We start from the raw sequence: 57,671 nt of genomic DNA, 5'->3' as shown, positions 1-57,671 counted from the left end.
GCGTAACGTAGACGCAATTGAGGCATGCGTTGGGAGGAAATGGAAGAGTTGACCCCAACAGTTCAGTGGGCCTGGTGCGATGGGGAAACGGCCGAATTCACGTGAGGAGGCCCGCGCACCTACGTGACATGGCCGTGGGCGGCGCTGCCGGCGTGTAAAAATCTGGGCTTTGAATTTGATAGCGATGGTCATGCGGGATGATGCAGAACTGGATGAAGCAGTGCTTACAGCCGCGAAGACGGACTTTGTGATACGCTGAATGGGTGACGCACTCCGCCGCTGGTGCTTTAGCGGCATTTTCCGCGATACCATTGCGCAAGATCGGTACCTAGAAGGGCAATAGATCGCGGTAGTAATATTGAACGTCGCTCTTCTTATTCGCGCCAAAGGCGTTCGAAAGTCTGCAGCCAATGTATGCCGCATTGATATCGTTCAGCGAGATACTCGCGCTCCTCGGCACATTTACGCCCCAACTCGAGGAGAAGGCGAGCCCGCCCGGAATGATCAGCGCGACGTGCCCCGTCGGGCCGTTCGACTGCCAGGCGGCGACGACCGGATTACTGTCGGCCGCGCGCATTGCAGCAGTGTCGTTTGCTTCCTGTTGATCGCCTGACCCAATTGCCTTCCAGTGGGAGAAGACACCTTGGGAAAGCCGATCGGCCAGTTCGTTTGCGGTAAAGTACCCGTCGCCATTTTTGAAATCGGAAAAGTTCCAGACAGTTTCCAGGGATTTTCCGACAAACCAATTACAGGCAGTGGCGTCTCTCAACTTGTACTCTGTCGGGTCCGAGGTGTCGATGCATTGAAAAAGCGTCGCGAGCTTGCTTTCAAGCGCTTGGTTGATAAGGCTTGCATTCCAAAGCGACTGTTCGCTGGTTTCGCAGGTCGTCGGCGCTCCGTACACCTGGGTGACCCCGCAACAAGCCAAAATGATCCAAAGAAATTTCCGAAGCATGCAATTTGCTCCAAATAGAAACACCGGCCGCTGCCGGCAAAGCGGAAGTGACAAATCGGAAGAGATCTGGTCCGTCTCGCAGCCCCTGTCGTTCTGCTTCACGGTCTCGACGCTCGCTTCCCCAAGACCTGACGGCCTCTTGAATTTAATCGGTCATTTTCAACCCAGAATAGTGAGCTTCGGTTCTCTGTCAACATTCAACAGGAAGTTGTGGACAATTGTTTGCAGTGATGCGGGCGCCGAGACTCGACGACGATCTTCAACCTAAACTTTTGGCTGGCTCGCGTTTGAGTCATTGCAGTGAATATCTCGAGTTTGCTTCCTTAGGTCATTTTCAGCGCGCAGTTAGAAGTCGCGGGGCAACATGGCGCATCACCATGTTTCGATTGCGGAAGAGGAAATTCAGCCGCGTCCCGTCGGGTCGCAATCTCCGCTCAAGATACCATTGTCTCGCCGTGGATTTCTCGCGGGCGCGGCAAGCTCTGCGCTGACGATCGAAGCTGCGCTGGCTGCCGCCGGCAACGTGGTAGCGAAAGTGCTGCGCATCGACCTTTTGGACGGCGGCAGGGCCGTCGCCGTCCGCGAGGTCCCGGAAAATCCCAACTCTCCTGACCCCGGATCGCAATGGTGCGTGCAGGCTTCGGCGTTCGGACCGAAAGCCTGGTTCGAGCTGGTCGTGGTGGGCGCGGATGCGAGCAAGCGCCTCAGGGTCCGGCAAGCAAGCTTTGGCGGCAGCCAGTTCGTAAGGCTCGAATTCTATTTCGAGCCGAAGATCGTCAAGGACAAGGACAAGCAGGTCGTTGATCACTGGAACGTCAGCCTGATCACCGGCCTCTGGAACGATGCGAAGAAAGCGAACACGCCCTGGAAGAGCAGTGAGATCGCGTTCGCGGACTTCGTGTCGAAAAAGAACTTCCTTGAGGCGCCGCCGGGCCTGGCGCAAGCCAGGACGCGGTTCTCCGAGATGTTCGAGGGACGGGTGGTGGCTTCGGACAAGCCCGCCATCCTGCCCAACCTCCAGTTTCTTCCGGATTGCGTCTGGCGAATAACCGGTAGCGCCGGCGCCGTCGTATCAGCCTTCAACGGTCGCGCCCGTGCCCACAGCTTCACGTTCGGCTGGTACGGGTTTGGGCAAGGGGCTCCATTCTTCCGCGGTGTCGCAGGCACCGACAAGCCGGTGACGCTGGATCAGTCGTTCTTCCGCCTCGGTGAGGCCGGTGGAACCAATATCGAAATTGCCGATACGTCGGCCCTCGGCTGGGAGGCGCGCCGCACCGACTCCCCGTTGATGCCGGGCAAGGGCCAGACATTTGCCAAGCTGGGCTTTGGCGCGTGTCAAATCAGCTTGTCGTCGGACGGCGGCAAAACGGCCAGGGATATTCCGGCGGCGAGCCTGTTTGTAACGGAGACCTCCTTGCCAAAGGCAAAGGCGGCCCCCGCCGGCAAGCCGACGGTGCTTCGATATGCACTTTGGGGTGACGTAAAACCGAGTGCCGGCAGCCCGGGCTTCGAAATGCGTACCCTCGTTGGCCGGCTGGTTGTCGATGCGCCGCCCAAGCGGGAAAAGACGCCCGATACGGCGGATAAGAGTAAGCAGTCAATCGTGCCCGGCCAGCCTGCGGCTCTGGCTTGTGCGCCCGGACCGTGTCCCGCGCCTCAGTCGGACCAGACAAAGGATTGCGCCAACCCGCAGGATTCGACCCAGAATTCCGACGCATTGGCCGCCGTTGGCGATCGCGCCGGCGCAAGTACCGCGTCGATCTGGGCGGTGTTCGATCGGGCCGGAGAAGCCGGCCCGTTCGAAGCGCGGCGCATTGCCGTTGATCTCAGCCTTTTCGCTAGCAATCTGTCGCTCAGCGATGTTAGCCACAGTTCGATTGCCTTCGAGGCCGCCGACCTGCGGCTGCTCTATGAGGACGGCAAGCGGCTTGATGAACTCAAGTCAGGTGAGCTTCCGCGAGCGAGCGCGTCGAGCTACGTCTGGGTCGGGCCCACCCTCGAAAAGACGGCAAACGTTGCGCAGTTCGATCTGTCGCGTGCGACGCTGACCGTCGCGCGCGACCGCGATCTCGTGAAGTTGCGATTCCGCTTCCTCGATCTAAACTTGGTGCTTTGTCCGAAGCCGGTCATTCGTCCTGCACATCCCGATTGCAGGGTGATTGAGGTCGAGAAGGGCGTGTTCCGCGACGACCGCCCGGTCCTGGTCGCCGAATTCGACCCTCAGCATGTTTTTGAGGAGGCGATCTTCCGGCAGAATTTGCCGCCTCCGGATATCCAGCTCGACGATCCCGACTTCAGCCGCGACAAGATTATCAGCAAGCTTGCCAGCTTCGATACGTCGACCGAGGCCGGTCGAAAAGATCTCCTTCAGTACCGCCAGGATGTGCGGGACCGGAAGATAAACGCCTACAAAGTGTTCGACACCAGCAGTCCGCCAAAGGAGGATCCGACTAAGGAAGATCCCACCAAGAAGGCCGCCTGCGAGGCATTCAAGGTTTTCAGCGACGAGTTTTCCCAGCAAGCACGGCGCGCCGGCCTGCCGGAGCCGCAACAGATCTACATCGGCCCCTTTGCGCTCGATCCGGATGGCATGGCGCTCACGCGCCCGGTGGCGCAGAAGATCAGCACGGCGACGATCACCGACGCCATCAAGGCCATGTTCGATCGCATCGATGCTTTCATCAAGGAAGATGCGAAGAGATCGCCACGGCTGCTGGCTCCCGTTCTGCCACCGGCTCCCGTTACAGGGGCCCCCGCGCCGAAGGTCGAGCCTGATGAGGTGTATCTGGCCAACGCGCTTCGCAACGAGACGATTCTGGAGCAGCAGGAACCGCTCTACGGTGTCTTCCGGGATTTCTACCGCGACGCCAGGATCGGGCAGTTGCAGCCGGCAGATGGCAGTCCGGCGCAGTCGTTCGATCAAAGGCTGGTGGAGTACCTGGCTGCGTCCAACCGGCCTGCGAAGGACGATCCGAACCGCGGCAAGCATGAGGATGAACAACGAAAGGGTTTCATCGACAATATCGTAGCGGCGCCGTCGTTCGACAGGCTCAGCGAGGCGCGGCTGTCGGGAAGGAGCCGACTGGCCTTCCATGTCAACTGCCAGCCTGCCCCCGGCGCGACACCGGAAGAGACAGGACTGAACCCCACTTCCGGCGCCGCACCGTCGACGCCGGCGAGCGGCGGATTCACCTATCCCGAATTGCCGTTCACGTTCGACGCCCTGACCGACTGGTCGCGGCACGAGCCGGCAGTTACGCTTCGCGCAAGAAAACTCTTCACCGCAAATCCGAGCGGCATCCTGCCGCCGATCGGTGAACGCGCCTCCAACCTGACGGACGCCGATATTCTCGCGTTCCAGGGGCTGACGCTCGGATCCGTCACGGCCGAGCAACGGCTCGGCGAGATTCGCGCTTCGCTTGCCCGCAAGCCCGAGAAGTTCGAGACCGCGATCGAACTCCCGGCACGCCTCACCCTGTCGACGGCCCAGGACGCCGTGTGGCTGGCGGACAGGCTGTTGCCCGAAGACGTGCGAAACGAACTGTCCTGCGCCACGCCGAAGCCATTGGTGCAGCCGCTCGCGGACAAGGACGACAACCTTGTGCTGAAGGATGGCGAAACCAGCCATTCGCGCAAGCCGTTGTGGACGACGCGGCTGTCACTGGACGGCGCGGAACCCGATTTGCGCATCGTGGACTCGCCTGACTTCCGGCCGCTGGCGTTGTCGCGCCTGACAACCCAGCAGCTCAAACCCGGTGAGGAACCGTCCCCGATCCGCAAGCCCGGTCAGGGAGCCCCCCCGCGCGGGCCTCTGGCGCCGTGGTTCATCGGCCCGGAGCAGATGGACGCCGGGACTCTCACGGCAGGCTCGCTGAATGAATCGCTCAAGCCTGCCGGCACGGCGCGACCCGAAACGCCGGACCTGTTCTGCAAACCGCCGCTCAAGGACCGCATCTGGCGTATCCTCAGGGCGCTGTGCGAACGTGACGAGGCGCGCGCGCAATTGAGCGACTGGCGGCTGTTCCGCGCGACACTCGATGCCTACGATCGTCACGAGTTGGTCCTGCTGTCATCGGCCTATGGTTTGCCGGTGATCGGCAAGCGCAAGCCGCGGGAAGGCGACCCTCCCGATTCAGAGGTCGCCGGCGGCCTGGTTGCAAACTCCGGACAGATGGAGCCGGGCGACCTGTTTCCGATCATGGAGGCGGACGATGGCCAGGCCGTGCAAAGGCCGCAGCCGTTGCGCGTCACTGAACTCTGGCTCAGTGCGCTTGGCGGCTCGCTGACTCACGATACGCTCTTCTACCCGTCGGCGGGCCTCGACGATCTCTGGGGCAAGAAGATCTTTGACGGCTTCTCGATCGAGCGATGGCGGGCCGAGATTGTCATTGGCCGAGACATCGTCGGGGAGGTGGTTTACAAGGGCTATCTGTTCCCGCTCGGTCATCGCGCATCTCTGGTCAAGCTGACCGAGCGGCTGTTTCTGCTGACGAAGAACAACGGCGTCAAAGCCATTCTGGTGCAGCGGATATTCCTCCGCGTCGGACGCAAATCGCAGGCCTATCCTGCGATCGGCCAGGCGTTCCAGGGCCGGCTATGGTGCGCGCAGGACGTCACGATCAGGACCTTGCAGACGCCGGACCTGCGCGACCCCTACGAACTGCCGAAGGGTGACAAGCCGGAATCCCCGCAAGGACGGATCGGGCTTGACGGCGCGCCCGGACTTGCCTTCTGGCCGCGCATCAACGAAACCGACGCGGGTCTCGTCAAGTTCGATTTGACGCTCGACGGCGCGGTCACCTCGATGCCGCTGATCTTCGTCGACAACATCGCCGCGACCAACGCGGCCTCTCTCAAGCGACTGATCGAGCGCTATCGTGAAACCGGAATCTGGACCGCACGACGAACTTTGGCGCTCGGGCTTCAGAAAATCCGCTTTGCGCCGGAGTGGAAGCCCGGCGATTGCTCGCTGAAGACCGAGTCGATTTTTGTCGACGTCCACGCGCGGCTCGCGGAGCTCAACAGCGATTGGGCCGGCAACCTTGGCGAGTACAAGACGACGCCGATCCTGGAGGGCGCAGAGCAGCCACCGTTTTATCCGGCCATGCGCAGTGCATCGGTCCGGCTCGAGCACGTCGAGCGCTTCAGCGGCGGCAAGCCGAACTCCGTCGAAGTGCAGTATGACGGGCATTATGTGCGGCTCGGCTTTTCCGACCGCTCGGCCGAGAACCCGGCCAATCCGATGGAGATATTCCTCGACCTGCGCAAATGCGTAAGCATGTCGATGGGCAACAATGGCGACCGCAGCGGCGCCATTGGCCGTCCGGACTCGGACATCGTGGCAATCGGCCGCCGCAAGGGGCCGATGGGCGCGAGCGGAACGATCAACTACGCAGCGTCTGCGCCGCCGGCCAACACGCCCATGCCGGTATCCGTCTCGCCTGACGCGACGCTGATAAAGGATGAACATCCGGACAAATTCGAGACGCTGGTTTCGCTGGCGGCCTTCTTTGATGCGACAACGACGGCCGCGGCGGTGCCGGCTCCGGCCAACCCGTCCCGGCAACTCGTCGTTGGAACGCGCTCGCCGTCGCCCAAGGACGACGTCGCCAATACCCTCAAGCTTCTGCAGGGGTTCTTCAGCGGATCAGCCAAGATTCTCGGCGTTGTCACCTTCAGGGACCTCTTGAGCTTCCTTGGTCTGGGCAAGCTGTTCGAGTCGACGCCGCTGTTGCGGCAAACCCTGGAATTCGGCTCCGGCGCGCTCGACAGTCTCAACGACGGGGCGCAGTCGGTCGTCGAGGACATCCATGCGCGGATTCTCGTCCCGCTCAAGACGGTCGTCGACAAGCTCAATGAGCAATGGACCGCGTTGGATGCGAAGCTGCGACCGCCAAAAATCGGTGACAAGCCCAGTCTCGGCCTGACCGATGTGTTTCCCGAGATCGCTGCCGGACTGAGGGATCTCAGCAGCAAGCTTGCGCTGGCGGCGGCCGAGAACGATGCGATCCAACTCGCGCTCGATCTCGGCGACATCTACGAGAGCGGTCACGCGTTCGCCGACGCGCTCGATCGCATCGCCGCCAACCCGCTTGCCCGCTTGAAGCAGGCTGCGATAGGCCAAGTGCAGCAGGTCCTTGCGAACTTCGCCCAGGCGATCACGGTGTTCAAGGACCCGCTAGCCGTGCTGAAAGCTCGGCTTGACGAGGCGCTGGACAAGGCCGCAATCGCGAATTTCATCGACGACCAGTTGAGTGGCCACGACGACGTCAAGGCGGAACTCGACCAGACGCTGGGCCTGACGCTTGCGCCGCCCGATCTCGTGACGCTGCTGCAGCAGACCGGCCAGGCCATGGATGCCGACCTGACCGCGATCGTCGACAAGTTCAAGAAGGATTTGGCGCTCGACGTCGCCACCTTCGCCAAGAAGGGGGTGGCAGACATCCTCGACGGCAAGCCTGTCAATCAGGTGGTCGCAAACTTCGTCGGCAATTTGAAAATCCAGGCGGAAACGGCTGTCAGCGCCGCCAAGAAGTCCATCAAGGACAAGCTCGAAGCTGCGAACCAGCAGGCCGTCTATATCGTTACCAATGAGCTTGACGCCTTCCTCGACTCCGTGACCTCAGATATCACGCAAACGCCGGCATTCGAGCAAATGCTGAAGGCGGCGCAAAGGGCATGGGAAATCATCGATAAGATACAGGGCGCCGCCAAGGATATTGGCGACGGCAAGATTAGCGACGCGCTCGCCAAACTGGACATGCTTGCCGGCCTTCTCTTCGGGGTTGGTTCGGGCCCGTTCGCAAAAATCAACGGCAGTCTTACCAAGGAATTCTCAGCGCTCCAGTCGGAAGCAAACAACGCGCTCATCGCGATCGTGAATGGTCCGACTGGCGACGCCGTGTTTGCCAAGGAAGTGCTCGCATGCAAGACCTACGCAGATCTCGTCGCAAAGAATGATGCAAACGCGAAGCTTGTTCCGGTAGATCCGGCGAGCGGCGAGCCGATGAAGACGCTGTTGCCCGCCGTCAAGGCGCTCGACGCGGCGGCCGTCAGTGTTGCCAATGTAAAGACAGAGCTTGCCGATGCAGGCAATGTCGCCAAGATCAAGCAGGCGATGACCAACGCAGGCATGGATCCCAACAGCCTCACGCCCATCGTCAACTTCGCCGATCTGACCGAGAAGTTCCTGATCGGTGCTGGTCCCCCTGACTACGGACTGCGCGGGGACGTCAGCACGCTGTATTGCCAGAGCGTCAAGACATTGGTGCGCTTGCGCGCGGTACTCACCCTCGTCGCCAGCAACGGCAGCTGGGACAATATCGACAAGGATTTTTCCGATCGCTTCGCGCAATACATCCGCGCGGTGTTCGACTCGGCGAAGACGCTGGGCGAAACCCTTTCCGCCACCATCAGGCGCATCGACAACTTTGTCATCGAGCATGACAAGGTCATCGCTGCCGGAGCGCTGCTGGGTGGAGCAGCCGAGTACATTTCGACGTCAGTTCCCAATCTCGATGCCACGGTCAAGAACAAGTTCACCACGCTCAAAGCCGGTTTCGACGCGACTGAGCCCGATCTGGTCGCCAAGCTCACCGAAGGGATCAAGTTTGCGATCAAATTGCTGACTAGCAGCGCCTCGTTTGCCTCCAAGCTGGTGGCGACTCTCGAAACCCAACTGCAGGCCGTAGGGACCGGAATTGCTGGGTTCGGCATCGATCTCAATCCGGAATTCGCCGGGATGAAGGATGCGGTCAAGCGGATCAAGACAACCGCGGACTCGGTGGCCCAGTATCAGGTCCCCGTTGTTCCCAAGCGTTTCGCCGACCTGTCCGCGATGAGTGTAACCGCGGACAATTCGGTCAAGCTAAGCGGGTTTCTGAAGGATCTGAATGGAAAGTACTTCACGCTCACCCGCGAACTGTTCGATGCGGAAGCTGCCGCTATAGCCCAGTGGCGCGCCTTGCAGGCGCGGGCCAAGGGCCTGCCATGGTTGATCCAGGGCGCGTTGTTCAAGAAGGTGCAGCCCCGCATCGGCGATCTGGCGAAGACATACGGCGACCTTGCCGAGGCGCGCGACGCCGCCGCCACCAACATCGACAGCCCGCTGTTCAGTCTGCAGGCGCGCCGGGCCTTATTCGCGCAGCCCGTCTTCAAGCCAACCACCCCGCCATTCAACGTCGACGATCCGAATGCCTCGCTTGACGCCCTCAAAAAGAGCGATCGGCTGCGAGAGGAGGTCGGTGTGCTGGCCGATGCTGCCGCATTTGCAGTGCCGGCGGTGAAGCCGGCCGCGACCCCTGAAATCGATAATTTGCTGCGTTTCTTCTCGAGCTGGACTGATAGCACGGCCGCGCCGTTGCAGATCGCGGATCGGGTCAAGGCGCTGGCCCAGGAAGTGCTGAGGGGCGAGATATTGTCGCTGATCGACGTCGCCGCCTTCCGCGACGCGATTCTGGATGCGGTCTCACAGCTGGTGCCCGCCCGCGCCGTCTTCTCTTACGACTTCTCCAGCACCGTCACCGAAGAGCCGAACGAAGGCTCGATCTTCCAGGCACAGCAGGGCGCGCAGTTCGTGCTGTCGACCCGGCTGACAGTCGACCTGCTGGCGCCGAAGAAGGCGGATTTCCAGGCTAGCGGCACGCTCGGGGCGTTCGACGTCAAGCTGGTCGGCGATTTCATCGACGCCGTAAGACTCCGGTTCGGCGGCGCAAAATTCGAGGCGCGCGGCGACTCCAAGCCGCGCTTCGACGTCTCCTATCTCGACTACGAGATCGGCGAGGATTTGCAGTTTGCAGCGGAGCTGCAGTCCTTCCTCACTCCAAGCAACGGCAGCGGCGTCCATATCGGGCCGCTTGCCCGTACGCTTGGCCTCGAGGCGGGTTATGGCATCAATCTCGGTAGCATCGGCGTCGGTGAAGTGTCGTTTTTCAACGTCATTCTCGACGTCTCGGCCGAACTGCCGTTCACGCAAAGCGAGGCCTTGTTCAAGACGTCGCTTGGCACGCGACTCTGCCCCTTCACCATAAGTATCCTTCCATTTGCGGGGTCGGGTTATTTTTCGATTTTCGCGGCGGCGGACGGCATACGCGGCTTTGAAGCCTCATTCCTTTTTGGCGGCGGGGGCTCACTACAATTCGGACCGTTGGCGGCGCAGGTGCAGATCCAGGTCGGGGCCTTCATCAGGGTGCTGCGGGTCGACGGCGTCAGCAGCACTGAACTGTACGGAACGTTCCTTGCTGCCGGCAGCGCCAGCATCTGGATCTTCCACTTTGCTGCAACGCTCTATGTCAGCCTGGGTCAGGATGCTGCCGGCAACGTCCATGGTGAGGCAACCTTCACTTTCTCGTTCTCCGTCGGCTTCATCGACTATGATTATTCGGTCACCGCCTCGCACAACGAGCCCGCGCTCGGAAGCAAGGGGGGAGGCGACAAAAAGGGTGGTTACCTTCTGCCGGATTCCGAAGGCCGGGTGCAGTTTGCCGAATTGACGGACCCTTCCGTCATGTCCGAGGTCTCGCGGAACGCGTTCGGACAGGCGGCTTCCCCGCCAAGCCCGGCCGCAAAAGGCAAGGGCAAGTCAAAATCGAAAGCGCCGGCGCAACCGGTTGCTTATGCGAGCCCGGCGGCCGAACAGATTGCCGACGTCATCTCGAAGGCGAAATGCCAGTCGGACGACTGGGCGGTGTTCTCGTCCTATTTCGACGTCACTCTATTGCCAACGGAGCTGTGATATGGCGTCCGACCAGAACGATGTTCCCGTTCTGCCGTTCATGAGAGTTGTCGCCAACGGCGTGACCAAGGACGGCAAGCTGAAGGCGACCCTCATCGTCACGCCATTGCCCGACAAGTCGGGCACCATTCAGCTCGCAGACTGGCCGAGCGCGATTGTCAAGTATTTGAGGAAGCTGGATCAGGCTGTCCCTGACCATCACGGCAAGCTGACCAACACTTTTCAACTGTCGATCAGCGACGCGGATCCCTGCAAAGGCGCCGCCCCGATGCTGGTCGACGCAAAGTTCAGCGCCACGCCCGACGACAGCACGGACGTGGACCGTCTTTGGCGCGAGGCGATTGAAGGCAAGACAGGTCTTCTGCAACGGCCATGGACGGAACTGGCCGCCGACATCGGCCGTTCGATGCAAGGCCTAAAGCATAAAGGCGATCCTCAAGCGAGTTATGCCGGGTCCAAGGACCTGCCGGACATCAACAGCTTTACCGGGCCCGGCGCCATCGTGGCGAAGCCGCATAACCCGCTGCAACAATCGGTCGTCAAGGGCATCGTGTCCAATGCCCAGGCGCAATATGCAGCCGAGACTGAAGGCGCGCGGGCGCAGCGGATGGCGGCAAAGCTGGTGTCTGGCCCGTATCTCCCCGGCGACACGGACGACAGGGATGATCCTTCCGCCAAGGAGGATTCCGCCGCGTTGCCCCCCGGCGCGAAGCCCGGCGGCGCTCCCCTTGATGACAAGCAACTCACGGCGAAGCTCAAGGAGCGGCGGCGCGAAGAACTCTTCAATCGGCTCAAGACGTCGATCGATGCGACGGAAACCGCCCGGGCGAACTCGGCTGCGGCCTTCTCAGCCGTAAAGACCTTCCTTGCCACCGGCGCTGCACCGCAGCCGGCGCCGCGGACCGCCGCCCCGAAGTTCGTCGCGCCAAAGCAGCAAGTCCTCGGAGGCTCGGACATGCGCGACCGCGCGAGCCATGTCTACGGCGCCTGGACGCAGCGTTCGACCCCGGTCGCAACCGTACCCCAGACCGACGCCGTCGAAGCGTGCGCGAGCCTGGATGAACTGGCCCGATTGCACGGCGTCTATTACAGCCTTCAGGGCGATCCTATCTTGTCGCGCTTTTTCGGGTTCGCCTTCGACGTCGAATTCGACCAACCCGCCAAAGTCGTGTCCGATAAGGCCGTCTGGCTCGCCCCCGGCGGCGTCAAGAACAGCGTCTGGACCAAGGCGCTCTACTCGCGCAAGGGACAGGACAAGGCAGCCGGACATTTCTGGCCGGCGTCCCGCTTTGACGGCAGCGTGGATGGCGCTGCCTTTGCGGCCGAGCAAATACATGGCGTGTTCGATCTCGGCCTTGGCCATTCCTCGGGGAGCCAGAACAGCGGCGCGCCGCGCTTTGACCTGACCTCGCTCGACGTTCGCGGCGCCGTTTCGGGCGCCCGCGACGCGCTCGACTTGGGGTCGCGCCACCGCACGATCGGCTGGACCTTGCTGGACCGCGGCCGTGCGGATCAGGTTGCCCGGGACCTTGCGGTCGCCGAGCACCAGATCAATGCGAACGCGTGTGGCGATGCGGTCGTGCTCCATGCCGAGGAATTGACGATAGGCCGCCGGCTCGACGTTGCCGCGGCGCGTGACGGCACCGACATCGCCAAACTCGAGTGGCGCAGCTTGATGAATCGCTTTGTCGAATTCACAAATCTGAAAAATGGCGCTAGGCAGCACCTCAATCGCATCGTCGCCGACAGGCTGCTCGAGGGCAAGATTCTTGATGAAACGTCGTTCCAACTGCTGGCGCGCTCGATGCCGCTTCTTGGACCCAACAGCGACGGCACTGCCGACCGGCGCGAGGTCGAAGCCGTGGTCGAGGAGGCGATCCAGACGTGGGACGGCACTCCGTTGGGCGCGCTTGCGCAAAAAGCGTCCGCCAAGGAGAAGTGCGTAACAGCATTGCTTCCCGTCAAGCGGGCTTATGATCTGCCGCAAGGCAGGTCCCATTTGCGGCCGCCGCCATTGCGGTTCGGCGTCGGCTATCTCTTTGCCATGCGCTCGGTGTTCCTCGGCGGCGGATCGCCGACGGTCGAGGAGGCAAAGCGGGTTCGGCAGGACGTGGACAAGGCGTGGACCCTGCCGCCGGGCGCAAACCAGCTCGCGCAACCGCGCCGTTATCTTCGCCATGAAGGCATCGACGCGCCGATATTGATGTTGCCATCCGGTCTGACCGAGAAGGTGCATGGCGCGATGGGTTTTGAAGCGCCCGGGCAAGCAACGATCCGATCGCTGACGGCTGCGGATCAGCCCCATCAGGAAAGTTGTGTGGTTTCGCCGGCGCAGAACACTCCGCCAGGGCAGGCCTACGTCCCGGCGAAGGACCGCGCCAATCCCAACAAGACCGCGCGCGTGTTCGTGGCGCCGATGGTTGGATTCGACTTCGCGTCGCGGCACCGCGTGTTCGACAATGGCGACACCGCAGTCCTGGGCGGTGGATTGCTGGATGTCGAGTTTGACGACCAGAAGCCGCGGTTTCCTGTGGCCATCGTCAAGCGCAATACCGGGTATGACGGTGAAAGGCTGGTCTACCGCCGCACCAAAGGCTGGCCGCAGCCGGACGCAGATAAGGATAGCGATGGTCTTGGTGCGACGCTCTTTGTGGCCAAGGCACCGGCCGGTCGCAAACCGGGGCAGGGCTATCTGCCCGACCCTGCGGCACAAACCATGTCGGTGCGGCTGCGCATCTGCGGCGCCGACACCTACCTCGACGGCGACATTCTCGTCGACCTGTATGCGCCGGAGAAGCGCATCGTCTATCCCCATGCGCTGCCGCTCGTCGTCACCGTCGAAAAGAGCAATGGCCCGCGAAAGGATCTCGCCCGCAAGGTCACTGAAGTCGTGACAGGAGATCCGGCTGCGATCATGAGGATGGGCAATGGCGACATGCCGGTACCAGATGCGGCCGGCAAGGGCGTCCGGATCCGGCACCTGAAGATCGTTCTGGCGCCGGGCGAGCAGTTCGACCTTGAGGTCACCTGTTTGCCGACAGCCGGGAAACTCGGCGAGTGGTTCTCCCTGCCGGAGACGATGGGCGTGCAGCATCTCGCCGCTGTGGGCTCCCCGCAGATTCTCGCTGATTTGAATGCATGCTGCCAGAAAACGCCGCTGGCGGACGATCTGAAGGCGATTGGCGCTGCTGCGCGTGTCGGATTCGCCGGTAAGCCGCCGCCGGCGCTCACCGGTATCGACGCGATCTCCGCGAAGTTGCTCTATTGCGTTCGCAACAACTGGCCGATGGCCGAACTCGCCAGTCCCACTACCTTGCGCGTCGCGCACGCCGTCAATGCCCCGGTGGATGCGCCTTCGCTCGAGCAGCTAACGGTTTTGCGGCCCGCAAAGCCGACCGCGATCAGCCCGCAACCCGCGCTCGCGCCGGCGCCCGGAAAGGGTGACCCTGACAATCCCGACCTGGTTCCGGGTTCGTCGACCCTGCTCCTGTCCGGCGAAATCCTGGTCGATCTCGAGCAGACCGACATGATCGACATCGTCGCAACCGTCGTCAACGGCAGCGGAAAGCCGTTCGACGACAAGACACGCGGCCGTGGTTTGCTTGCCAAGCGCACCGGTCGATGGCCGCGGATCACCGATGGTGAAGGCGATCGCCGTCCGGTGCCCAAGCGCAGCGTGTTCGGCTTCGACGTGGATCCCGACGGACGGACGCATCTGGCGCGCGAAGTCATCACGCTGTTGCGGATACAAAATCTGCCTGACCCGCGCGCCGCCATCAACGGCGACGCGAAACCTTTCAAGGCCCCCGCGAAAGGCAGACTGACGCGGCTGGATATGCGTGTGCTCCATGCTGCGGCGGTGTCCGGCGGCGAGATAGAAATTCCGATTGCTTCCCCGCCGGGAACGACAGGGAAGTTCACGCGCAAGATCAGCGTCACGCGCCCGCACGAATTGTCGGACACCAAGGCGCGCGAATTGTCCTTGCACGCCGTGTCCTATTCCCGCTTTGCAGGCACGTTCGAAACGGCGCCGATGTTTTCCATCGAAGGCGAGGAGCATCTGCTGCAGCGCCGCCAACCGCTGCAGCCGCAGGATCAAACGCGCTCGGGTCCGCTGGCAAGTGCCTGGAGCCCGGCGACGGAGCGCCCGGCGCCTTGTGCAGCGAAGACGCCGACACTGTTTTTCTCCATGAATCGCTGTGCGCGAACGCAGGAAAAGGGCGTCAGGCAGTTTCTCGAACGCGAGTGCGGCGTCAGACTGCGTTTCGAGCGCGGGATGTTTTCCTCAGGCGAAGGCGAGCGAATTGCGGTCGTCCTCTGGCCACCCAACATTCGCGAACAGTCTGCCCTTGGTCTCGACCAGAACTGGGTGCAGACCGGCGGTCGCTGGATGCAATTGTCGGACTTCAATGATTCCGACCTGGGCGAGGGCGGTCAGTTCGTTTCACGCTGGGGAGGCGACCCGATCCGCTCGGACCCGGAGCCGCAAAAGAGCTTTTTCATGCCGTGGTCGGCGTTCAACTGCTGGGCTACGAAGGCACATTCGCCGGAATACATCCCGAGTGTGCAGATGCCGGTGAGCGCTGCCGCGAAGGATGGTGAGGCCGATCCGGCTATCGCGGGCTTTCTGGAAGTCGCGCTGCTCACCTTCGAGCCCTATTTTGATATCGATCGGGAGGAGTGGTTTGTCGATATTCCCCTAAAACTGGCGGCTGCCACCGATCCGTTTATTCGGTTCGGCCTAGTGAGATATCAGCCCCACGCCATTCGCGACGATCTCAAGGTTTCGATGCCGGTGCGCGTATGGACGCAATTGCCGCCGCGTCGCCACGTCGTCGTGGAGCACGATAAGGCGGACGACATCATCTCCGTATGTGCCCGGGTGGGCGGTCAGGCATCCGACGGCATCAAGCCTCTTCCCGGTGACCTCGAGAAGCCGTTGCTCGAGAGGGAAGGCGCGAGGGCCATTTGGGAGCGGTTGCAACGGCCGAAAATGATGTTGCGGCTCATCCATGAGGCGGCGCCGACAAAGTTCGGCCGACATCAGACCGACGTTCTTTCCGGTGCGCCGGTGTCGGCTGTCCCTAAGCAGGAAAACGGCGAGTTCGTCTGGACGTTAAATGCCTGCATTCCGCAGGCGCGTGTCAAGGACCTCGGGCCGGGATTACTGTTTGCTCTGATTGAAGAAGTGGAGGAGCGACTTGCCGCCAGCTATCCAAACGAACCAATCAAGCTCAGCGATGTTCTGACCGACAATTCGATCATAGAGTCCGGACCGCGATTCATGGCAAGGATCCCGTTCCTGGACGTCTAAGCGTGGAAGAAACAATGGCTCTCCAAATGCGGAATACCGTGGTTCTTCAGATTGAGCGGCATTTTGCCACCAACATGTTAGTGGCGTTTCTCAAAAGGCATTCCACGGTTGATCGATTTTCCTTCCTCCATGGCGTCAAAGAGTTCGCAGCATTACGCAGTGACAGCTTTGATACACGGCAAACTCAAGGAGGGAGAGCGCTACAAAGCTCAAAATGAAGCAACTTGCTTGAGGGACATCATTCTTTATCGAACTGGCCTTTCGCGCGACATGATGATCTTGAGTCGGGTCATCAGGTTTAGTCGCTCTTGTGTCTCTCGTTGTCTGGCTCGCAACCAAAGAGGATTGCGCACATGATAAATCGCCGTAGAGTCGTAGCCCTAGTTCCTGGCGCTGCAACAATGTTGCTTCCGAAGTTCGCTGCGGCGCAAGCGCCACAGTCGAAAGTAGTGGACAAGCGCAATGCATCCGAAGTCGGTGAATATGGCATTTCGTTTGCCTCGCGCGACACATCCGCAAATGACTACGAGCACGCATTCATTGTTTGGTATTACAGTGACGATGCACATCACCGGACCAATCGCAAAGGCGCCGGATTTTATCCGGCCGGTGGTGATAAATATGATCTGACAATAGGGGGCACTGATGGAGTAGTGTTCGACGACTCTAAGGAAAAGATTGCCAAGGAAATCGTCGTGCTCGTTAACAAGGACATATTCGCCGCAGCTCAGGCCATACAGACTCAGTATCAGAAGGGAGAAACATACCGGCTCATAGTCAACGACTGTGTCAGTTTCATCGAAGCTGTGGCGGGAACGATTCCTGGCCTATCCGTGCCTTCGCGCACCCTCAATCCGACTCCGCCGCTTTTTGTGTCGGCTCTGTTTAATGGGAACAATTGACAAACGTATCTCGAGAACGGCGAGATGAGGCGGAGGTCGCGGATTGTTGGCGACCACCTAATTTCGGCTCGATAGATCACCGCGCATCACCGGCGAACGACGCCGCCTGCGACCAAGCGAGACCGCAAGGCTCGGCGCACATGAAAGCTCCGACGGCGGCCAATCGAAGGCGGATAGGGCGCTAAGACAGCGCCCCGCCGTCAATCAGGTTTCATCTTTCGGCCCAGCAGAGATGACGCAACCTATCGAGCTTCTCGCCCCAAAGCCGGAGACATTTCCCAACGATCCGATTGAGCAACGGAGGGGGCCACGCCGCCCCATTTTTGCCTCTCGCTCGTCGCTGATGGCGTTGTTGTTGTGACGGGCCGCCGGCGGAACAGGCCTTTGCGGAGCCGAAAATCCCCTTTTCCGGCCGTGGCTCAATGGTGGTTTTTGGTTCAGGAGCGTCGAAAATGCCTTATCTTTCAAAAGGAGTTGACTGACACTCTCTCCGCCGAACGGCTTCTCCGTTGTATCCGGGCATTCGAAGCGACAGGAAGTCGATGAATAGAGTGACAACGGCTGTTGCGGATAATTCCGCGATGTTACCCATAGTCACCGCGCAAACCGTAGTTTCGGAACGTGGGCTCGGAGGACGAGTTCGCATTGAAGAACATGGCGCGCAAACCCATTTTGGCGCCTGGCGGGTTGGACGCCTCCAGCAGCTTGGTGGCAACCGCAGCGGCCCACGGGATGGGCCGTTCCGTGGGAGACGCTCAATTCGTGGGAAACCGCTCGCGAATGTGCTCGTAGCTTCCAGCGGCAACCGCTAGCACCTCCCGCACGAGCTGCCTTGCGAACCGCGCCTCACTGAGAGAAGCCGTCTCACCTTGGTGCACAACCAAGCTTCGCTTATCGTAAAGTCGCACGGCCGATTTGCCAACGGCGCCAGAGTCTGGATCTCCCAGAGTTCGCGCCGCGTCAATCGCCAACCGACGAACTGAACTCCTAATCGACTCCGACTTCCAGTGTACCGCCCCCGTGTGCATGTCGAGAAGCGCTTGGCGAAGCGCCGGATCCATCGCTGTTTCGGCCTCGCTTTTCATCCGGACCATCGCGTCTTCAATGATGTCGAGGCAAGGCTTTGGGCGAGGTGCCGGCCTCGCCATTATCTCTAGGATCGATATCAGCGCGAGGAACTGCGCATTGTTCGACGCTTCGAAATCGACCGAGGCGAATATCTCGCAGGCGAGCTTCAGCTCCGGCTGCGGGCTCGGTCCGGTCAGACACTCTAGCTCAGCGCCTTCGATCAGGGCTGAAAACAAGCGTGCATCCGCCTCCTCTGTCCGATGATTGCTCCCGATCCTCATGGGGGCGGGTGCGAGGTGCGCTGGATAAGCCGTTGCGAATTGACCGTCGAACTTGGGGCCATCCGCGACCCGTAGGTCACCCCCAGCAGCGAGGATGCCAAAGTCCAACCGCAACGCCGCCCATGGTACGATCGCTCGAATCCTGTCCAACAGTTCGGCAGCCAGCTGTGCGGGAATGCCCTGGAGTTCGAGATACGCGTAGGGTTCTTCAATACGCATCTGCACGACGTAACCGAGCAACTGCCGCTGAGCCGCCTCACGATGAATAAAGAAGCCGTTCTCGTTCGTGGTCCGAAGCGGGATAGAGACATTGACGTGGGTCACGACCATCGGTCTCCTTGAGTCCATCCGGATTGCTGGCCGGCCGTCGCTAGTCGGTTATGTTGGTTCGCGAAGGAAGGTGCCGGAGCATCATATGAAGATCGGTCCGGGCGTAAACCTGACACGGAGGGTGACACATATGAGCAAGCGGTCTGGGATATTCGCTCACCAAGGTAGCACGCATCAGTTCGCGAACCTTCGCGCCTAATCCTTGAAAGAAACTGGCGCACCCGACACGATTCGAACGTGTGGCCTTCGCCTTCGGAGGGCGACGCTCTATCCAGCTGAGCTACGGGTGCTTAGTGCTTACGCGGATTTCGCGTTGAAGTGAACCCCAACGTGCAGCCCTCGCAAGCCATTGCAGTACAATGCTCTTTCTTCCTCACTTTCCGCACCAGCCGGCTTGACACGTGCCTTCGGAGGTAATGCTACGTTACGCTGTTGATCGGTGGGTCGTACTCGCGATCAATTTGAACGACGGCGAGCGGCTAGCCCCTGATTCCTCAGCGCTACGCCGGTCCGAAGGCTCCACCGGTCTGGCTGGCGGGGGTGTCATCGCTCTCGGTTTCCGGCACGAGTCCGGCTTGGGTAGCCCATTTCAGCGCGCTTATTGATGTCGCCAGTTCCTTTTCGTCGTCGATTGACCAAAAGCGAAGTTGGACGGTGGACGGGAAGTCATGGTAGCCAGCCACCAAGTTCTCGAACAGCTTCACGGCAAGCTCATGAGGCTCAAGACGGCGAAGTCGCCCTTTCCTGCCAAGGTGAAGGATGAGGGGGTCACGACCTGGGTGCGCCCTTCGCTGGTCGCGGAAGTGAAGTTCGCGGAGTGGACCAGCAAGGGCGAGCTGCGCCAGCCGGTCTATCTCGGCCTGCGGTCCGACAAGAACGCGAAGGACGTTGTTCGCGAAAAGAACTGGTCGCGAAAATAATGCCGCCGAGCCGAAGCGTTCGATGTAGAGTTCAGCCGGCGTCGCGCTCGGATGCCGAAGGCCAGGGCGGCAGGGGCGGTAACCCGAGAGCTTTGCGTACAGGTCCGAACGACCTCCGGTGAGCGGCGCATGCGCCAAGCCTGGCGAGCGCGTCGTAATGAGCCGGCACCGGGTAGCCCTTGTGATCCGCGAAGCCGTAGCCGGGGTAACGCAGGTCGAGCGTCCGCATGACGGCGTCGCGCTCGACTTTCGCGAGGATGGAGGCGGCGGCGATGCTGGCGGACTTGGCGTCGCCTTTAACGATGGCCTGCTGAGGGATGTCGATTTCCTTCAACCGCTTCGCATCGATCAGCAAGTGCTGCGGCGTCAATCCCAGGCCCCGGACCGCACGCTGCATAGCCTGAATGCCCGCCCAATAGATATTGATCGCGTCGATCTCCTCGACTTCGACGAACGCCACACACCAACTCTCAGCCTTTTCCTTGATCTCCTTGGCAAGTTCATCGCGAGCCGCAGCGTCGAGTTTTTTCGAGTCGTCGATGCCGACTATCCGTGTGCCTGGTTTTAGAATCACGGCGCCAGCGGAGACCGGCCCTGCGAGAGGGCTCATTCCAGCCTCGTCCACGCCGGCCACGGCATGATGGCCGCTTTCCCAGAGAGAGGTCTCGAAGCGGAGCATCTTGCGGAGGCGCTGGCCTTCGGATCTATTTTCGAAGCGGCGTTTATCGATCAAAGCCAGGATGGCACGCGCTCCCGCCCGGGTGTCGGCCCGCAAGATCTGCTCGACGCTGGCCTCGAGCGGTCTTTTCTCGACGACATAGCGCTGACGCAACACTTCGAGTGAATACTGGGACATCGCGGCCTGCGTGGAGACTGACTGGGGAGCGTGTCGGTGAACTTTGTGGCGATTGTCTGCGTTTCCTGCAGGCCAGGAGCGAATATTGATCGCGTCCCGACGATCAAACCAGGATCGGCACGAGCACCAGGACCCGCCGGCCGGCGTCTCTCCGGATAAAGCGACCGCGGAAGTTAAAGATGTCCTGGATTCGATCGGCGATACGTGCCCGGAGTGTCCTCCAGAGAACAAGATCTAACATGGCGATGGGAGCACGGCGAACCTCGCAACCTGCGAATGGGCGATGTCGTCCGGAGCTACCGTGTCTGGCGCGAACCTGAGGGATTTTCCGAGCGCGCCCTGTATGTCATCGATGCTGTGGCATCATTCGCTACGCACACGTCTCGCCAAAAAATGTCCCGGACATCTATGAACTGTTCGAGGTCCGGGACGGACTTGCGAACGCGCAAGGCCGCTTGATGGAGCATTCCCATGTATGCGTCCACTTCCTCTGTGTTTCGACCTCCGCCACATGCCGGCGATATCGTTGTCTATGGCAGCCGCTGGCGTGGAACCACGATGATGGTGCGCCGTCATCTCGATCGGGCTGGCGTGCCTTTATCACTTCGTGGATTGGAGGCATATCCGGAGGCGCGAAGTCAGCTCGAATGGTTGGCCGGCGGACGGATTGCAAGTCCAACCGTCACGATCGGCGGGCAAGTGCTGGTCCAGGCTTCGTTGCGCGAACTCGACTGGGCTTTGACCCGCGCCGATTATCGCTAACCGCGACCAATGGTAGCTGACCCACTCGTCGGCGGTCGGCGCATCCGCGGCGAGTGAACGATATCATCCACGTTGCGCTGATGGTCGTACACGCAGCGGCATGCGATGTGCGCTTGTTACTTGAACTCGCCGCGGACACTTCTAATTCAGTCTATAGCCGAACGGTGGTTCGGCTAAGAGGACCATGATGAGATAAGTGCGCAAAGCGCGTAGAAAGTTGAGGGAAACGACATGAGAAAGCTTGCTCTTGCAATCGTCGCGGCGGCAACGCTCCTCATCGGATCGATTGCGCCGGCTTCGGCCCATTGGCGTCACCATGGTTGGGGCGGTCCGGGTATCGGTCCTGGGCTTGCTCTCGGATTGTTCGCGGGAACATTAGCGGCCGCTACCGCACCCCCGATCTATTATGGACCGGTTTATGGTCCGCCCTCCTACTACGGGCGCCCATATCGGGTAGTCCGCTACTATCCGCCGGTTGATCCCTACTGGTACGCCTGGTGATGAGGAGAGGCCCGACTCCGTCGGGCCTCTTCTTAGGCCCGGAGTGCGCGACACGCCGCGGGCGCTGAAACCAAGCTCGTTCTCCCCGGTTGTTCCGCAGACAACTCGGGTTTGCCGCATGACCAAAAAGAGCCGGTTTAACGTCGCTTACGCGATTTTCGCTGTCTGCGCGCTGTTCTTCATTCAGTACGTCATCACCACGGCGAATAGGATCGCCATCATTCCCTACAGTGAATACCAACAACTGCTCCGCGACGGTAAGGTCGGTAGCGTCGGCATTTCCGACCGAACGATACAAGGATTGTTGAAGGAGCCGCTGCCCGGCGGACAGAAGCAATTCGTAACCACCCGCGTCGACCAGGACGTCGCGCAGGAGCTTGAAAAATACCACGTCCACTTCACCGGCCAGATCGAAAGCACGTTCCTTCGGGACCTGCTCTCATGGCTCATGCCGGTGCTGCTGTTCTTTGGCGTCTGGTGGTACATCGGCCAGCGTATCGCCCAAGGCGGCGGCCTTGGCGGCGGTTTGATGCAGATCGGCAAGAGCAAGGCCAAGATCTACGTCGAATCCGACACCGGCATCACCTTTGCGGATGTTGCAGGCGTCGATGAAGCCAAGGACGAACTTCGCGAGGTCGTCGATTTCCTGAAGAACCCCACCGACTACGGCCGGCTCGGCGGCCGGATGCCGAAAGGCGTATTGCTGGTCGGGCCGCCCGGCACCGGCAAGACGCTGTTGGCAAAGGCCGTCGCCGGCGAAGCCAAGGTGCCGTTCTTCTCGATCTCGGGGTCGGAGTTCGTCGAGATGTTCGTCGGCGTCGGTGCGGCGCGCGTGCGGGATCTGTTCCAGCAGGCCCACGAGAAGGCGCCGGCGATCATCTTCATCGACGAGCTCGACGCGCTGGGCCGGGCCCGCGGCATCGGCCCCTTTGCCGGCGGGCACGACGAGAAGGAACAGACGCTGAACCAGCTGCTGGTCGAGCTCGATGGTTTCGACTCTCGCTCTGGCCTCGTGATCCTGGCTGCCACCAACCGGCCGGAAATCCTCGATCCCGCTCTGCTGCGGGCCGGACGCTTCGATCGACAGGTCCTGGTTGACCGACCGGACAAGAAAGGCCGGATCGAGATTCTCAAGGTTCACATGAAGAAGGTGCAGATCGCAACTGACGTGGCACCCGATGCTGTCGCGGCATTGACGCCGGGCTTTACCGGCGCCGATCTCGCCAATCTGGTCAATGAGGCGGCCCTTCTGGCGACCCGACGCGGCGGCGATTCCGTTAGCATGAGCGACTTCAACAATGCCGTCGAGCGTATGGTCGCCGGCCTGGAAAAGCGCAATCGACTGCTCAATCCCAAGGAGCGGGAGATCGTCGCCTTTCATGAGATGGGGCACGCGCTGGTCGCGCTTTCATTGCCCGGCGTTGATCCCGTGCACAAAGTCTCGATCATTCCACGGGGTGTCGGCGCGCTCGGCTACACCATTCAAAGGCCGATCGAGGATCGCTTCCTGATGACCAAGGAGGAGCTCGAGAACAAGATGGCGGTCCTGCTGGGCGGCCGAGCTGCGGAGTTGATCGTGTTCGGCCATCTCTCGACGGGGGCGGCCGACGATCTACGCCGCGTCACCGACATCGCCCGCAGCATGGTGACGCGTTACGGCATGTCGGACAAGCTCGGCAGCGTCGCCTATGAGCGCGATCCCGGAAATTTCCTGGCGAGCGCGGACCGGCCCTACCCGGTTCGCGAGCGCGATTATGCCGAGGAAACCGCTGCGGCCGTGGATCGCGAGGTCAAGGATATTGTCGATCGCGTGCTTGAGCGGACCGAAGGCATACTGACGACGCGCCGTTCGATCCTCGACCGCGCGGCCAAGAAGCTATTGGAGAAGGAGACGCTGGAGCAGGCCGATATTGAGGCGCTGGTCCGGGAAATGCCCAAGGAAGGCCTGCGCGCCGTTTGAGCAGGGTGGAGCAGGTCCGGAGGGCGGTATGTTCAGCCATTGCGGTTGTTCTTGACGCCCTGGTGCGGATCAGTCGCGTTCTCTTGTGGCAACGGCGCGCGCGAGATCAGGGCCGGCGGCGTCTGAGGTTGCTCGGGCTGCTCGACCGGATGGTTCAGCAGCGTAGGGTGTTGTTCGAGGTAGAGCTGCCCTGTGACCAGCATGACACCGGCACACACAAGTGTCAGGCTGACAGTTACCAAATCTCGATAATCGTCCATCCCGCGTAACCCCGATTGATCGAGGAGAGAACATCAGCATTCCTGCCGACACAGACAAGCTGTCTCCTCCGCGCGGCGCAAGCCGCGCGGAGGATGCAGTCAGCCGGCAGGCCTCAGGCCGTCTGCTTGTGCTCGATCGTCTTGTTGTCGTTGCTGGCCTGGATCGGAATCTGGCGCGGCTTCATGGCGTCCGGGACCTCACGCACCAGCTCGATCTTGAGCATGCCGTCGATGAATGAAGCGCCCCTCACCTGCACATATTCGGCCAGATTGAACTGCCGCCGGAACGGGCGGGACGAGATTCCCTGATAGAGGAACTGGTGCGCGCCCTTGTCGGCCTTGCGGCCTTCGATGGTCAGCACGTTCTGCTCCGCCGTAATGGTCACCTCGTCAGGCGAGAAGCCGGCCAGCGCGAGCGAGATCTGATAGTGGTCCTCGTCGCTCCGCTCAATGTTGTAGGGCGGATAATTGTCGCCCGTCCATTGGGCGGAATCTTCGAGCAGATCGAAGAGGCGGTCGAAACCGACGGTCGATCGCCAGAGCGGGCTGAAGTCAAAAGTGGTCATAGCCACATCCTCCTTTGAGCAACATGGTTAGGGGCGCACGGACACCGTATCCGGCGCCCGATCACCGGGTCCTCAGAAGGCACCCGGAGCAGCGCATCATGGGCGCTGCACTAATGGAATTAGAACGGGCTCAGTCAGTTTCAAGGCCTTATGCGTCGCGCCGGAGTCGACAGGACCCTTCGAACGCGATGCCGAGGGTCTGCAGGAGCGCATGCAGTCGCTTGCCACCCTCGCCGATTCCATATCGGCGACAAAATGGCGGCGATTACCTGATCACCGAGTATGTAGCTCCGCGCCAGGTTTGAGAGGCCTGGGGCAAGCGGATTTGCGCTCCATCTCACTCGAGCGGGTGACTGCGGGCACGATGGCAAGCCCCACCGATTGGGACCGTTCGCTCGGCCGGCGGATGGCGGCCGCTCGATCGTCGACGATGGTCCGAGACGGAGAATTTCCGACCAATGGGCTAGTCGAAACATGGAACAACCCACTGGCTTCGCAGTTCTTTCGGCGCCGCCGGCCTGAGTGTCACTGGGCGCCTACTGGGCCCAGCTAAGCCGGGCAACGGGGCGGTTCGTGCCATTTTGCTCCATGGAGGATTTGGATATGAAAGCCACCTGTCCCTTCACTTTGCGCTCCACCGGTCTCACTCACCTCGGTGGGCTCGCGTGGTCGCATCTTCCTCTTGGCAGCCCGTTCGAACTCAAGAACGGCTCTGGCGTCTGAAGGAGGGCAAGTCATGTCAATTGCCTCAGCCCTCCCTGCCATCCATTCGGAAGCGGGGTTGTCCCGGTATCTGCAACAGATACGTAGCTTCCCGCTGCTCGATGCGTCGGAAGAAGTGATGTATGCGAGACGTCTTCGGGATTCTGGCGACCGCGAAGCTGCCTATCGGTTGGTGACGAGCCATCTACGGCTTGCCGCCAAAATTGCGCTGAAATATCGGCGCTACGGTTTGCCGATTGCGGACCTGATCTCGGAAGCCAATGTCGGACTGATGCTGGCCGTCAAGCGGTTCGACCCTGAAAAGGGATTTCGCCTTGCCACCTATGCTACGTGGTGGATCAAGGCATCCGTTCAGGAATTTGTCCTGCGGTCGTGGTCACTGGTGAAGCTCGGCACAACGGCGGCGCAAAAAAAGCTGTTCTTCAACCTGCGCAAGCTGAAGCGACAGCTGGGTGCGCCTGATGATGGCGAGCTTTCGGCAGACCAAGTGAGGCAGATCTCAGAGCATCTTCAAGTCAAGGAAGCCGATGTCGTCGAGATGAACGGGCGGATCCGTGGCGACATGACGCTGAATGTTCAGCTCAGTGGCGACGAAGGCGAGCAATGGCAGGACCGGCTCGCCGATTCATCTCCTGACCCCGAGTCCCTTCTCGCGGAGGCCGGAGAGCGCGAACGGCAGAGGGCCGCACTCTCGGAGGCGCTGAATGCGCTTTCCCCACGAGAACGCACCATCGTCGAAGCGCGTTACCTGGCAGAACAGCAAAGCACGCTCGACGATCTTGCGCATACTTTCGGGATTTCTCGTGAGCGCATCCGCCAGATCGAGCAGCGTGCGTTGAAGCGCATCAAGACCATGCTATGCGCACGCCTTCCGGATCTTGAGCCTGCTTGAGCAAGCGCTTGAACACTGGCCGGCTGCTGATCACTCAGCAGCCGGTGCAGATGTCAGGCACAATAGCCTCCGCCGAAAAATCACGATCCTTGCGGCCGTCGGACCTCGTTCTTGCGGGCTTGGCCGGCGACTGGCCGCTTTGATTGCTGACAATCTGCTTGACGGCGACGTCGGAGCCTCGCACGGCGCGCGGCGAATCCGCTTCTTTCGCCTGCAGCGAAATCACCATCCCGAGTAGAGCAGCAAGTACCAATAACGTCCGCATCTCTGGTCACCCTCCTTTCGACAATGCTCCAATCTGCCGCGCACAGATGCTCCGCGGCCGAGCAACATCTCGGTTTGGTGATCCAACTTTTCAACGTGCGAGCGATTCGGACACTAGCGAAGCCTCGCCCCCGGGGCAGCGAGCCGCAAGGGCTGTCGGCGAGCTGACCTTGGGGCAGAAAATTTGCTCACTTCCTCTTGAAAGTAGAACCTCGGCTCCTAGGTGGATTTTCGCCCGGGGGCCGCTATGGACCCGGTTTTAGACATTGCTGAACCTGCCCAAGGAGGATGTGCATGCATTTCCGTCCCTTGCACGATCGCGTGCTCGTGCGACGTCTCGACGCCGAAGAGAAGACCGCCGGCGGCATCATCATTCCAGACACAGCAAAGGAGAAGCCGCAGCAGGGCGAGATTGTCGCCACTGGCCCCGGCGCACGCAACGAGCAGGGCCAGCTCGTTCAACTCGACGTCAAGCCAGGTGATCTTGTCCTGTTCGGAAAGTGGTCTGGCACCGAGGTCAAGATCGACGGAGAGGAATTCCTGATCATGAAGGAAAGCGACCTTCTGGGTGTCATCGACAAGACAGGCACCGCCAAGAAGGCAGCGTAGCGCACTGACAGTCATAAAAGGAAGGGAGAAACAAAAATGGCTGCCAAGGACGTGAAGTTCGCAACCGAGGCCCGCGAGCGCATGCTGCGGGGCGTCGACACACTGGCTAACGCGGTGAAGGTCACACTCGGTCCGAAGGGTCGCAACGTCGTCATCGAGAAATCGTTTGGTGCGCCACGCATCACCAAGGATGGCGTGACCGTCGCCAAAGAGATCGAACTGGAAGACAAGTTCGAGAACATGGGCGCCCAGATGGTGCGCGAAGTCGCGTCCAAAACGAGTGATGTGGCCGGTGACGGCACCACCACGGCGACCGTGCTTGCCGAAGCGGTCTTCAAGGAGGGCAGCAAATCCGTTGCCGCCGGCATGAATCCGATGGACCTGAAGCGGGGCATTGACCTCGCCGTCGATGCCGTCGTCGCCGATCTTAAGTCACACGCCAAGAAGATCACGTCCAACGACGAGATCGCTCAGGTTGCCACGATTTCCGCCAATGGTGACACTGAAATCGGCCGCTTCCTCGCTGATGCCATGAACAAGGTCGGCAATGAGGGCGTGATTACCGTGGAGGAAGCCAACAGCTTGCATACCGAACTCGAAGTGGTCGAGGGTATGCAGTTCGACCGCGGCTACATCTCGCCCTACTTCGTCACCAATACCGAGAAGATGCGGGTCGAGCTCGAGGATCCCTACGTCTTGATCCACGAGAAGAAACTGTCCGGCTTGCAGACAATGCTGCCGCTGCTGGAGCAGGTCGTCCAGTCCGGTAAGCCGATCCTGATCATCGCGGAGGATATCGAGGGCGAAGCGCTTGCGACATTGGTCGTCAACAGATTGCGCGGCGGACTGAAGGTCGCGGCGGTCAAGGCGCCGGGCTTCGGTGACCGTCGCAAGGCCATGCTGGAGGACATTGCAATCCTGACCGGAGGCAATGTCATCAGCGAGGACCTGGGCATCAAGCTTGAAAAGGTGACGGTGAAGATGCTCGGGCGCGCCAAGAAGGTGGTCATCGACAAGGACAATACCACCATCGTCGGCGGCGCGGGCGCCAAGAAGGATATCGAGGCGCGCGCCCAGCAAATCAGGCTCCAGATCGAGGACACGACCTCCGACTATGATCGCGAAAAGCTGCAGGAACGCCTCGCCAAGCTTGCCGGAGGCGTCGCGGTGATCCGCGTGGGCGGCGCGACGGAGGTCGAAGTCAAGGAACGCAAGGATCGCGTCGATGATGCGATGCACGCAACTCGCGCGGCGGTCGAAGAGGGCATTCTCCCGGGCGGCGGGGTGGCCCTCCTGCGTGCCTCCAAGGCGCTGGATGGCATCAAGACGGCGAACGCCGACCAAAAGGCGGGCATCAATATCGTTCGCCGTGCCATTCAGATGCCGGCTCGCCAGATCGTGCAAAACGCCGGCGAGGATGGTTCACTCGTCGTTGGCAAGCTTCTGGAGCATCAGAGCTACAACTGGGGCTTCAACGCGGCGACTGGCGAGTACGAGGACCTGGTGAAAGCCGGTGTGATCGATCCTGCCAAGGTCGTCCGCACCGCCTTGCAGGACGCTGCGTCGGTGGCTGCGCTGCTGATCACCACCGAGGCGCTCGTGGCCGAGAAGCCGAAGAAGGCAGAACCAGCTCCGGCAGCTCCCGCTATGGACTTCTGATCAATTGAGCCCGGCCGAGGACTGCCGGGCTCTGCCGATGAGAGGAGAGAATCAAAGACGGAGTCTCGCATGAACAGGTCTGACCGTCGTCGGCTCAGGATGAAACAGGACGCGATGCATTGGTTCATGTTCTCCCTGAGCTTTCTCACCATCGCCTGGATCTGTTTTCGAACGATTGGAGGAGTATAGATGCTGAGCCATCACCATACGTTCTCCGCCCGGACGGAGACTAACCGAAATCCGCGGCAACGGCTGCTCGCTCTGCTAATGGGCGGCGCAATTTCCATGACCGCCTTCGGCGCCTACGGCATGGAGAGCCCGCGCGGAGCCGAGACGACGCAGAGTGCTTTCACGGGCCTGCCGCTGCCGCCAATCCCATATCTCGATACGATGCCCTGGATGAAATGGCAGCCGGAGCCAGCAAAGATGAAGATCGACATCTTGCTGCCGCCGACCTCTGCGCCGACCAGCATCTTTCCGCAGCCGACGCCCCGTCCTATCGGACCGGCTGCAACAAGCTGAACCTCAGGGAGCGGTCCGTCAGGCCGCTCCCATTTCAGTGCGAAGAGGGAGCGGCGATCATGTCCGGACCGAATTCGGCGAGGCATTCCGTACGCGGAAGTTCCGACCTGGCCTTCCGCGCAACATTCCGACCTGACGTTCGCGACTTTCTCATCTGGGGCATTCAGAAGGTGATCGGTCACTACGAGCGCCTCCTTTCGACCGCCAAGAGTGAGGAAGAACGCCAGCTCTATCAATCCCGAATTGAGCGAGAGCAGCGCGTGATAGATGATCTGCGACAGGGTGCTCTCCCGGAACGCTTCGCCGCGTAGTCACTGAGCGAGCTTCCGCGGAAAAAGTGCGCATGGCCTCTTGAACTCGCGCATGTCAGTTCTAGTTCGTTTCTCAACCGCGACTGCGGTGTGTCGAGCGCCAGGCGGGGCTCGGCACAAGACGCTGGACCGGAGGTATTCAACCCAACCGAAACTCCCGTCCTGCCTAGCTTCGTATCCATATTGCTCTTAGGAGGACTTGGCTATGAGGACACTTGATTTTACGCCACTCTGGCGCACCACCGTCGGCTTCGATCATCTGGCTGACCTTGTCGAGGGCATGTCGCGCCAGCCGACAGAGGACAACTATCCTCCGTACAATATCGAGCGGTCCGGTGAAGATCACTATCGAATCACGCTGGCCGTGGCCGGCTTCGGCGCCAACGATATCTCCGTGACGGCCGAGCAGAATGCTCTCACGATCGAGGGCAAGAAGTCTGATGGTGCCGCGCGCGAGTATCTGTACCACGGTATCCCGGCGCGACCGTTCCGGAGAGTCTTCAGCCTCGCCGATTATGTTCAGGTGAAGCAGGCATCCTTCCAGGATGGTCTCTTGATCGTGGATCTCGTTCGAGAAATTCCGGAAGCGATGAAACCGCGGAAGATCCAGATCGGAAGTGGAGAGGCCTCTTCGTCTCAAATTGAACAGAAGAAGGCAGCATAGACTGGCTCGACATGGATGCTGAGTTGTGACCTCGAGCTAGGTCGCGCTCCCTCGGAGCGATCTCGCCGCGAGGATCATTGCTCACCAATACGGAACCCCGGGTGGCGACGCACGTCGCGCCGCCGCTCATAACGTAAGCACCATCCCTTTAGAAAGGAGTTATAGGGAGGCACCCATGACCAACGTCAACATTGATGGCGGTGGCATGCATCCATTCTTCCACCCCGCCGCTCACTACAGTTCGCCGGCGGAAGTCCTGAATGACAAGGAGCTCTCGACCCCCGAGAAGCGAATCATCCTGTCTTCATGGGCGTCCGACATGTACGCCGTGGAATCCCGTCCCGATTTGCGGGAGATCCCTGGCATCGGCCATTCGGTACGGTTGAGCGACATACTTGGAGCGTTGCGTCAGCTCGATGGCGGCGACGATGACGATCCGCCCCGTGGCGGCGGCGTCCCCATGCGGTTGCGGCGGCCTTGGGCGGCCGCCGCACAGCAGAGGAGCCTGTGATGGTTACAGAAGCCGTTCTGGGCATCGTTCTGCTTGGCCACGCCGCAGCGGCATGGGCAGTTCCGATCGTGGCATGGCAACGAGAGCTTCTGCCTCTGCTTGATGACTCCACGCGCATGCAGGAGTGATCGAGATGCTTGGTCAGCGAACAATATTGGCATGGGTTTTAGTTGCCGCGTTCTTCGCGTCTCCACCAGCTTCAGCTCAAGTGCCGGACCTGAAGACAGGCGGTACTGTGCCAACATTGGCGCCGGTGGTTCGACAAGTGACGCCCGCCGTAGTCAACATTTCCGTGCATGGTCGTGTGCGCGAAGACAATCCGCTTTATCGTGATCCCTTCTTCCGCGAATTCTTCGACATTCCCAAGCAGGTCGAGAAAGAGGTCAATTCCACGGGTTCGGGAGTCATCGTCGATGCCACTCGCGGGTACGTTCTGACCAACAACCATGTTGTCGAGGGTGCCTCTGTGGTCCAGATTACGACCAAGGACGGTCGCCAGCTTTCTGCAAAAGTAATCGGACGCGATCCCCCTACCGACGTTGCTGTACTGCAGATCCAGAACCCTGTCGGGCTTCAGGGGCTTCGCTTCGGCGACAGTGATGCGCTTGAAGTGGGAGACTTCGTACTTGCGATAGGCAATCCCTTTGGTCTTGGCCAAACCGTCACGTCTGGCCTCGTGAGTGCGCTGGGTCGCACAGGATTGAGCAAAGAAGGTTATGAGGACTTCATCCAGACCGATGCTGCGATCAATCCGGGAAATTCCGGCGGCGCATTGGTCAACCTTCACGGTGAGTTGGTCGGGATCAACTCGGCTATCATTTCGCCGGGTGGAGGTAATGTGGGGATCGGCTTTGCAATTCCAGCAAACATGGCGCGGCTGGTCATGGACCAGATTGTAGACAAGGGACGCGTCGAGCGCGGCCGCATCGGAGTCTCACTGCGCGACGTCCAGCCATCGACCAATCAAGGTCGTAACGAAGGTGCGGTCATCGCAGAGGTCTCGCCGGATTCGCCCGCTGAGAAGGCGGGTTTGCGCAAGGGTGATATCGTTATCAAGGCGGATGACCGTCCGATCCGCACGGCCTCGCAACTTCGTAACAAGATCGGTCTCGCGCGTGTCGGCCAAGACGTCAAACTTACGCTCGTGCGCGGCGAAGCCGCCAGCTCAGTGGTCGTCAGAGTCGCCCCGCCAGCGGAGGCGAGTAGTGCATCCACTGGCTTGCGCTAGGTGGAGGACCCCGAGGTTCGTACCCAACGGTAGTACAAAGCGGCTGAGCGAGATGCGCTCAGGCGGAGCAGCGCATTCATTCCCAAGAGCACTATCTCCCCAACCGGCGACAATTGGCTAAAAGAGAAGGTCCTATGGCCTTCTATGGCAACCACCTGACGTCCTCAATTCTGTAGCTCTTATCTCCTCTCGGCGCCTCTACAGTCACGAGCGCACCCTTCGACTTGCCAATCAAGGCTCGGGCGATCGGTGAGCTCACCGAAATCTTGCCTCTAGCAGGGTCGGCTTCCGGTTCGCCAACAATCTGGCAAGTTCGCTTCACGCCCGTATCCTGATCGCTCAGCGTGACCGTCGCGCCAAACTTGATGGTTTGGCCAGACAGCCTGGATACATCGATGACTTCTGCACGCGCGAGTTTCGCTTCCAAATCGGCTATCCGGGCCTCGTTATGGCCTTGCTCGGTCAGCGCCGCCTGGTATTCCGAGTTCTCAACGAGATTGGGATCGTCGGCGATCGCTTGCTGAATGCGCTCAGCAAGCTGCGGCCGCTTGATCCTGACGCGGTCGTTTAGTTCGGCCTGAAGAGCGGCGTGGCCGACCGCAGCCATAGGAAGGGTTGGCATCGCAATAGCTGACGTTTGGCACTGAGCCGAGGCCGGCCGGGCTGCCTTATCAGCCGAACTCGCGTCGGGCTGAAAACTGCCCTGAACCATCGTTGTTCCAGAGCGCCGCCCTTGGGGCGCCAGTCTACGAGGCCGCACCGGACGTCTTGTCCACGTGCAAGCTGTAGCCCGAGGAACTGCCGTTGTGGTCGAGAGTTTAGTGCGTATCAAGAGCCCGCTTCGGCGCGGACGCAGACCGAGCGTCCGACGATCGCGTTGCTTGTTGCCGCGATAGAGCAACATCGGGGTTCAGACCAATGTACCAGCATGCCGAACTCACGCCTGCGATGACGAGCATAGCAATGCTCCTCACGCGCAAGCAGCACCTGATCAGCCGCCTGGAAGAGAATCCCGGGCCAAGGGAACGCGAGGAGATCGACCGTCTTCTCGAAAGGGTAGATGCCGAGCTGGACGCAGTTGATAGCCCGGATCGGCTCTGAGCATTGCGGCATCTATGTCGACGCGTTCCTATTCCGACCTGGGCGGTGCCGATCAAGAGGACGCGGCATACCTTGAATCGCTCATCCGCCAGGATTTTGAGCGATGCCATCCCGGAGAGACTCTTGACGATCTCAAACGCCGGGCAGCCTTTTCAAGAGAGGACAGAGGATTGCTGCGCGATTGGATGGCGGTCGCGGCACGGCGCGCCGCGGACGAGCGGTCCAGGAGGACTCGGTCCAACTCCGCGGCCTAGTTTACTCGTTTAGGCGGCTCGGTTTACCAGGCCGGGCAGCTCGCTCTTGATTCCGGTCATGATAAAATTTACCGCGATCGCCGCAATGATGAGCGCCATCACGCGCGTGATGACGTTGATGCCGGTTCGTCCCAGGAACCGCTCAACCGCAGCAGCCATCCACAGTGTCAGGCCGATTAACGCGGTCGCGAGGACAGCCGCCGACGCCAAGAATGCCTTGCCAAGCCATCCCGGATTGTCATTCGAAAGAGTGATCATGATGCTCAACTCGGCCGGCCCCACGAGCAAGGGGAATGCAAACGGCGTAATGGCCAGTCCATGTACATCGACCTCGCTGTAATTCGCTTCGTCGGCGCGAGGAATGAACTTTCCATGTTGCGCCTGGAACATCTCGAACGCGATCACCAGCACGAGCAGCCCGCCTGCGATCCGGAAATCATTGAGCCCCACATTGAAGAAGGCCAGGATTTCCTTGCCGAACATCGCAGATCCAACGAAGAAAACGGCGACTGCCGCGCAGGCCAAAATGATAATCCGGTGGGTCTTTACTGCGCCAGCACGCCCGGTCATTGCCAAAAACACGGGGATGGCTCCGACCGGGTTCGTCAGGGCGTAGAGGAGGATGGTGGTGCCGACAAACTGATTCCAAGCCACAGTCGTTTACTTCCTCTCTGTCAGCCAAGCGCCTGTCCTTGTCCGAGATCTTGATGCAGGCACCGGCTAACTCCGATCCGAGATCGCGGTTTCGGCCCGTATCGGTGCAGCAGCTTGACTCGGCAGCAGAAATTCGTACGAAATAGACACCGGAAGATGTCCGCGCCAAGGTGCCTGCTCAAGGGCCTGGGCCTTGTCTTCGCGAAAACCACGCCAATCACATCGAGCCATGTCAACCGGGCGGAGCGATGCCTGCTGGCCGGCGCGCGCTTGGACATCCGGAAGACAAATGAACTCTCCTCAAAGCAGCACCAAAACGCAGGCAATCTCTACAGGCATCGCCGGCTTCGACGGCATTCTCGATGGTGGATACGCATCGCACCGCGTGCATTTGATCGAGGGCCAGCCGGGAACCGGCAAGACCACCCTCGCCCTGCAATTTCTTCTCGAAGGCGCATCGAGGGGGGAGCGCTGTCTCTACATCACGCTCTCAGAGAGCAAGGACGAACTGCGGCAAGTGGCCGAAACCCACGGCTGGAATCTGGAGGGCATCGAGATCTTTGAGCTCGTCCCGGCGGAACTCAGCCTCGACCCCAAGCAGCAGCAGACGGTGGTTTATGCGTCCGACCTCGAGCTCGGGGAAACCACGAAGATGACCTTTGATGAGGTCAAGCGCGTGGCGCCTTCACGCGTGGTCTTCGACAGTCTCTCTGAGATCAGGCTGCTCGCGCAAAACCCGCTACGATATCGCAGGCAGGTCATTGCCCTGAAGCATTTCTTTGCCCAAGAGGGCTGCACCGCGCTTCTTCTGGATGACCTGACCGACGAAGCCGATGATCTCAATCTGCACAGTCTCGCACATGGCGTGATCCGGCTCGAACATAATGCGCTGCAATACGGCGCCGAACGCCGCAGGCTGCGTATTTTCAAGATGCGTGGGCGCAGCTTCCGGGGCGGCTTCCATGATTTCGTCATTCGCAAGGGTGGACTGGTCCTGTTTCCGCGCTTGATCGCGTCCGAGCACGTCGATGGCTCGCCGGCGGCGGAGCCGCTCCTGAGCGGCATCGACGAGTTGGACCAGCTGCTGGGAAGGGGGCTCGACCGGGGCACCAGTACTCTCCTGATCGGCCCGTCGGGTTCTGGCAAATCGTCAATCGCCATGCAATTCGTCATGGCGGCTCTTGGCCAAGGGGAACGCGCTCTCTTCGTGACCTTCGACGAGACCAAAGCGATCCTGATGAAGCGCGCAGCTGGCATGGGCTGGCATTTGGATCAGCCTATCGCATCGGGACAGCTACTGCTCGAGCAGGTCGACCCTGCAGAGCTTTCTCCCGGTGAGCTCACTGGAATGGTGCGCCGGCGCGTCGAGACTGACAATGTGCGGGTTGTAGTCCTCGATAGCTTGAGCGGCTACCAGAATGCGATGCCCGCCGAGCAGTTCATGCTACTGCTGATGCATGAGCTGCTGACCTATCTCAATCACCGCGGAGTCGTGACGATTTTGACTCTTGCCCAGCACGGACTTGTTGGTTCGATGCAGTCCAGCGTCGATCTCACCTACCTGAGCGATACGGTGCTGCTGTTGCGCTTCTTCGAGGCCGCCGGACGAATTCGCCGGGCGATCTCGGTGCTAAAGAAGCGCACCGGGCGCCACGAAGACGAAATCCGAGAGTATCGGCTCGATAACCGCGGGATCCGTGTCGGTCCTCCCTTGGCGGAGTTCCAAGGCGTCTTATCAGGTTCTCCCGTCTATACAGGCCAGCACGGCGCGCTCCTTACGACGAGGAGCAATGGACAATAATGATGCAAGCCCGGATGGGCCGGTGCTCGTGTTGGCGCCGTTCGGTCGTGATGCCCGCGTCGTCTGCTCGGCGCTACGTGACGTCGGCATCCACGCGCTGCAGCAATCGAGCCTTTCGGAGTTGGTGGGCAACCTGAATGATGCCGCCGCGGTGGTCGTTGCTGAGGAAGCGCTGGTCCACGAGCATCGTGGCGCATTGGCCCAATGGATCGCCAATCAGCCACCTTGGTCGGATTTTCCCTTCGTGTTGCTGACATTGAGGACGGGCCAAAATGGCGCGGCTCTTACGGAGCAGATTGAGCTGCTCGGTCATGTGACGGTCCTCGAGCGACCATTGGCCGCAACCTCTCTCAGGAGCGCGGTATTGGCAGCCGTGCGAGGCCGGAGGCGCCAGCGACAGGCCGAAAAGTATCTCGTGGAATTGAAGCGGATGGCTGACACGCTGGAGCGGCGCGTGGGAGAGCGAACCGCGCAGCTCTCCGAAGCGAACAAGCGGCTGAGAGAGGAGATGGTGGAACGAGAGCGTACCGAAGTGGCGCTGCGTCAGGCCCAGAAAATGGAGGCCGTGGGGCAACTCACCGGTGGCATCGCTCACGATTTCAACAATCTTCTGATGGCTATCATTGGTAATCTCGAGCTGATCGCCCGGCGGGTCGAGGACGAGCGCATTCAACGATATGTCCGCAACGCCATGCACGCCGCACAGCGTGGAGCCAAGCTCGTGGGACAGTTGCTTTCATTTTCCCGCAAGCAGCGTCTCGCGCCGGAGCCTGTCGACGTCAACCAGCTCGTGGACACAGTTGCAGAGATGCTGTCCAGAACCCTCGGAGCCTCAATACGGGTCGACGTCGTCACGCAAAAGGATCTTTGGCCTGCACTGGTTGATGCGACCCAACTCGAGCTGATGTTGCTCAATCTTGCGATCAATGCACGAGACGCAATGCCGGAGGGTGGACTTCTTACGATCGAGACCAGCTTCCTCCATGGCGTCCCGGAAGATCTGCGGACCGATCTCAAGGCGGGTGAATATGTCTGCATCGCAGTGAAAGATACAGGAACCGGAATGCCTCCAGATGTTCTGGCCCGAGCCTTTGATCCATTCTTCACCACCAAGGAGCCCGGCAAGGGAACGGGACTGGGTCTGTCTCAGGTCTACGGGTTTGCCCGCCAGTCCGGCGGGACGGCCAAAATCGAAAGCGAGCTTGGCCGGGGAACTGTGGTGCGAATCCTCTTGCCACGATCGACCGACGTTGTGGTCGGAAGCGACGATCGCCAACTGGGTACTCCCGGTGCGGGAGCGAGGGAGCACATTCTCGTTGTGGACGACGATGCCGGCGTGCTCGAAACGACACGGAGCATGCTTGACGATCTTGGATACCAGGCTATCGCTGCCGACAATCTGGATGCCGCGCTGTCAACTCTGTCCCATCAAGGCATCGATTTGGCCATCATCGATCTCGCAATGCCTGGCGTCTCAGGATTGGACGTCGGGCTTGAACTTCAACGAAAACAGCCTGGCCTTCCCGTGGTGTACTGCAGCGGCTACCCAGACCTCATCGAAGAGACCGGCAAGCGTATCAACGGCAGCATGCTGCTAAGCAAGCCATTCTCCTCACGCGAGCTCTCCGCCAAACTGGAAGCGATGCTGCGCGCAAAGCCTGATCAACACTCTGCTTGAGACGAGCGCGGATGGAAAATATCGCTCCGTTCGGATTCAGTCGATGCCGGTTCGCACCATTGCGCGTGCCAGCTCCAGCTCGCTGATCGCTTGCCGCAATGACCTGCGGGCCGCGCTCTTGTCGCCGTTCGCGCAAGCCGCTTTCAGTTCCTTAATGTGCCGGGCCGCGGTCTCCGCGTGCGCGACGATATCCGGAGCGCCTGCAAAACTGCCTTTCCGCTTTGTGTCCATGGCGGGAACACACCCCCGAGACTGTCTGCTGGCTCGAAAGCAAGACGGGAGCGGAGACCCGCTCCCGTCGATCTGCGCTCATTTCGAGTTGATCGCGATGCGTTTCACCTTCGTTTCGGCTTGCGGCAGCTTTGACATGGTGACCGTCAGCACCCCGTTCTTGAACGCGGCAGAGATCTTGTCCTGATCCACATCATCGACCGGGATGCGCCGTTCAAACCGGCCATAGTAGCGCTCGCTGAACTTGCGATCCTTGTCTTCCGTTTCGGTCTTCTTCTCTCCCTTGATCGCGAGCACGCCATTGGCGAGTTCGACCTGGACGTCTTTCTCCTCGAGGCCCGGCAATTCTGCCGTGACCTTGACGTCCTTGTCGCTCTCGTTGACCTCGATGCTCGGCCAATTCATCGACTGCTCGAAGAAGCTGCCGCCGAATGGCGCGACATCAAAGCCACGGAAGACGTCGTCGAACAGCCGGTTCATCTCCCGATGCAGGGTGAGAACCGGATTGTAGTTTTCGGAGCGGCGGGTGGTCAGATCACGACCACGGCTCCAGGGGATCAGATCAGTGATAGCCATATCGTTTCTCCTTTCTCTGTTCCAAGCGCCCACGGCGCGGCATGGCCACGCCGCGAGCTCCAATTCCGGGCAGGGGTTAGGCCGCTTGCTTGTTCTCAACTTGCTGGTGGTCACCACCTGTGCTGATCGCAATCTGGCGGGGTTTCATGGCTTCCGGAACCTCCCGCGCCAGATCGATCTTGAGCATGCCGTTCTCGAACGAGGCGCCCTTCACCTGCACGTATTCGGCCAGATTGAACTGCCGCCGGAACGGGCGTGAAGAGATGCCCTGATAGAGATACTGGTTCCCGGCCTTCTCAGCCTTGCGGCCTTCGATGGTCAGCACGTTCTGCTCCGCCGTGATGGAGACCTCGTCGGGCGTGAAGCCCGCAAGAGCCAGGGAGATTTGATAATGGTCCTCCCCGACGCGTTCGATGTCGTAGGGGGGATAGTTGTCCCCGCCGGTCCATTGGCCGGAGTCCTCGAGAAGGTCGAACAGACGATCGAAGCCAACGGTCGATCGCCACAGGGGAGCAAGATCAAGCGTGGTCATAGCCATATCCTCCATTGAGCAACATGGTTCTGGGCGCTTCGGACACCTGCCTGGCGCCCGCTGACCGGGCCCTGTCTCAGGCGCCCGGGTGATACCGCGCGATGGCTCGCGCTTTCACTCATCAAATTAGAAGCGAGCTCCGCCGTTTCAAGTCCCGTCGATATCTTGCGAAAACGGCAATGCCGCACCCATCTTCTTCGGCGGGTCCGGCTGAGACAAGAGGCTTCCATCATCCTGCTGCGCCTCGGCCGGTTCCGCTAAGCACACCGATTCAGCGAGAGTGACCATGGCAGCAATCCCTGAGGACGTCGTCGAAACGGCGCTTCTGGATTCATTTCCAGCGAGTGATCCGCCTTGCTTTGCCGCCCTCGGCGTCAACATCGGCTCTCCCGATCGATCAAGTGCTTGGCGAGCGCGACCAGGCCGCCGCTCCACGCGAGCGACCCCGGAACGACCGGCTCCTTCCGAGGTTCATAGCGCTGCCGCGGGCCGACGTGGTCATGTGACAAAGCCGGCCGGATCTCTCGCTTGAAAAATACACCCGACTGGACGAACGGAGGACCGAATGAAGATCGCGCAGATTGCCCCGCTATTCGAGAGTGTACCGCCCCGGCTTTATGGCGGGACCGAGCGGGTCGTGCACTACCTGACGGAAGAGCTGGTCAGACAAGGGCACAAGGTCACTCTGTTTGCGAGCGGGGATTCGATCACATCGGCCGAACTCGTCCCCTGCACGACCCAGGCCCTCCGGCTCGATCCGGATGTCAGTAATTCGATTCCGCACCAGATGCTGCTGCTGGACAAGGTCCGCGAGCGCGCAGAGGAGTTCGACGTGCTTCATTTCCACGTCGACTACTTGCACTTCCCACTGTTCCGAACCCCGGCCGGACGGACCTTAACGACTCTGCATGGACGCCAGGACCTGCCCGACCACATGCCGTTCTACGCCCATTTCCCCGAGATGCCCCTGGTCTCGATCTCCAACGCCCAACGCGCGCCGCTGCCGCGGGCCAATTTCGTTGCCACCGTCTACCACGGACTACCGCTCGATCTGCACAAACCAACTCTCCAACGGGCCGGCGGCTATCTAGCCTTCCTCGGACGAATTTCCCCGGAGAAGCGACCTGACCGCGCGATCGAAATTGCGCGAGCAGCAGGACTTCCGCTGAAGATTGCCGCGAAGGTCGACAATGCCGACGAGGCCTACTTCCGTGGCACCATCGCGCCGCTGCTCGACGGTCCAGGGGTGGACTTCATCGGCGAGATCAACGAGGGCGAAAAGACCGAATTTCTTGGCAACGCGACAGCGCTATTGTTTCCGATCGATTGGCCGGAGCCCTTCGGCCTGGTCATGATCGAGGCCATGGCCTGCGGCACGCCGGTCCTGGCGTTCCGCGGCGGATCGGTCGCCGAGATCGTTGAGGACGGGATCACCGGACGCATCGTCGAGAGCGTCGAGGAGGCCGTGCAAGCCATGCCGTCTCTTCTGGCGCTGGACCGCAAGGCCGTGCGCGCCCGATTCGAGGAGCGCTTCTCCGCCACCCGTATGGCTGCCGAATACGTCAAGCTTTACCAGAAGCAGCTGCGAAAGCGCCCTGCATCCGAGCGTCACCTGCAGAGCCTCGCGGGACATTCAATCGCAAGATTGCATGCTCAGGCGGAAACTGGGTTTCAAAATGAAGCCAATTGAGGAGGCCCAATACGGGACATAACCATGACGCCCCTCGATGTCTCGGAGGCCAGTACATCCGGCCCTGCGTCTGGCACGTTGGACAACAGCACGGCATGGGCGAGTTGCCTGGACGGCGATCGGGACGCCTTCCAGGTTTTGGTCAGCGCTCACTTGGCTGAGCTGTTCGCTGCCGCTGAGCGGGACCTCCGATATCACGTCGCCCTCGGCGATCTACGCGACGGCGATTTGTCTGCCGAGGAACTCGTTGGCGAGACCCTGCTGCGGGCATGGCGAGACCGCCGAACCCGTCCGCAAGCCCTCGGACTTCGTGCATGGCTGCTCGGGCTCCAGTTCCGCGTGCTGATCCGCATCGTCCGGCAGGAGCAACTGTTACGACGTCTCGTTTCGGTTTCGCTGGAGTCGCGTGCTCCGGAGCCGCCGATCTACGACGATGACGAAGGCTTCTATGAATGGTTTCAACCGGACGAGGTGGTGCGCTGGGAGGACGTTTTTGGTGCTGAGTCCGATCTCGAGCCCGCCACGGGAGTATTCGACCAGAACATTCCTGGTCTGTCGCCCATCGCTCGCCAGGTGCTGGTGATGCGTCATGTCCACCGCCTCAGCTTTACCGAAATTGCAGTTGGCTTGCGAATTTCGCGGGAGAACCTGTCTCAGCTCTGGCGAGAGGGGCAAGCCCGCTTGGCTGAACTGATGAGGAGGACTGCAAATGAAGGCTCTCAGCCTCGCCATTGACGCGCATCATGCTCTCACTCCCGAGTTGCGGGACCGAATCGTCCAGAACGTTCGCACACGGATGCAAGAGCGCTCCTATCGCTTACTATCCCCCGAGCATTTCCGCGCTCTCGTTGCGCTCGACACGGCCGGCCCTCCCGTCGTCAGCCTCTATCTACAGCTGACCCCGGAACGGCGCGTGGCAAGCGGCTGGCGGTCCGCGCTATCAGCCCTCAGCCACCGGATCTCTCGGACGACTGATCAGGCCACTCGGGCCAGCGTCAATGCCGACATCGAGGATATCCAAGGCGCGTTGGATCACCAATTGCCCGAACTTGGCCGTGGCGCTGCATTCTTCGCTTGCCGCGAACGTGGGATCTGGCGGCAGATCGCCCTGCCGATTCCACTGCCGGACAGTATCCAGATTGGACCCCGGCCATACCTGCGACCTTTATTACGCACGTGGGGCCGCAGCGACCGCATGCTACTTGCGCTTCTGTCGCGGGAGCAGAGCCGCTTTTTCGTCAGCCATCTCGGCACCATTGAAGAGATCTACCGCGTCAAGGGGCAGCGCATTCGGGGCATGCTGACGGATCGTGTCCCGCGCGACCGCCGCGATGCGCTGGCGATCCAACTCATGAAGGACGAGGCAAAGGCCTTGGCTTCGATGGCTGAGATCATCGGCCGAGAGTTCGAAACGTCCCACATCCTTCTGTGCGCGCCTCCCGACATGAGCGCGGCTTTCCGCGGTCATCTGTCGAAGGAGTCTCTCTCCCGCCTTACGGCGTTCGAGACCAGCGTGCATGCGTCGTCCGCCGAAATCGGTGCTGCGGCCGCCGCGATACAAGATCAGCTCAAAGCCCAAGAGGAGCGCGAGCTTATCGACCGGTTGCGCGAGGCGAATCCTGTGGCGGTCTCAACGGGAACACAGGAGACCTTAGACTGTCTGAGCGAGGGACGGGTTCTCACCTTAGTCATTGACGATAGCTACGCTGCTGCTGGCACGCAATGCCGGCACTGCGGGAGTTTGTTCGAAGACGCACGGCTGTCCAAGTGTCCGGTTTGCGGCGAGGCCGATCTCGATGCGGTCGATGACCTCGTTGAGGCGGCGCTCCAGCAGGCACTTGAGCGCAGAGCGCAGATCGCCTTCGTCCGTGATCCGGCATGCCGCTCAGCCCTTTCCGACAAGGCGCCGCTGCAGGCCTTGCTGCGATACTGAAGGAGGCGGCCTTCGGGCCGCCCGGATCAGTGTCGACCACTTGCGTCCGAACGACGCGAAAACCAGATATTTGGTGCGCGCTCGACCCAATCGCAGGCTGCCCGGGCCGCCACGAAGGCGCCAAGGCGGAAAAGGCCGTGCCGTCCCCGACTGCCTGCGATCGGGCCGAAAGTCTCTGTCCTCCATGGCATCCTGGACGACTTTCATGAACATCCAGGATAGAAACACACCCAACCTACTCAATTGCTCTCCTTTCAACTCGCCCGCACATCGGCTCGATGTGCTTGACGAGATCGTCTCTCTCGAATGGTTTTCGAAGATCTTATAGTTGCTGGTCAAGCAAGGAACCGGCCTTCGCGGGCTCACGTTTAGAACCAGATCAGAGGAGTTCTAGTTATGGCGGCAGGCACCCTCTTACCACCGAGAATCGTCTCGCGTGAAGAATGGCTTTCCGCGCGCAAGGCACTTTTCGCCGAAGAGAAGGAGATTACGCACAAACTCGACGAACTCAGAAAAAAGCGCCGCCAGTTGCCTTGGGTTAAAATTGAGAAGCCCTACGTCTTCAATGGACCGGATGGCAAGTGCACGCTTGCCGATCTGTTCGCTGGTCGCGGCCAACTCTCCGTCTATCATTTCATGCTGACCCCCGGCTCCGATCACGTTTGCAAAGGGTGCTCGTTCGTCGCCGATCATTTCGACGCCGCGCGGAAGCACTTCGACGATGCCGACCTGTCATTTGCCGTGATTTCACGCGCACCAATCGAGCAAATCGAGCAAGTGAAACGCGCTTTAGGCTGGTCCTTTCCGTGGGTGTCATCCTATGGCAGTGACTTCAACTATGATTTCGGGGTGTCATTTAAAAAGGAGGATTTGGCCGCTGGCACAGCGAAGTTCAACTACGACACGATCCCGCTCAAGAGCAGCGAAGATATGATGGGTGCCAGCATATTCGTCAAAAGCGAGACCGGCGAGATCTTCCACACCTATTCGGCGTATTCCCGTGGAATTGAAAATCTGATGGGTGCCTTCATGTGGCTCGACCTCACGCCCAACGGCCGGCATCAGTTCGACGACGGTCACAGCCGACTTAGCGAGGATGGCCGGGACGTCCGGACAATCGGGCGATCGCGCGGCGCGGTGCCTGGCTGTCATTGAAAGTTTCCAGCCACCTCACCGGCCGACACGCTGCGGAGATTGCCGACTACGATCCCTGCGGAGACGTCCGCTCCGGCCCGCGGTCGCCGCAGCCAGCTTCATCGCCACCTCGGCCTCGCTCATGGTCGCTGTCCATAGTGCGATCAAAGCCGCAGATGACGCACCGGAATTGGGTCAGCTCTCCTATCCGCATGTCTTGAGGATGCCAAGCGAAAGGGGCGATCATTTCGATCGTGAATTCTGTGCTCGGGGCAGAAGAGTTCTATGAGGACAATTGTTGGCTCGGGCTCGACCACCAAGCGAGGAGTGATCATTCCGACATCACGGATGCAGCGTGTGGCTCGCAAATGGCGAAAGTCGACCGAAGAAATCGCGAAGCACGTCGCAAAAATAGGTAGCGTGTTCTAAATCGGCAAGCTCTCGCATGGCGCGCAAAAATCGGTAGTCAAACTGGTGGCAGAAGCGATGCAGGCCGCGGCTTTGCGGTGATCGTTATCGAAGTGAAAGCTAGCGCGAGGTCAACCCATGAGACTTCCTAAGACATCGCGAGCACGTAGGGTGCGTTACGGGGAATCAACACGCGCTAGGGCTGCTCGCGCTCGCCGACATAGCTGATCAGCTCTTCCTTAGGCACAGCGGGCGAAAAAGTCTGTCAGCCCGCCCACCGAGGCCGACAACGGCGTCCCTGGAAAAAAAATTGCGCAGGCGTGTCACATCACCCCCACCCACGTCGTCAGTATTTTGACGGATGAGACGGGTCGCAGTTGTGACAGCAGTCGAAAGAAGACTCTTTGGTGAGATGTTCTCAAGGGGGCGGAACTGGTTTGCAGGAGCGGTCCCCCTTGTTGCTATCGATCAGGCCATCGAAGTCGGCTTGAAATGAGTGTTCGCTGAGGTGCGAGAATGATAGACGGTCGTGTGACCATCACTCTAGAAGCGAGTGTTGCTGACGTGCGCCTGAATCGTCCCGAAAAGATGAATGCTCTGGATCCCCCAATGTTCAAGGCATTTGCGGAGGCGGGTGAGCGGCTCAGGGGTCACACGGGAGTTCGGGCAGTCGTTTTATCCGGCGAAGGCTGCGCCTTCTGCGCTGGCCTGGATGTCGAACGGCTCGATGCAATCTCGCGAGGCGAAAGTCTGCTGCCTTTTGCGGATTTGACTCAAGCTTCCCACGGCATTGCCAATTGGGCTCAACATGTCGTCTGGTTATGGCGGCAGCTTCCCGTGCCGGTGATAGCGGCGGTTCATGGCTTGGCCTTCGGTGGCGGCTTTCAGATCGCCCTCGGTGCGGACATTCGCTACGTCGCCCCGGGAACCAAACTGGCAGTGCTTGAGTCGAAATGGGGCCTCGTACCGGACATGTCGGGCACGCAGCTGATGCGTCACCTTGCTGCGGAAGATGTCGTCAGGGAGCTGACCTACACCGGGCGGATCTTCAGTGCCGAGGAGGCTCTTTCTCACAGGCTGGTGACGCGTGTGGTCGACGATCCACATGCAGAAGCGATGAAGACCGCGCATGAGATCGCCGCCAGGAGTCCGTCCGCGATTCGCGCCGTGAAGCGGCTCTTGAACGAAGCCATTGCCTGTGATGCGGGTGTGGGTCTTGCGAGCGAGAGACGGGAGCAACACGCCCTGATCGGTTCCCCAGATCACATCGAGGCTGTCGCAGCGAACGTGGCGGGCCGGGGAGCGAAATTTGCAGATCCTGAAGCTGTGGTCGCGCCGCACGATGCTCCACTAGGTCAATAGATCACGCAACGCGGCCGTGCCCGGAATCGGCGACCTGATCGCTTCGCCGCCGGATTCGCCGAAGCACGTCGCAGTGGCGATAGGCGGCGCTGTTGAAGCCAGGTCCGGGAAGAGGCGACAGTCATGGAATCGACAAATCAAGGGCGCCGTCGTCCATCACAGAGACGGAGATGCAGAAGTTCGAGGCCTCGACGCGCTGCTTGCGTCACCGAAGCGCAGCAGCGGTAGCGGACCTCGAAGTTAGTGAGGCCATCGAATTCGGCGCGCCGACCTACATGGGAGCCTCGGCGGATGCATTGGGTCAATCTGGGGCGCCCGTCTGCCAACGCCTCCTCGAAGGGATCGGATGAGCAGCAGAACCCGGCTTGGCATTTGTCTCGGAGCAAGAGCCCCCAACTCAACGTGGACCAAGGCGCGCAGATCTTGCTCCGTCCCGGTCGGACCTGCACACGGCGTTCCTTGGCGTGGAGTCACCGAAGCGGCCCGCCAATTAAGGAAAGATCGGTCATCGGAGTGGCTGGATTCAAGCGGTCGTTGGCGAACGGGAATGATCCACACCAACGGCATCTCATGGAAATAAACATAGAAGGGCACGTGGTCGCGAATGTCCGGAACGAGGCGCCGATGAGAGGTCAACGGATGGTCGCGACGGCGGTGGTGGCGATGAGAACAACATTAACGAGCGCTCCGGAAACGTAGAGAATGGTTCTGATGTTGCCGCCTTTGGCTGCCTTGCCGCCGCGCAAATAGACCACGACGTGGATCAAACGAATTGCGACATAGACCCATACGAGCGTTGCAAGCGCACCGGCGCTAACTCGCACCATCATGGCCAAGACTGATGCGACGACAAATGGCGGCAGCGCCTCCACCGCATTCATGTGGACGCGATCAATCCGGTACAGCAAGTTGTCGTCATCGGCCGGCAGAACAGGTCCGGAGAGTGCGCCCGCTCTTCCTTTGGATGATCCTGAATGGATCGCCAGCAGAATAGACAAAAGGCAGAGGACAAGCACTCCGATAACACTAAACGAGTAAGCTGCCATACGGGGGCTCCGCGGTTTACGACAGAAACGCATGAGGTACACGGGCGAGCAATCTGCGTGGTTTAGATTGAGTGGCCAACCTGACCGCCCCGACGACTTCGCGCACGCCTCTCTCCAACCCTGGCCATAACGTTCGAGGTGAATATGTCCGAGTTCTAACTGCCGCCGGCTTGGCGTTTCGGATGAGCCGCGACAAATATTTGACTGCTGTCACAGCTGCGACCTGTCTCACCATCCGTCAAAACACTGACGAGGCGGTGGCGGTGATGTGACACGCCTACGCATTTTTTTTATGAGGTTGGCGAACCTGAGAAGTACGCTCTCTCAGCTCCCCTGGAGACCGAGGACACAGGGGCGTCTCTCAAGGCGAAAGTCTGCTGCCTTTTGCGGACTTAACTCAAGCTTCCCACGGCATCGCCAATTGGGCTCAACATGTCGTCTGGTTATGGGGGCTTCGCGTGCCGGTGATAGCGGTGGTTGCAATCGTGCTTCGCTGGCGACGTTGGCAAATGAAGGTGCTGCCGGAAAGGTCGAACCGGGGCTGGCAATCCGCACGAGCTCGGAACGTTTTGCAAGGCAGCATTGTTTCTTTGCAACCAATGCACATGTCACGATCCACGCCCGTCTGTCGTCTCTATCATGAGACAGTCGAGGAGGTCGCCAAGTGACACCACGCATCAATCTTGCAATCCCGAATGAGGGCATTGAGGCCATGCGCGTCGCCGATCGATGGGCGGCGGGCCATCTTAATTCAAAGCTTCTCGCACTGGTCAAGGTGAGAGCTTCGCAATTAAACGGGTGCAATTTCTGTCTGCACATGCACAGCGGCGAGGCGTTCAAGCACGGCGAAAGTCCTACCCGGCTGCTCCTATTGGACGCCTGGCGCGAGTCGGCGCTGTTCTCAGATCGGGAGCGGGTGGCGCTAGCGTGGACCGAAAGTTTGACGCGGATTGCGGAAACCCATGCCCCGGATGAAGTGTTTGAAGAACTGCAGCGGCGCTTCTCGCAGGATGAGATCATCGCGCTCTCCGTTGCGATCGCGCTCATCAATGGCTTCAATCGCCTTGCCATAGGAGCTCGCGCCGAACATCCGGGCGAACGCCAGGCCAGCTGACTTTCAGCTTAGCCGCTTTCTCGGAGGTGTACCATGAGGGATGCCTTACAGGACCACAGATTGCCCGCAGAGAGCGGGTACAGGGCCGCAGACCAGTTTGAAAGACACCGCCGCTATCTGACCGGCCTGGCGTATCGCATGCTTGGCTCGCTGACCGAAGCCGAGGATGCCGTGCAGGAGGCCTACCTTCGATGGCATGGAACGGACAAGGCGAGAGTCGAATCGCCACGAGCGTTCCTTGCCAAGGTCGTCACCCGCATCTGTCTTGATCAGATGAAATCCGCCCGCGTTAAGCGGGAAACCTATGTCGGCCCATGGTTGCCAGAGCCTGTGCTGGATGCCGAGAGTTTGGCCGCGGAGACGGCAAGCGACTATGCAACCGATCTGTCCGTCGGATTGATGTTGGCCCTGGAACGGCTTTCTCCCCTCGAGCGGGCAGCCTTCCTGTTGCATGACGTCTTTGATGTCGAATTCGAGGAAGTGGCGCGCCTGCTCGGACGCAATGTGGCAACTTGCCGCCAATTGGCGGCGCGGGCGCGGGCCCATATCCGAGACTCGCGACCGCGGTTTCAGGTTCAACCTGACAAAGGGAATAAGATTCTCCAGGCCTTCATGACAGCCTATCGAACCGGCAATGTCGACGGCCTGGCGAGCGTCCTCTCCGAGGACGCGGTGTTGTACACCGACGGCGGCGGCAAACGGCGAGCCGCTCTCAACCCAATCGTCGGACGCGCCAGGATTCTCGCGCTTCTCGCGGGGCTGGCGCGCAAGCGCGCGGAGCCTGTCGTCGAGCTGCGGCCGGCGATAATCAACGGGCTCCACGGATGCGTGGCAACTCTCGCAAATGGAGAACTCTTTACCATCGCTATCGAGATTGCCAGCGACAAGATCGACATGGTTTATGTCGTTCGTAATCCAGACAAGCTGAAGCATGTCTTCGACCAGGCGCTCGCTGGCGGTCTCGGATCAGGGCTCTCCGATGCTTGAGCACGCTGCTGGCCAAAAGCGATATTGGGCCGACGTACTGCGAATTGCCACTGTCGTCTCCGTCGCAATCTACCTCGTCCCGGAAGGCGCCCACTTCTTTGAGATGTTCAACAAATCGAGGATGTCATCGGTCGACTACATGACGATGCAAAGGGCCTATGATGGTTGGGCGTTCTTCGGCATCGCGATCGTCATCGCGGTCGGCTGCACGCTCGGCCATGCGATCGCAATGTGGGACATTCCCGTCGCGCGCTGGCTTTCGCTGGGGGCGCTTGGCTTGCTCATTGGTACCCAGGTCATTTTCTGGTGCTTCATCTATCCGATGAACGCTCTCACACGGAATTGGACAGAGATGCCGGCAAATCTCGGCCTAGTTCGGCAGCAGTGGGAATATGCGCATGCCGTGAGTGCGGCGCTGACATTGTTGGCGTTGGTGCTGGTGCTCTGCGCAGTCCTGTCCGGTGTCCGCGGGAACGACCAAGCTTCGAGGAAAGTCTGACAGATGCAAGATCGATGGTCCTCACAGCAGATCCAGATCGGCTACATGCCCTCGCAATCCCTTGTCATCACGGCGGCGTTGGGGACAGCTGCGTTTATCAGCTTGGCCATCCTCGGGTGGGGTGGGCTGCGCCCGTTCTTTGCTCATGCACCACTGACGGCGCTGACAGTGGTTACGGTCGTGCTGACGGTTGCAGCCATGTTTACCGCCGGAAATCTGAGCTCGGGCGTTCGTGAGGATCGGTCGAACCGCTGGGTTCTGGCCGCCTTCGCGGCTCTCGGCATTCTCATCGGCTGGCTACCGGCTTTCACGGACCGATTAGACTGGGGGACGATTGACGGCGACACAACGCGCTGGTGCGGCGTCGTTGTTTACACGACGGGCGGAGTGCTGAGGCTCTGGCCCGTATTCGTACTTGGCAATCGCTTCAGTGGACTTGTCGCGATTCAGCCAGAACATCGCCTCGTTACCACCGGGCCGTATCGCCGGATACGTCATCCGAGTTATCTCGGCATGCTCCTATGTGTCCTCGGCTGGGCCCTTGCCTTCCGCTCAATGGCGGGCGTTTTGTTGGCAGCCGCGACAATCATGCCGGTGGTCGGGCGGATGAATGCCGAAGAAGCACTGCTGATCGACGCGTTTGGCGAGCAGTACCGTAGTTATCGAGCCCGCACGGCTCGTCTCTTGCCTGGCATTTATTGACGGAGCTCGGTGCAGTGACCACGACATCAACGAAAAGGAGTGCATCATGGAGTTAGTGTCCCCCGATCGCGTCCTGAGGCTTGATCCTGTTTTCGGATCCATGGGGCTTGAGGCCGCCCGTGGCATCTGGTCGCCGTCACAGCTCTCGATGCGCGAAAAGACCTGTCTGCTTCTTGCGGGAGATATTGCGGTGCGCGAGCTTGGTCTGCCATTCGAGCTGCATGTCGCCATGGCCTTAAGCAAGGCCGATATGTCCGTTGAAGACCTGCGCGAGCTTTTGCGTCATGTCGCGCCAGCGGCCGGTCTTAATCCAACCTCGCGGGCGTTCGAGCGACTGGCAGTCGTCGTTGCAGAGCTCGGCCACAACCCCGACAGCCATGCAGCACGCGCTCCGTCGCCTCATCCGGCAACGCCGTATCCGGCACATGCTCTTCGAGTTCTCCGATCCGTCGATCCCAAGCTTGCCTCGGCTATCGAACGACAATCGTCTGAGCTTTGGGCACGACCTAGCCTTGGCCACCGCGAGCGACTGTTTGCTAGTTTAACTATCGATGTCGTGAGCGGAACTCTCGGACAGGTTTTTGCTGCGCATGCGTGCATGGCCCTTCAGGCAGGCATCACCGTGGCCGAGATGCACGAGGCTTTGCGTGTGCTCGCCGAATACTCGACGGTGAGGGCGTGGGAAGCGGCGATTGCTCTTGAAAGCGTTTTGCGATTCGCTCCGGTTTCTCACGGCGGCGCCTTGGCGGCTCACGGAGAGGCGAGGTATGAGCCTCGCATGGTGGAGAGCAACGTAGAGGTGGAAAAATACGAGAGGTCCGTCCTCAACGAGACGGACGCGAGCGGCCTTGCCATCGTCGAAACGCGCCTGGTGGAAAAGTTTGTCGGCGGCATCGCCGGCGAAGGGAGGGCCACGCATCTGAGGCTCGAACGTCCCGACGGCACGGGCACTCTAATCTGCTACGAGCGCATTGCCGGCTCAATCGGGATCCTGACGGGATCATTCCTGCTCAAGGCCGAGGGAGCCATGGAAGCGGGCTCGGTCGTCCGCGGCCGTTGGGAGATCGTGGACAGTTCAGGAACAGGAGAACTCGAAGGACTGAACGGCTACGCAGAGTTCTCGGCTGAGAAGGACGAGAGGTCCCCCACGGGATGGCGTGCCAGCACGTCCTTGACGTACTGGCTCGAGGCCCCGCCCACGTCTTGATACTCCGGCGAGACAACGATGCTCCAATCGATAGCGGACAGGATCTGGCTAGCGGACGGGCCGGACGTAAGCTTCCACGGCTTTCCGTATCCCACCCGAATGGTAACCGTCAGACTATCGGGTGGTGGCCTCTGGGTCTGGTCGCCGATCGACCTCAACGAAGAGCTGCGCGCGGTCCTGGCCTGCCTCGGTCCCGTGCAGCATATCGTCAGCCCGAACAAGCTTCACCACCTCTTCCTGTCGCAGTGGCAGGAATGCTTCCCGCAAGCACATCTTTGGGGCCCAGCGTCAACGATCGGCAAGCGACCCGACCTGATCTTTGAACCTGAGCTGACTGATGAGCCGCCGGCCGCCTGGAGCCGTGACATCGATCAAGCCTGGTTTCGCGGCTCGCCGTTGCTGGACGAGGTCGCATTCTTCCATAGAGCATCCGGCACGGCGATTTTCGGCGACCTCGTTCAGGCCTTTGACGAGGATTACCTCAGGATGAAATGGAAGCCCTGGCAACGATATCTAGCGCGGCTGTTGGGCATCACTGCACTTAGCGGTGCTCGTGCGCCGCTCGATGTCCGTCTATCGTTTCTCGACCGTCGGTCGGCGTGCAAGGCGCGTGAGAAGGTGCTGAACTGGCGGCCAGAGGTTGTCGTGATGGCGCACGGGCAGTGGCAGCGGCACGGCGGATCTACGTTCCTCGCGCAGTCACTTTCGTGGATGGGTTGAAGGCGATGTCGCCACCCGCACTGCCGCCCGTCGCGCGCAAATGACCGCGACCGCCGCTATTGCAAGCATGAAGAATGCTTTCAGGATGCAGTGGCTAATAAATGAGGCCGCCTCGATTGGCGGCCTCTTTATGGCTGTGATCTGCGTGGCTGGATTTCGGCTTTGAAATCATCCGCAACCTATCGCGACCCGTCGATCGCGTATCGTTTGACGATGTCGATGGTCGAACTCGCAAGCAGAGCTTCAGCCCCACCGTCGGCTGGTGGATAGATTAGCTTCGTATTGATTTTTCGCTTCAATGCCTTGCCTTCAGCGCCGGTCAACTCAACTCGTCGATCCCAACCCTGGGTCCTGACGGCGCCCCATCGACCGAGGTCCAGACAGGTGACATAGTTCAATTGAGAATACGGCACAGCAGGCATCCCAAGCAGGTCCCGCGCGGCGTTCTCGCCGGCAACGCGCCCGATCTGCAAGGCGTGCTGGCAAGATTGCAGAGCCCGATGCCCATCTCCAGTGTCGGCTGCCGCAGCATCGCCGGCAACGAAGACGCCCGGCGCGGCGGGGGCCCTGAGCTCCGCGTCGACGATGACCCGGCCGAGCTCATCTCGCTCGCCCGGAACCTTGGCTGCGAAAGACGAGGCTCTCATACCCGTCGCGAGCACGACGGCATCAGCGGAAAGCACGCTGCCATCCGCGAATCTCACAAGATTTGACGCAAGTCCTGTGATCGTCGCGTCAAGTCGGAGCTCGATGCGAGCAGACTGCAAAGCACGTTCGATCTCCGAACGCGGCCCAGGCCCAAGCTCGGGTCCGACCACGTTCGACCGGTCGATCAAGACGATCCGCAACCGTTCCGCTGCCTCCGCTGCGCCGTGCGCCACGAGTCGATCCCGCAGCTCGAGCGATAGTTCGATGCCTGTGAAGCCAGCGCCGACAACGGCGATAGTGGGTTCTCTCGTGTCGCTGGCGAGCTCCTTCAGGCGTCGATCGAAAGTGATCGCTTCCGTTTGGGTGTCGACTGAATAGGCCTCCGCGGCACCGGGCACCGGCGGACGACAGATGCGGCTGCCTGTGGCGACGATCAGGCGATCGTAAGTGAGGCGGGTGCCATCATCGAGCGATACGATCTTCCCGGTTGTGTCCAGCCCGGCTGCTTCCCCGCGGACGAAGTTCACATCGACTTTGTCCAGGTACGGAAGAACGTCGACCGCGAGAGTGTCTGGCCTGGCTTCGTACAGCCTCGGCCTTATCTCGAGCCGTGGCTCCCTTGAGACGACAGTGATATCCGCCGCCGATTTAGCAACGCGCCGGGCGGCGATCGCCGCCCAAAACCCGGCAAAGCCGCCGCCAATGACAAGAATATTCCTCGACATGCTCGCTCCTTTCCTGACCTCAGAAATCTCGTGCTATCAAGACAGGACGAAATGGACCGACTCCTTGTGACATTGCATCTGGGGAATCGACTCTGACCGTCTCGGCGCCACGGTCTGCTGATGCGTGAAGGCACGACACCGTCCATGGGCGGGAAAAAATGGATAAGAACCTGATTCGAACTCTCGGCGAGTAGGGCAGTGGGGGCTGCTGCCAGCGCAGATTTGCAAATTGGGTAATTGCGCGTGCATGTCACGGCGGAGGGCTTCAGGTCGTCTTGAGAAGAGCCAGCGGGACGACCGCTGCCGGCGATCGTGTCGCGGCGCGGAGTAAAGACCCGCGCTCGACGTCAAGACCAGCAGATTTTCTCGGCGAAGCGCTGAGCAGAAGCCCTCTCGGCGAACCGATCGTAACCAGCTCGTCAGTTCGGTCCCCGAGAGATTGTTCGCCAAAAGAGGAGCCGCGGATGACAAACAGCCAACCAATGAACCTGCAACAACTCGCTGCTGCAAACGCTGCCGCGAACTTCAACCGTCGTTTCGGGTTCGAAGTCGTTTCAGCTGCCGACGGAAATGCGGAGCTCCGAATGCCCTGGAGCGATGATGGCACACAATATGCCGGCCATCTTCATGCTGGGATGATCGCTGCGTTGCTCGACACGGCGTGCGGGTTTGCGGCCGCGACTCTCGTCGGGGCCGTGACTGCATCGCATTTCTCCATGAACTGTCTGAGGCCTGCAGTCGGTCGCGGTTTTGTCGCGACAGGCGTGACGGTTCGTGCCGGACGTAAGCAGATCTTTTCCAGGGCCGAGCTCTTTGCTGAGGATGATTCTGGCAACCGGTCGCTGGTTGCGACCGGCGAAACGCTTTTAATCGCGGTAGGCTAGTTACCACTGAGGTCAAGCGAGTCTCAACGCAGCTGCGGAGGCCGCTCAGTATAGTTCGTAGGCTGAAATCAAGACGCTGAGGGCAGATGAGAAATCGTCCGCCCGACCGAAACGAGAGCCAGTCCTAGCTCACCAGGCAATCTGTCGCCGGCTGTCGTTCTCGTCGAGGAATGAAGCAATGAAATCGCAACAAATTGGGCGAAACGAACGTGAACGGAAGCCGCTCTTCCAGGTGCATTCTCGCTGCCCTTGCCACAGTCCAGTGGTACACGCGTCAGACTAGGTGCAGATGTAAGCGACTGTTTTTGCTGCAGTTTTAATGAATCGGGCCCCAATCCTACTGCGAGCCCGAGAGCAGCGGCTGTTGGACGAACTCCTGGGCCGCCCCGGGGCATCTCGCCCCGTAGCTGGACGGCAGACGGCGCCACCTGCGTGCTGTGGCTCGATTGTACTAGTCGACCCCGAACCCGGTCCCGGTACGTTGCCCGGCGAGGGGCTGATGGGCGACGCGTACCAAGTGTATTCGAAGAGCGGTGGCGGTGGGGCGGTTGGTGTCGTGGTGGGCTCCACGAACGAGGCTCTTGCCAAGGCCCGCGAACTCGCCGAATCCGGTGGCGGCATCCTGATCAAGGACCTTTCCGGAAAGACGATCGATCCGGAGGCGGTCGCAGAGATCGCTGCGCGGGAATAGAGCCGCCGAACCGATGGGATACGCTCCAGGCGGCGCGCCGCCCTCTAGGCCGATCTCTTGGTCGCTTCCACCAGCGCCGCTTTCGCCACTTCGGTCCGACCGATGAGCGTCGTATTTCCCGCGACGGCGCTCTCCAGCATTCTCTCGGCGATCTGCCTTCTCAGATCATGATCGCCGCCGCATTGGCTGATCGATGGCACCTTGATTCGCCTCCGGAAAAACCGACGCCCTCAGTGCTCCGCCTTGGTCGACAACTGTACATTTTGGTGGTACAAGCCCTCCTCGAGGGAAGCAAGTAAGTCATTGATTTTGCTGATCTGTTTCGGAGTTGGTTCCAATCCGCCCCTGGGCACCATTTTCCACGCTTTTCCACGCTGAACTACGATTTGGTGGGAGGTCATTGCGTGAGAAGCCGGACCGCGGCGCCACGCTGCGCATTGCTGTATCCGCGCAAGACGATGGCAATTGACCAGTAATCCGAAGCCGCGATGGGAAAAATCGCGAGTGTTTCCTGAATAAGGGTACTCGATATTCGGAAATCGAAAGTGCGATGACGTCCTAAGCATCGTCCTCATCGGTTATCCGGTCGCTCTCCAGCCGACTCTCCATCTGGTCATACGACGTTTCGGCGATCCTGTCGTTATGCGCCTTGATGGGAGGTTGTCCCGAAGATGCTTATCGCCCTTGATGCTTTCGCAGCGCAGACTGCCAACGGCATTGATGGCTCCCTCATCCGATCCGCCGCGCGCTTCGATGCCGCATGTATGATGCTGGAAAAGGGACCGGCGGCTGAAGCCCGCAGCTTCCGATCACGCCTTCGATCGGGACCAGCTGAGGGTGAGCCCCCTGGCGCCACCCTTGTCCAACATCGCGGCAGCTTAGGCTGGGTGGAATCGGAATAGATCGAGAATCATCTGACGGCGAAACCGCTCCGGGAACGTTCGGACGGGCCTTGTCAGGAAACGACGTACGGCTGTCCTGATCCGCGGGATCTTGCTCGTTGTCCGGGGCACGACTCGTTGCGACATACGGATAAGCCCGTCCCCATCAATCGCCCCGAACGGTCGACGGCAATCATGACGCGCCGAGCGCAAGGAGGATGTGATGACCGCGAGCAGCATTGTTCCTCAAGCAAACGAAGAGCGAACTCATTCAACAATGATGGCCTGGCGCGTGCACGAGTTTGGGTCGCCAGAGGTCATGAAGTTCGAGCGCGTGCCGCGACCCGAGCCAGGTCCTGGCGAGGTCCTGGTCAAAGTTGCGGCCGCTGGAGTTGGCCCATGGGATGGCTGGATCAGATCCGGCAAGAGCGCTTTGCCGCAACCGCTTCCCCTCACTTTGGGCTCGGATCTATCCGGTGAAATCGTCGCGATGGGGCCCGGCGTTTCCGAACTACGTGTGGGAGATCAGGTTTATGGTGTTACGAATCCGCAGTTTATCGGTGCGTACGCCGAGTACGCTGTGGCTTCCGCAGGAATGGTCTCGAGCAAGCCAAGCTCGCTAAGCCATCTCGAAGCCGCGTCCGTTCCTGTCGTTGCCGTGACGGCATGGCAGGCGTTGTTTGATCGCGCCCAACTCAAAGCGGGTCAAACGGTGGTCATTCACGGTGCGGCCGGCAATGTCGGATCCTACGCAGTTCAACTGGCCCGTCACGCGGGTTTGCAAACCGTGGCGACCGCATCGATGGGCGATATTTCCGTCGCGGGCAACCTCGGCGCAAACACGGTGATCGACTATCGGACGCAGCGCTTCGAGGAAGAAGTTCAGAACGCGGACGCTGTGATTGATCTGGTCGGCGGCGAAACACAAAGCCGCTCGTTCCGAGTCCTTCGTCGCGGCGGCAAGCTGATCTCGGCAGTGTCCTGCCCGGATCGGGATCTTGCAAAGCGCTACGGTGTTGAAGCCGCCTTCTTTCTGGTCAACGTTACGAGCCAATACCTGACAGAGATCGCTCGCTTCATCGATGGTGGAAAACTACGAACAAACGTAGGGGCAGTCTTACCCCTCGCGGATGCGCGCGAGGCTCATTTGATGCTGGAACGCGTGCGGCCTCAGCCGAAAGGAAAGATCGTGCTCGACGTCGGAGCGAGTTGATCAGCACAATTTCGTAGTTGCGCGCGCAACGCACAACCAAGCCTCACAGTAACTCTTGAAGAGACGCAACCATGACAACCCCAAATCTCTCCAATGCTCTCGTCATTCCCGATTCCTTGCTTGCGAAAGAGGCGACAGACATCCTGCGCGAACATTCTACCGATCTGCTCTTCAATCACTCGATCCGCGTCTACCTGTTCGCGGCTGAGCAGGGTCGTCAGAGGAATCTGCGCTTCGATCGTGAACTCCTTTACGTCGCTGCCGCATTTCACGATCTCGGCCTGATCAAGAAGTTCTCGAGCTCAGACGAGCGCTTCGAGGTCGATGGCGCAAATGCGGCCCGACAGTTTCTTAACACCCACAACATCGCTGAAGATCAGGTGCAGACCGTCTGGGAAGCAATCGCGCTGCATACCACTCCCGGCATCCCGAAGTACATGGGTCCTGAAGTAGCGCTCCTCAATTCCGGTGTCCTTCTCGATGTCATTGGAGTGGGGTTCGAGCAATTTCCCGCGGAGCTGCGCGAGGAAATCGTCGCCAAGTACCCGCGCACCAATTTCAAAGAAGGCTTCATTGAGGAGTATTTCGCCGGTTTTGCGCACAAGCCAGCGACCACGTATGGCACCGTCAACGCCGCCGTTTGCGAACGTTTCATCCCGGGGTTCGAGAGTCCCAACGCCTGCGACCTGATCGCTGCTTCTCCCTTCTTGGATTCCCAGCACCAGGCTCACAATCATGACTAGAACCTATCTTGTGCTCCAGGAGCTCAACCCCGATCGCGCGCAAGCTACCGGCGCCGGCTCGCTGGCCTCTCTCATCTGGCTAACTCTCGGCGCTTCTGCCATCGGCACCGAGGGGTCCATGAGCGCCGGGCTTTTACCCGCCCTCGCGCGGGACCTGCACGTCGGTTTTCCCGCCGCCGGCCATCGGCCCTGCATCTTGGTTCCAGCTAGTTCGCGCGGGCTCGTTAGAAGAGGAGTGCTATGATGTCGATCAGTGGATTTTCCTATCGGATTGGCGCGCTGGCAAACCCTCGAGATATGACAGCAAAAGTAGTGAGGAGAGCAATGCGAGCTGCCTTCGCGCCGCTGATAGCGTTAGTGATCGCCTTGGGAGCTTCACCCGCGATCGCGCAGGAGCGGGAGGAGGTGAAAGTCGCGTTCGAGCACGCACTCCCGAATGTCGAAGGAAAGAAAATAGTTGCTGTGA

At 60.4% G+C, this 57,671-nt stretch carries 45 protein-coding genes, 1 tRNA gene and 2 pseudogenes (2 of these 48 cut by a window edge); 34 read left to right on the top strand and 14 right to left on the bottom strand.

Annotation, left to right across the window (positions count from 1 at the left end; all coding sequences use genetic code 11):
• Positions 1-6, top strand: a pseudogene (locus L6639_RS43070) (methyl-accepting chemotaxis protein) (its annotated part extends 1,165 nt beyond the left edge of the window); the annotation flags it as partial.
• 322 nt (positions 7-328) lie between these two features.
• Here L6639_RS43070 and L6639_RS19780 read toward each other — a convergent pair.
• On the bottom strand, positions 329-955 hold the full coding sequence (locus L6639_RS19780) for a hypothetical protein (RefSeq protein ID WP_237863283.1): 627 nt from the start codon (positions 953-955) through the stop codon (positions 329-331).
• A 445-nt stretch (positions 956-1,400) separates the two neighbouring features.
• Here L6639_RS19780 and L6639_RS19775 point away from each other — a divergent pair, with 445 nt between their 5' ends.
• From L6639_RS19775 to L6639_RS19765, 3 genes are all read left to right on the top strand, one after another.
• Complete coding sequence (locus L6639_RS19775; RefSeq protein WP_237863282.1) at positions 1,401-10,688, top strand: hypothetical protein; 9,288 nt, start codon at positions 1,401-1,403, stop codon at positions 10,686-10,688.
• A 1-nt stretch (position 10,689) separates the two neighbouring features.
• Positions 10,690-16,002, top strand: coding sequence for a hypothetical protein (locus L6639_RS19770; RefSeq protein ID WP_237863281.1), 5,313 nt, complete (start codon positions 10,690-10,692; stop codon positions 16,000-16,002).
• 401 nt (positions 16,003-16,403) lie between these two features.
• Positions 16,404-16,904: a hypothetical protein gene (locus L6639_RS19765; protein ID WP_237863280.1), complete on the top strand. Its 501-nt coding sequence runs from the start codon at positions 16,404-16,406 to the stop codon at positions 16,902-16,904.
• 755 nt (positions 16,905-17,659) lie between these two features.
• On the opposite strand, the gene L6639_RS19760 is transcribed toward L6639_RS19765, so the two are convergent.
• The 3 genes from L6639_RS19760 to L6639_RS19750 form a co-directional block, all read right to left on the bottom strand.
• The gene (locus tag L6639_RS19760) at positions 17,660-18,577 is read right to left on the bottom strand and encodes a hypothetical protein (protein WP_237863279.1); all 918 of its coding nucleotides are present in this window, start codon (positions 18,575-18,577) and stop codon (positions 17,660-17,662) included.
• A gap of 219 nt (positions 18,578-18,796) precedes the next feature.
• Positions 18,797-18,873 (bottom strand) — tRNA-Arg (locus L6639_RS19755).
• 210 nt (positions 18,874-19,083) lie between these two features.
• A complete protein-coding gene (locus tag L6639_RS19750) occupies positions 19,084-19,287 on the bottom strand; it encodes a hypothetical protein (RefSeq protein WP_237863371.1) in 204 nt (67 codons plus the stop codon).
• On the opposite strand from L6639_RS19750, the pseudogene L6639_RS19745 reads away from it, so the two are divergent.
• Positions 19,261-19,503, top strand: a pseudogene (locus L6639_RS19745) (ATP dependent DNA ligase); the annotation flags it as partial. The gene L6639_RS19750 and the pseudogene L6639_RS19745 sit on opposite strands and share 27 nt — an antisense overlap.
• A 31-nt stretch (positions 19,504-19,534) precedes the next feature.
• Here L6639_RS19745 and L6639_RS19740 read toward each other — a convergent pair.
• On the bottom strand, positions 19,535-20,359 hold the full coding sequence (locus tag L6639_RS19740; RefSeq protein WP_237863278.1) for a ribonuclease HII: 825 nt from the start codon (positions 20,357-20,359) through the stop codon (positions 19,535-19,537).
• A 471-nt stretch (positions 20,360-20,830) separates the two neighbouring features.
• On the opposite strand from L6639_RS19740, the gene L6639_RS19735 reads away from it, so the two are divergent.
• Positions 20,831-21,121 carry a glutaredoxin family protein gene (locus L6639_RS19735; RefSeq protein ID WP_237863277.1) on the top strand — a complete coding sequence of 97 codons (291 nt, stop codon included), beginning with the start codon at positions 20,831-20,833 and terminating at the stop codon, positions 21,119-21,121.
• Between the two features lie 619 nt (positions 21,122-21,740).
• Positions 21,741-23,582 carry an ATP-dependent zinc metalloprotease FtsH gene (gene ftsH / locus L6639_RS19730; protein ID WP_237863276.1) on the top strand — a complete coding sequence of 614 codons (1,842 nt, stop codon included), beginning with the start codon at positions 21,741-21,743 and terminating at the stop codon, positions 23,580-23,582.
• Positions 23,583-23,614: 32 nt separating this feature from the next.
• On the opposite strand, the gene L6639_RS19725 is transcribed toward ftsH, so the two are convergent.
• Together L6639_RS19725 and L6639_RS19720 are read right to left on the bottom strand one after the other, a co-directional pair.
• Complete coding sequence (locus L6639_RS19725; RefSeq protein ID WP_237863275.1) at positions 23,615-23,842, bottom strand: hypothetical protein; 228 nt, start codon at positions 23,840-23,842, stop codon at positions 23,615-23,617.
• Between the two features lie 113 nt (positions 23,843-23,955).
• A complete protein-coding gene (locus tag L6639_RS19720) occupies positions 23,956-24,408 on the bottom strand; it encodes an Hsp20 family protein (protein WP_237863274.1) in 453 nt (150 codons plus the stop codon).
• A gap of 736 nt (positions 24,409-25,144) precedes the next feature.
• Here L6639_RS19720 and rpoH point away from each other — a divergent pair.
• Entirely contained in the window at positions 25,145-26,023 is an 879-nt protein-coding gene (gene rpoH / locus L6639_RS19715; protein ID WP_237863273.1) for an RNA polymerase sigma factor RpoH, read from the top strand.
• Between the two features lie 34 nt (positions 26,024-26,057).
• On the opposite strand, the gene L6639_RS19710 is transcribed toward rpoH, so the two are convergent.
• Positions 26,058-26,288 carry a hypothetical protein gene (locus L6639_RS19710; protein ID WP_237863272.1) on the bottom strand — a complete coding sequence of 77 codons (231 nt, stop codon included), beginning with the start codon at positions 26,286-26,288 and terminating at the stop codon, positions 26,058-26,060.
• Positions 26,289-26,581: 293 nt separating this feature from the next.
• On the opposite strand from L6639_RS19710, the gene groES reads away from it, so the two are divergent.
• The 7 genes from groES (at position 26,582) to L6639_RS19675 (ending at position 31,791) form a co-directional block, all read left to right on the top strand.
• The gene (groES, locus tag L6639_RS19705; protein ID WP_237863271.1) at positions 26,582-26,896 is read left to right on the top strand and encodes a co-chaperone GroES; all 315 of its coding nucleotides are present in this window, start codon (positions 26,582-26,584) and stop codon (positions 26,894-26,896) included.
• Positions 26,897-26,932: 36 nt separating this feature from the next.
• Positions 26,933-28,555, top strand: a complete 1,623-nt coding sequence (gene groL, locus L6639_RS19700) for a chaperonin GroEL (RefSeq protein WP_237863270.1) — start codon at positions 26,933-26,935, stop codon at positions 28,553-28,555.
• A 189-nt stretch (positions 28,556-28,744) separates the two neighbouring features.
• Positions 28,745-29,077 (top strand): hypothetical protein, encoded by a 333-nt coding sequence (locus L6639_RS19695; RefSeq protein ID WP_237863269.1) that lies wholly within the window; start codon positions 28,745-28,747, stop codon positions 29,075-29,077.
• Positions 29,078-29,136: 59 nt separating this feature from the next.
• Positions 29,137-29,388 carry a hypothetical protein gene (locus L6639_RS19690; protein ID WP_237863268.1) on the top strand — a complete coding sequence of 84 codons (252 nt, stop codon included), beginning with the start codon at positions 29,137-29,139 and terminating at the stop codon, positions 29,386-29,388.
• Between the two features lie 205 nt (positions 29,389-29,593).
• Positions 29,594-30,052: an Hsp20 family protein gene (locus L6639_RS19685; protein ID WP_061027349.1), complete on the top strand. Its 459-nt coding sequence runs from the start codon at positions 29,594-29,596 to the stop codon at positions 30,050-30,052.
• Between the two features lie 175 nt (positions 30,053-30,227).
• Complete coding sequence (locus L6639_RS19680; protein ID WP_061027348.1) at positions 30,228-30,563, top strand: hypothetical protein; 336 nt, start codon at positions 30,228-30,230, stop codon at positions 30,561-30,563.
• A 133-nt stretch (positions 30,564-30,696) separates the two neighbouring features.
• Positions 30,697-31,791, top strand: a complete 1,095-nt coding sequence (locus L6639_RS19675) for a trypsin-like peptidase domain-containing protein (protein ID WP_237863362.1) — start codon at positions 30,697-30,699, stop codon at positions 31,789-31,791.
• Between the two features lie 142 nt (positions 31,792-31,933).
• Here the strand turns inward: L6639_RS19675 and greA are convergent, their stop codons facing one another.
• The gene (gene greA, locus L6639_RS19670) at positions 31,934-32,413 is read right to left on the bottom strand and encodes a transcription elongation factor GreA (protein WP_237863361.1); all 480 of its coding nucleotides are present in this window, start codon (positions 32,411-32,413) and stop codon (positions 31,934-31,936) included.
• A 296-nt stretch (positions 32,414-32,709) separates the two neighbouring features.
• On the opposite strand from greA, the gene L6639_RS19665 reads away from it, so the two are divergent.
• A complete protein-coding gene (locus tag L6639_RS19665) occupies positions 32,710-32,892 on the top strand; it encodes a hypothetical protein (protein WP_237863267.1) in 183 nt (60 codons plus the stop codon).
• 263 nt (positions 32,893-33,155) lie between these two features.
• On the opposite strand, the gene L6639_RS19660 is transcribed toward L6639_RS19665, so the two are convergent.
• The gene (locus L6639_RS19660; protein ID WP_237863266.1) at positions 33,156-33,800 is read right to left on the bottom strand and encodes a MarC family protein; all 645 of its coding nucleotides are present in this window, start codon (positions 33,798-33,800) and stop codon (positions 33,156-33,158) included.
• Between the two features lie 289 nt (positions 33,801-34,089).
• On the opposite strand from L6639_RS19660, the gene L6639_RS19655 reads away from it, so the two are divergent.
• Together L6639_RS19655 and L6639_RS19650 are read left to right on the top strand one after the other, a co-directional pair.
• Positions 34,090-35,601 (top strand): ATPase domain-containing protein, encoded by a 1,512-nt coding sequence (locus L6639_RS19655; RefSeq protein ID WP_237863265.1) that lies wholly within the window; start codon positions 34,090-34,092, stop codon positions 35,599-35,601.
• Positions 35,591-37,279: an ATP-binding protein gene (locus L6639_RS19650; RefSeq protein WP_237863264.1), complete on the top strand. Its 1,689-nt coding sequence runs from the start codon at positions 35,591-35,593 to the stop codon at positions 37,277-37,279. The genes L6639_RS19655 and L6639_RS19650 overlap by 11 nt, the downstream gene beginning before the upstream one ends.
• Before the next feature lie 309 nt (positions 37,280-37,588).
• On the opposite strand, the gene L6639_RS19645 is transcribed toward L6639_RS19650, so the two are convergent.
• Positions 37,589-38,086 (bottom strand): Hsp20/alpha crystallin family protein, encoded by a 498-nt coding sequence (locus tag L6639_RS19645; RefSeq protein ID WP_237863263.1) that lies wholly within the window; start codon positions 38,084-38,086, stop codon positions 37,589-37,591.
• 76 nt (positions 38,087-38,162) lie between these two features.
• Positions 38,163-38,618 (bottom strand): Hsp20 family protein, encoded by a 456-nt coding sequence (locus L6639_RS19640; RefSeq protein ID WP_237863262.1) that lies wholly within the window; start codon positions 38,616-38,618, stop codon positions 38,163-38,165.
• 565 nt (positions 38,619-39,183) lie between these two features.
• On the opposite strand from L6639_RS19640, the gene L6639_RS19635 reads away from it, so the two are divergent.
• The 5 genes from L6639_RS19635 to L6639_RS19615 all read left to right on the top strand — a co-directional run bounded on the left by L6639_RS19635 (position 39,184) and on the right by L6639_RS19615 (position 45,145).
• Positions 39,184-40,308 (top strand): glycosyltransferase family 4 protein, encoded by a 1,125-nt coding sequence (locus tag L6639_RS19635; protein WP_237863261.1) that lies wholly within the window; start codon positions 39,184-39,186, stop codon positions 40,306-40,308.
• Positions 40,309-40,332: 24 nt separating this feature from the next.
• Positions 40,333-41,043, top strand: a complete 711-nt coding sequence (locus L6639_RS19630) for an RNA polymerase sigma factor (protein ID WP_237863260.1) — start codon at positions 40,333-40,335, stop codon at positions 41,041-41,043.
• Positions 41,018-42,241 carry a baeRF10 domain-containing protein gene (locus L6639_RS19625; protein WP_237863259.1) on the top strand — a complete coding sequence of 408 codons (1,224 nt, stop codon included), beginning with the start codon at positions 41,018-41,020 and terminating at the stop codon, positions 42,239-42,241. Before L6639_RS19630 ends, L6639_RS19625 begins: the two co-directional genes overlap by 26 nt.
• Positions 42,242-42,637: 396 nt before the next feature.
• Entirely contained in the window at positions 42,638-43,396 is a 759-nt protein-coding gene (locus tag L6639_RS19620) for a DUF899 domain-containing protein (RefSeq protein WP_237863258.1), read from the top strand.
• A 906-nt stretch (positions 43,397-44,302) separates the two neighbouring features.
• Positions 44,303-45,145 carry a crotonase/enoyl-CoA hydratase family protein gene (locus L6639_RS19615; protein ID WP_237863360.1) on the top strand — a complete coding sequence of 281 codons (843 nt, stop codon included), beginning with the start codon at positions 44,303-44,305 and terminating at the stop codon, positions 45,143-45,145.
• Positions 45,146-45,777: 632 nt separating this feature from the next.
• Here the strand turns inward: L6639_RS19615 and L6639_RS19610 are convergent.
• Positions 45,778-46,191: an MAPEG family protein gene (locus L6639_RS19610; protein ID WP_237863257.1), complete on the bottom strand. Its 414-nt coding sequence runs from the start codon at positions 46,189-46,191 to the stop codon at positions 45,778-45,780.
• A 664-nt stretch (positions 46,192-46,855) separates the two neighbouring features.
• On the opposite strand from L6639_RS19610, the gene L6639_RS19605 reads away from it, so the two are divergent.
• The 6 genes from L6639_RS19605 to L6639_RS19580 are packed head-to-tail and all read left to right on the top strand — an operon-like array spanning position 46,856 to position 51,420.
• A complete protein-coding gene (locus L6639_RS19605) occupies positions 46,856-47,305 on the top strand; it encodes a carboxymuconolactone decarboxylase family protein (protein ID WP_237863256.1) in 450 nt (149 codons plus the stop codon).
• Between the two features lie 33 nt (positions 47,306-47,338).
• Positions 47,339-48,292, top strand: a complete 954-nt coding sequence (locus tag L6639_RS19600) for a sigma-70 family RNA polymerase sigma factor (protein ID WP_237863255.1) — start codon at positions 47,339-47,341, stop codon at positions 48,290-48,292.
• Positions 48,285-48,791 carry a hypothetical protein gene (locus tag L6639_RS19595; protein WP_237863254.1) on the top strand — a complete coding sequence of 169 codons (507 nt, stop codon included), beginning with the start codon at positions 48,285-48,287 and terminating at the stop codon, positions 48,789-48,791. Before L6639_RS19600 ends, L6639_RS19595 begins: the two co-directional genes overlap by 8 nt.
• A 3-nt stretch (positions 48,792-48,794) precedes the next feature.
• A complete protein-coding gene (locus L6639_RS19590) occupies positions 48,795-49,493 on the top strand; it encodes a methyltransferase family protein (RefSeq protein WP_237863253.1) in 699 nt (232 codons plus the stop codon).
• Between the two features lie 46 nt (positions 49,494-49,539).
• Complete coding sequence (locus L6639_RS19585; RefSeq protein ID WP_237863252.1) at positions 49,540-50,700, top strand: DUF3224 domain-containing protein; 1,161 nt, start codon at positions 49,540-49,542, stop codon at positions 50,698-50,700.
• Positions 50,701-50,718: 18 nt separating this feature from the next.
• Positions 50,719-51,420 carry a DUF4336 domain-containing protein gene (locus L6639_RS19580; protein WP_338076546.1) on the top strand — a complete coding sequence of 234 codons (702 nt, stop codon included), beginning with the start codon at positions 50,719-50,721 and terminating at the stop codon, positions 51,418-51,420.
• Positions 51,421-51,599: 179 nt separating this feature from the next.
• Here L6639_RS19580 and L6639_RS19575 read toward each other — a convergent pair whose 3' ends face one another.
• Complete coding sequence (locus tag L6639_RS19575; RefSeq protein WP_237863251.1) at positions 51,600-52,793, bottom strand: NAD(P)/FAD-dependent oxidoreductase; 1,194 nt, start codon at positions 52,791-52,793, stop codon at positions 51,600-51,602.
• A gap of 464 nt (positions 52,794-53,257) precedes the next feature.
• On the opposite strand from L6639_RS19575, the gene L6639_RS19570 reads away from it, so the two are divergent.
• The 5 genes from L6639_RS19570 to L6639_RS19550 form a co-directional block, all read left to right on the top strand.
• Positions 53,258-53,677 (top strand): PaaI family thioesterase, encoded by a 420-nt coding sequence (locus L6639_RS19570; RefSeq protein ID WP_237863250.1) that lies wholly within the window; start codon positions 53,258-53,260, stop codon positions 53,675-53,677.
• A 499-nt stretch (positions 53,678-54,176) separates the two neighbouring features.
• A complete protein-coding gene (locus L6639_RS19565) occupies positions 54,177-54,368 on the top strand; it encodes a hypothetical protein (protein WP_237863249.1) in 192 nt (63 codons plus the stop codon).
• Positions 54,369-55,472: 1,104 nt separating this feature from the next.
• Positions 55,473-56,462, top strand: coding sequence for an NADP-dependent oxidoreductase (locus L6639_RS19560; RefSeq protein ID WP_237863248.1), 990 nt, complete (start codon positions 55,473-55,475; stop codon positions 56,460-56,462).
• A gap of 71 nt (positions 56,463-56,533) precedes the next feature.
• The gene (locus L6639_RS19555; RefSeq protein WP_237863247.1) at positions 56,534-57,205 is read left to right on the top strand and encodes an HD domain-containing protein; all 672 of its coding nucleotides are present in this window, start codon (positions 56,534-56,536) and stop codon (positions 57,203-57,205) included.
• 324 nt (positions 57,206-57,529) lie between these two features.
• A protein-coding gene (locus tag L6639_RS19550) for a cupin domain-containing protein (protein WP_237863358.1) crosses the window boundary here: on the top strand, positions 57,530-57,671 show its 5' end (the start). 272 nt of this gene lie beyond the right edge of the window; 142 of the gene's 414 nt are visible here — the first part of the coding sequence; the start codon lies at positions 57,530-57,532; the stop codon falls past the right edge of the window.

The organism is Bradyrhizobium zhengyangense (genome assembly GCF_022012555.1).
GTDB lineage: Bacteria > Pseudomonadota > Alphaproteobacteria > Rhizobiales > Xanthobacteraceae > Bradyrhizobium > Bradyrhizobium zhengyangense.
This window is presented reverse-complemented; position numbering and strand designations above follow the sequence as displayed.

What these genes read in the sequence shown, in the direction of transcription:
- L6639_RS19720 (WP_237863274.1), bottom strand. Translation starts at nt 24,408, where the DNA reads ATGACCACTTTTGACTTCAGCCCGCTCTGGCGATCGACCGTCGGTTTC.
- L6639_RS19595 (WP_237863254.1), top strand. Translation starts at nt 48,285, where the DNA reads ATGCTTGAGCACGCTGCTGGCCAAAAGCGATATTGGGCCGACGTACTG.
- L6639_RS19780 (WP_237863283.1), bottom strand. Translation starts at nt 955, where the DNA reads ATGCTTCGGAAATTTCTTTGGATCATTTTGGCTTGTTGCGGGGTCACC.
- L6639_RS19610 (WP_237863257.1), bottom strand. Translation starts at nt 46,191, where the DNA reads ATGGCAGCTTACTCGTTTAGTGTTATCGGAGTGCTTGTCCTCTGCCTT.
- L6639_RS19770 (WP_237863281.1), top strand. Translation starts at nt 10,690, where the DNA reads ATGGCGTCCGACCAGAACGATGTTCCCGTTCTGCCGTTCATGAGAGTT.
- L6639_RS19675 (WP_237863362.1), top strand. Translation starts at nt 30,697, where the DNA reads ATGCTTGGTCAGCGAACAATATTGGCATGGGTTTTAGTTGCCGCGTTC.
- L6639_RS19725 (WP_237863275.1), bottom strand. Translation starts at nt 23,842, where the DNA reads ATGGACGATTATCGAGATTTGGTAACTGTCAGCCTGACACTTGTGTGT.
- L6639_RS19710 (WP_237863272.1), bottom strand. Translation starts at nt 26,288, where the DNA reads ATGCGGACGTTATTGGTACTTGCTGCTCTACTCGGGATGGTGATTTCG.
- L6639_RS19655 (WP_237863265.1), top strand. Translation starts at nt 34,090, where the DNA reads ATGAACTCTCCTCAAAGCAGCACCAAAACGCAGGCAATCTCTACAGGC.
- L6639_RS19645 (WP_237863263.1), bottom strand. Translation starts at nt 38,086, where the DNA reads ATGGCTATCACTGATCTGATCCCCTGGAGCCGTGGTCGTGATCTGACC.
- L6639_RS19680 (WP_061027348.1), top strand. Translation starts at nt 30,228, where the DNA reads ATGACCAACGTCAACATTGATGGCGGTGGCATGCATCCATTCTTCCAC.
- L6639_RS19565 (WP_237863249.1), top strand. Translation starts at nt 54,177, where the DNA reads ATGGGCGACGCGTACCAAGTGTATTCGAAGAGCGGTGGCGGTGGGGCG.
- L6639_RS19575 (WP_237863251.1), bottom strand. Translation starts at nt 52,793, where the DNA reads ATGTCGAGGAATATTCTTGTCATTGGCGGCGGCTTTGCCGGGTTTTGG.
- L6639_RS19600 (WP_237863255.1), top strand. Translation starts at nt 47,339, where the DNA reads ATGAGGGATGCCTTACAGGACCACAGATTGCCCGCAGAGAGCGGGTAC.
- L6639_RS19620 (WP_237863258.1), top strand. Translation starts at nt 42,638, where the DNA reads ATGGCGGCAGGCACCCTCTTACCACCGAGAATCGTCTCGCGTGAAGAA.
- L6639_RS19740 (WP_237863278.1), bottom strand. Translation starts at nt 20,359, where the DNA reads ATGTCCCAGTATTCACTCGAAGTGTTGCGTCAGCGCTATGTCGTCGAG.
- L6639_RS19555 (WP_237863247.1), top strand. Translation starts at nt 56,534, where the DNA reads ATGACAACCCCAAATCTCTCCAATGCTCTCGTCATTCCCGATTCCTTG.
- greA (WP_237863361.1), bottom strand. Translation starts at nt 32,413, where the DNA reads ATGCCAACCCTTCCTATGGCTGCGGTCGGCCACGCCGCTCTTCAGGCC.
- L6639_RS19630 (WP_237863260.1), top strand. Translation starts at nt 40,333, where the DNA reads ATGACGCCCCTCGATGTCTCGGAGGCCAGTACATCCGGCCCTGCGTCT.
- L6639_RS19690 (WP_237863268.1), top strand. Translation starts at nt 29,137, where the DNA reads ATGTCCGGACCGAATTCGGCGAGGCATTCCGTACGCGGAAGTTCCGAC.
- L6639_RS19590 (WP_237863253.1), top strand. Translation starts at nt 48,795, where the DNA reads ATGCAAGATCGATGGTCCTCACAGCAGATCCAGATCGGCTACATGCCC.
- rpoH (WP_237863273.1), top strand. Translation starts at nt 25,145, where the DNA reads ATGTCAATTGCCTCAGCCCTCCCTGCCATCCATTCGGAAGCGGGGTTG.
- L6639_RS19625 (WP_237863259.1), top strand. Translation starts at nt 41,018, where the DNA reads ATGAAGGCTCTCAGCCTCGCCATTGACGCGCATCATGCTCTCACTCCC.
- ftsH (WP_237863276.1), top strand. Translation starts at nt 21,741, where the DNA reads ATGACCAAAAAGAGCCGGTTTAACGTCGCTTACGCGATTTTCGCTGTC.
- L6639_RS19695 (WP_237863269.1), top strand. Translation starts at nt 28,745, where the DNA reads ATGCTGAGCCATCACCATACGTTCTCCGCCCGGACGGAGACTAACCGA.
- L6639_RS19640 (WP_237863262.1), bottom strand. Translation starts at nt 38,618, where the DNA reads ATGACCACGCTTGATCTTGCTCCCCTGTGGCGATCGACCGTTGGCTTC.
- L6639_RS19570 (WP_237863250.1), top strand. Translation starts at nt 53,258, where the DNA reads ATGACAAACAGCCAACCAATGAACCTGCAACAACTCGCTGCTGCAAAC.
- groL (WP_237863270.1), top strand. Translation starts at nt 26,933, where the DNA reads ATGGCTGCCAAGGACGTGAAGTTCGCAACCGAGGCCCGCGAGCGCATG.
- L6639_RS19585 (WP_237863252.1), top strand. Translation starts at nt 49,540, where the DNA reads ATGGAGTTAGTGTCCCCCGATCGCGTCCTGAGGCTTGATCCTGTTTTC.
- groES (WP_237863271.1), top strand. Translation starts at nt 26,582, where the DNA reads ATGCATTTCCGTCCCTTGCACGATCGCGTGCTCGTGCGACGTCTCGAC.
- L6639_RS19765 (WP_237863280.1), top strand. Translation starts at nt 16,404, where the DNA reads ATGTTGCTTCCGAAGTTCGCTGCGGCGCAAGCGCCACAGTCGAAAGTA.
- L6639_RS19665 (WP_237863267.1), top strand. Translation starts at nt 32,710, where the DNA reads ATGTACCAGCATGCCGAACTCACGCCTGCGATGACGAGCATAGCAATG.
- L6639_RS19685 (WP_061027349.1), top strand. Translation starts at nt 29,594, where the DNA reads ATGAGGACACTTGATTTTACGCCACTCTGGCGCACCACCGTCGGCTTC.
- L6639_RS19635 (WP_237863261.1), top strand. Translation starts at nt 39,184, where the DNA reads ATGAAGATCGCGCAGATTGCCCCGCTATTCGAGAGTGTACCGCCCCGG.
- L6639_RS19650 (WP_237863264.1), top strand. Translation starts at nt 35,591, where the DNA reads ATGGACAATAATGATGCAAGCCCGGATGGGCCGGTGCTCGTGTTGGCG.
- L6639_RS19560 (WP_237863248.1), top strand. Translation starts at nt 55,473, where the DNA reads ATGACCGCGAGCAGCATTGTTCCTCAAGCAAACGAAGAGCGAACTCAT.
- L6639_RS19580 (WP_338076546.1), top strand. Translation starts at nt 50,719, where the DNA reads ATGCTCCAATCGATAGCGGACAGGATCTGGCTAGCGGACGGGCCGGAC.
- L6639_RS19735 (WP_237863277.1), top strand. Translation starts at nt 20,831, where the DNA reads ATGTATGCGTCCACTTCCTCTGTGTTTCGACCTCCGCCACATGCCGGC.